The organism is Arthrobacter sp. 4R501, from assembly GCF_002929755.1.
Taxonomy (GTDB): Bacteria; Actinomycetota; Actinomycetes; order Actinomycetales; family Micrococcaceae; genus Arthrobacter.
The window spans coordinates 169,639-225,521 of the sequence record NZ_PJIW01000008.1; the positions used below are offsets into that span (position 1 = coordinate 169,639).

Here is a 55,883-nt window from a genome sequence, read left to right on the forward strand (position 1 = left end):
TGCCGACCACGTCGGAATGAGCCAGACGAGCCTCTTGCATTACTTCCCGACGAAAAGCGATCTGCTGCTTGCCGTGCTCGATTGGCGCGACTCGATATCCGGAGATGACCCAACGCCTCCCGATTCGGAGGAAACGCTCGTTGACGCCGTGATCCGCCAGGCGCGCTTCAACGAAGAGATCCCGGGCGTCATTGAGTTGTACACCGTGCTGTGTGCGGAATCCGTCACGGACGGCCATCCGGGTCGCGAATTCTTCACCGAACGATTCGAACGGCTGCGGAGGAGCTACGCGCGTCGGTTCGCGCAGCTCGCCGAGGAAGGGCGGCTCCGCGATGGCGTCGAACCGGAGGCCGCCGCGGCATCATTGATTGCGCTGTGGGACGGCATCCAAACACAGTGGCTGCTATCGCCCGAGAGCGTCGACATGGCAGGGTGCCTGCGGGGCTACCTCGAGCTGGTCATCCTGCCCGAATAGCCGCCGTATCGTCCCAACTGGGTAGCAGTAAGTGTCGCTATGAGCCCTCAAAACGACACTTACTGCTAGTCAGTTGGGATGAGGGGCGGGCGGGCTTACCGGAACGCGCCGAGGCCGGTGATGTGCTGACCAAGGACGAGCATATGGACCTCGTCGGTGCCCTCGTAGGTGCGGACTGACTCCAGGTTGGCAGCGTGCCGGAGCGGCGAGTAGTCCAGTGTGATGCCGTTGCCACCGAGGATGGAACGGGCCTCGCGGGCGATCTTGATGGCCTCGCGCACGTTGTTCAGCTTGCCCAGCGAGATCTGCTCGGGCCGCAGCTTCCTTTCGTCTTTGAGGCGCCCCAGGTAAAAGGCCAGCATGGTGCCCTTCTGGATCTCCAGCAGCATGTTCACCAGCTTCTCCTGGGTCAGCTGGTACCCGGCCAGCGGCTTGCCGAACTGCAGCCGGTCCTGGGAATACGCCAGGGCGGCTTCGTAGGAATCACGGGCAGCGCCCATGGCACCCCAGATGATCCCGTAGCGGGCCTCGTTCAGACACGTAAATGGCCCTCGCAAGCCCAGGGCGGCCGGCAGCATGGCCTCCGGTCCCAGTCGGACGCCGTCGAACACCACATCGCACTGGATGGAAGCGCGCATGGAGAGTTTCTGAGTAATGGGCGTTGCGGTCACGCCCGGCGTACCGGCCGGCACCAGGAAGCCGCGTACGCCGTCGTCGGTTTGGGCCCACACCACCATCACCCCGGCCACGGAGGCCAGCCCGATCCAGCGTTTGGCACCGTCGAGGACCCAGCCGGCGTTGTCCCCGGTGCCGTCCCGGCGGGCGAAAGTGGTCATGGAGGACGGGTCGGAGCCTGCCGTGGGCTCAGTCAGCGCGAAGCAGCCGATGACCTCGCCGGCGGCCATCCGGGGGAGCCACTCCTCCTTCTGGTCCTCCGAACCCCATTTGTGGATGGCCGTCATGGCCAGGGACCCCTGCACCGAGACGAAGGTCCGGATCCCGGAATCGCCGGCCTCGAGTTCCATGGCGGCAAGGCCGTATTCGACGGCGGTGCGGCCGGGGCAGCCGTAGCCTTCCAGGTGCATCCCCAGGACGCCCAGCTCGCCGAGTTCGGGAGCGAGCTCCAGCGGAAAGACGGCGTCGTCATACCAGCGGGCGATGTTTGGTTTGATCCGCTGGTCGGTGAAGTCGCGGATCCGCTGACGAAGCGCGCGTTCCTCAGCGCTCAGCAGCGCATCAAGGGCCAGGACGTCGGAGGGGTCCGGTGTAGGGGGCACGTCGGCTGTGACTTCAGCGTCGCTCATCTGAGTATCTTAGGCCGACGCCGCCGCGGTGGCCGCCGCCGCCGGCTTCCCGGTAAAGTACTCCCGCGTTGACGGCAGGAACCGGCAGACAACAGCCAGGACAACGCCCAGGGCAAGGAGCACCACGCCGCTGACAAAGGCCCCACCGATGCCGAGGATCTGCGTGTCACCGTAGGCCGGATCCCACATCTGGACGGCGGAAATGAAGAACGCCGCCGTGAGGATCAGTGCCCCGAGCAGCGGAAGGATGCCCCGGAACCAGAGGTTGCGGGCCGATTCCCGGAACGTGGCGCGGAAATACCAGAAGCACGCGAAGCCCGTCAGTGCGTAGTAGAACGCGATGAACAGGCTGATGGCGCTGATGGAATCGGAGAGCAGGTTTTCGCTGAGGAAGCTCATGGCCACGTAATACACCACGGCCGCTGCGCCCATGACCTGGGTGGAGAATCCGGGGGTCTGGTTGCGGGTATGGACTTCGCCGAACTTCGGCGGCAGCGCGCCGTGCACACCCATCGATAGTGTGCCGCGGGCCGTAGGCAGGATGGTGGTCTGCGTGGAGGACAGGACCGAAGCCAGCACGGCCACCACAATCAGCCAGCCCCACGGACCCAGGACCACGTCCTTCATGGCCAGGAAGACGTCGGCCTGGTTCGCTTCGTTGCCCAGGCCGATGCCCTCGGTACCCACGGTGGCGTACATCATCACGAGCAGGGCGACAGAGACGTAGATGGCCACGAGTACAAAGGCTGAAATAACTGCGCCGCGCCCCGGCGTGGTGGTCGGGTTTTCGGTTTCCTCGTTCACGGCCAGGCAGGTATCCCAGCCCCAATAGATGAACAGGGCAAGCAGCGCACCGTGCACCACGGCGAACGGGTCCGCGAAGGCACCGGCCGGGTTGAACCACTCGAAATCGAAGGCCTGGCCCTCAGGGGCCCCGCCCGCGATCCGCACAATGATGGCCAGCGCGAAGATGCCCAGCGACACGTACTGCACATAGGTCAGGACCCGCTGGACGTGCTCACCCAGCCGGATGCCCCGGTAGTTCACCAGGGTCATGAAGACGATGAACAGCACGCCGGTGGCCGTGACCACCACCTTGTTTTCGGCCAGTGAGCCGTCGCCGATCAGCAGCCACAGGTACTGGCCTGCCACCTGCGCCAGGTTGGCCAGGACCACGATGCCGGCCAGGGCAACACCCCAGCCGCCCAGCCAGCCCGCCCAGGGGCCGAACGCCCGGCGGGACCAGGTGAACGTGGTCCCGCAGTCCGGCATGGCGCTGTTCAGCTCACGGAACGCGTAGGCGATGAACAGGACAGGGATGAACCCGAGGACCAGGACCAGAGGGGTGTAGTTTCCGTTGACAGCCACGATCAGGCCCAGCGTGGCGGCCAGCGAATACACGGGCGCCGTGGACGCGAGGCCCAGCATGACCGAGTCGCCGAGGTCCAGGATCCCGGCATGGAGCCCCTTGGCGGGGACGGCACCCCCGGATGGTCCGCCGGAAGCGCCGCCCGCCGTCGTCGTCTCCGCACTCATACGGTCACCGGGCTCTGGAATATCAGGGTGCTCATAGTGCGATACCTGCCTTGCTTGATTTGCTGGATGTGCTGGACAGGGCCTGCGCTGAAAGCGGCGCCGGGGCGTCAATGGTGTTGGGCACAAAACGGCAGAAGTAATCGGTGATGGGGCCGTCCGATTCGCGGATCCCGCAGCCCACGGACTCGCCGTCCACCACCCAGAGGCCGAGGACGGGGTGGTTGCCGTCGAAGTCGGGCAGCGCATGGAACTGCTGGTAGCACCAGCCCTCACGGCCGTACCCGCCCGGTTGCTCCAGGCTGATGCCCGGGGCGTGGACCTTGATGTTGTCCCCTTCGCGCCCATGCAGCGGCTTGGCCACCCATTCCTTCAGGGGCCCGGGCTCGTTGAGGTAGGCCGGCAGCAGGTTGGGGTGGTCCGGGTACAGGTGCCACAGAGCAGCCAGCAAGGCCTTGTTAGAGAGCAGCATTTTCCACGCAGGCTCCACCCAACGGGGATTATGTGCGCGCTGCAGCAGCCGGTGCCCGAACGGCTCCTTCATCATCAGTTCCCACGGGTACAGCTTGAACATGGTGCTGATCATGAAGTTGTCCAGGTCCACAAAGCGGTTGAGGTTGGGGTCCCAGCCGATGTCCGACATGTTGATGCCGATGGTGGTCCAGCCGGCCTGGCTGGCCACGTCCCGCATGTACGCGGCCGTCATCCAGTCCTCGCCGGACTCCTCGGCTTCGGAGTGGGCTATGTGGAGCGTGCTCATGCCGGTGCGGTACTGCATCTTCTTCCACTGCCGGATCAAGGCCTCGTGGATGCCGTTCCACTGGTCCTTTTCCGGGAACACGTCCTGCAGCCAGAACCACTGCGCGACGGCGGCCTCGATTAGTCCCGTGGGGGTGTCCGCGTTGTACTCCAGCATCTTGGCCGGTCCGCCCTGGCCGTCATAGATAAAATCGAAGCGCCCGTAGACATCCATGTCCGCGGCCTGCAAAGACTCAGCCGCGAGCTCCAGGGCCTGCGGGCCGATGCCGATGTTCCCCATGGTGCCGGTGGCCAGGAATTTGGCTGCCTCCAGGCACATCTTGTGCATGTCCTCGGCCGTGACCTCCAGCGTCTCCACCTCGTCCATGGTGAATTCGTAGTAGGCGGCCTCGTTCCAGTATTCGATCTTCTTACCGTCGGGCATGGTGGTGGTGGAGAAGACCAGGCCCTGCTCTTCGATCTTCTGCTTCCAGTCGGGCCTGGGCTCCGATAACAACCGCTTCACGCCTAGCCCCCCGTGCTTCCGCCTTTGGAGCTGCTGCCAAAGCCGCCCCTGCTGACCGTTCCGCCCTTGGTGCTGTACCCGGTGGAAGCCTTGGCGCCGCTGGGGATGGTGCTGGTGTAGCTCGGGTATGAGGACCGGTTCTGGCCCACCCCGGGAACGCTGGCGCCGCGGGAGTAGAAGTACCACGCGTAGAGTGCACCGCTGCGGCCGGCGGAGCTGTTGCACTGCGTATCTTCCACGCGCTCGCCGGTTTCGTCGTTGAAACAGACCTGGGCGTAGTCGGCCTCATCCTGGTTGCTGGCCACGACGGCGGTGATAGTGCCAGCAAGGAGGGCCGTGACTCCCAACCCCACCACTACGGTTCGCCGCTGGGAACGCTTCTTGCGCGCGGCCGCATCATGGGTCTGGCGCTCGCGGTCCCGGGCGAAGGGATCAACCGTGGGAATGGGTTCATTCAGGAGTTCAGGACGCAGCTCCGGCTTGGGAACCTGCCACGGCGGCGGCTTCGGCGCCCCCTGGTCCTTGCCTTGACCGGTGCCCTGGTCCTTGGCCTGGTCTTTGTCCGGACCGTTGCCTTGGTCCTTTTCCGGGTCCATGACGTCCCCCTTGGTAGTCCATGCTGAATGTGGGCGCAACTGTGCGCCGGAAGCTCAATCCTGAAATCAGCGTAGTCTCTGCCCGGTCCGGCTGCGAGCACGAAACGGGAGAGAACTGCCAATCTCCGGTTCCGGCGGTGGCTGCAACGCCGGGAACCCTACACTGGAGCCATGGAAACCGCATCAGTGCTAGCCGTCTGCCGTGTCCACCAGCTCCTTCCCGATGAAGGCAGCGTGGGAGTCACCGCTATCGACAAGCGGCCGGTGGAAGGTCCCGTCAAAGTCCACAAACTCGGCCTCCACGGTGACGTCCAGGCAAGCCGGATCCACCATGGCGGCGAAGACCAGGCCATCTACGCCTACTCCCAGGATGATGCCGACTACTGGGCGAAGGAGCTTCAGCGCGACCTCACGCCCGGGATCTTCGGGGAAAACCTTCGCGTGTCCGGTATCGAGACCACCGGGGCAGTGATCGGCGAACGCTGGAAGATCGGGCTCGACGTCGAAGTTGAAGTGACTTCGCCGCGCGTCCCGTGCGCCGCCTTCCAGCGTCGGATGGGGGAGCCGCAATGGGTTAAGCGCTTCACGGAAGCGGGCCGGATTGGTACCTACCTGCGCGTGATCCGCACCGGCACCGTCCAGGCCGGCGACCACATCCATCGGCTTTTCGTGCCGACCCACGGCATCACCATCGGAAAGTGGTTCAGCGAACCTGACCTTGAGTCCATGGAAGCGTTGCGGGATGCCGACGCCGACGGTGAGATCCGCCTCCAATCCGAGTACCACGACGCCTTTGAGGCGCTGCTGCGGCGGCTGGGACGGTAGTGTCACGGCCTTAGCCGGATGGAACCCGACGGCCATGTGCGCAAGCTCACCGCCGCCGTCGTACGTTCAATTAGCCGCAAAGCGGATCTGTACCTTACACTTGAAATATCCCCCACTCCGGAAATCCCTTATTCCTGCCCAATTTTTGAGGCAGGACTGGCAAGTGTTGGGGCCCGCTATTGTGATGCGGGCATTTTCATAGGGAGAGCCGGCTAAAGAAAACGCTGTACAGACTGCTGGGATAGCAGCCAAGAGATGCAGCGGGAAGTCCTGCCACGGGATTGCGAAAGCGCCGGACTTCTAAGTGACCGGCCGGTCAATGTATGCCCGGCACCCACGGCACATGTACTGCGGCTCCGCTCACCTCGGGTTGTGCCGCCTGGCCCCCTATGGATGAGGAAATTTCCCTATGCCTGAAAATCAGACCAACGACGAGACCGCTATCACCGCCGAAGCAGTAACTGCCGAAACCGTCGCCGTCGAGTTCACCGAGGCCGTTGCCCCCGCAGCAGAGCCCGCCGCTACCGAAGCTGAAGCGCCCGCCGCTCCCGCTGAAGAAGCCCCCGCCAAGGTCGAAGAAGCGCCCGCCGCTCAGACCGAGGCGCCTGCTGCCAAGTTTGAAGAAGCTCCCGTAGCTAAGACCGAAGAAGCACCCGCCAAGGCTGAGGAAACCGAAGACGAGGGAGTCAAGTTCGCCGATCTCGGCATCGACGGCCGCGTCCTCGCCGCCCTGATGGACGTCGGCTACGAAAAGCCTTCCCCCATCCAGGCAGCAACCATCCCGCTGCTGCTTGAAGGCCGCGACGTTGTGGGCCTCGCCCAGACCGGCACCGGTAAGACTGCAGCATTCGCAGTACCGGCACTGTCCCGCCTGGCCGAGCTCCACGACCTCAACGGCCCGTCCCGCAAGACCCAGGCCCTGGTCCTGGCTCCGACCCGCGAGCTCGCGCTCCAGGTTGCCGAGGCCTTCACCTCGTACGCCAAGCACATCGATGACTTCACCGTCCTCCCCGTCTACGGCGGCTCCGCTTACGGCCCCCAGCTCGCCGGCCTGCGCCGCGGTGCCCAGGTTGTCGTCGGTACTCCCGGCCGTGTGATCGACCACATCTCCAAGGGTTCCCTGGACCTGTCCGAGCTCCAGTACCTGGTGCTGGACGAGGCCGACGAAATGCTGCGCATGGGCTTCGCCGAAGACGTGGAGCAGATCTTCCAGCAGACCCCGTCGGACCGCCAGGTTGCACTGTTCTCGGCCACCATGCCGAGCCAGATCCGCCGCATGTCCAAGCAGTACCTGAACAACCCGGCCGAGATCTCGGTCAAGTCCAAAACCACCACCGGCGCCAACACCCGCCAGCGGTACCTGCAGGTCATGGGCCCGCACAAGCTTGACGCCCTGACCCGCATCCTCGAGGTTGAAGAGTTCGACGGCGTTATCGCCTTCGTGCGCACCAAGATGGCTACCGAGGACCTGGCTGACAAGCTGAAGTCCCGCGGCTTCCAGGCCGCCGCCATCAACGGCGACATCCCGCAGCAGCAGCGTGAACGCACTGTCGAGGCGCTGAAGGAAGGCCGCATCGATATCCTGGTGGCCACCGACGTCGCGGCCCGCGGCCTTGACGTTGAGCGCATCAGCCACGTGGTCAACTACGACATCCCGCACGACACCGAGTCCTACGTCCACCGCATCGGCCGCACCGGCCGTGCAGGCCGTTCCGGCGACGCCATCCTGTTCATGACGCCGCGGGAGAAGTACCTGCTGCGTTCCATCGAAAAGGCAACACGCCAGCCGGTGGAGCAGATGCACCTGCCCACGGCCGAGACCGTGAACACGCTGCGCCTGGGCAAGTTCGCCGAGCGCATCACGGAGACCCTCGAGTCCGAGGACGTTGCCGCGTTCCGCGACCTCATCTCCTCCTACGAGGAAGAGCACAACGTGCCGGCTTCGGAGATCGCTGCCGCGCTGGCAGTGATGGCCCAGGGCGGTCAGCCTCTCCTGGTCAAGGAACTGGCCGCAGCTCCCGATTTCCAGAAGCGCGAGCGCTCCAAGGACGGCTTCGGCTCACGTGGCCCCACCCGTACTCTCACCGAGGGCAACGCCACCTACCGGATCGCCGTCGGACGCCGCCAGCGCGTTATGCCCGGTTCCATTGTGGGCGCCATTGCCAACGAGGGCGGCATTTCCTCGGCCCAGATCGGCGGCATCGACATCCGTGCGGACCACTCCCTCGTGGAGCTCCCGGCGGACCTCAGCGCCGACCAGCTGAAGGCTCTGTCCCGCACCCGGATCGGCGGCGAGCTGATCCACCTCGAGCTGGACAACGGCCGCAAGCCCTCCGGTGACGGCGAGCGTGGCGGCTACCAGGGCAACCGTGGTGGCGGCGATCGCGGCGGTTACCAGGGCAACCGTGGCGGCGGCGATCGCGGCGGTTACTCCGGCGGTGGCGACCGTGGTGGTTACTCCGGCGGCGGCGCCGGTGGCGGCGACCGTGGCGGCAACTTCAAGGGCAACGGCGGGTTCAAGAAGGAATTCCGCAAGACCGACGGCGAGCGTAGCTCCGCTGACCGCGGCGGCCGTTCCTTCAGCGACCGCAACGAGCGCAGCGTGGGCACCGACGCGGCACGCAAGCCGCGCACCGAAGGCGGCTTCAAGCCCCGCAACAAGTGGTAACCACTGCTTCCTAAAGTGAACTGGGAACGGGCCGGCTTCTTGCTGGCCCGTTCTGCTTTAAGTCCGGCGCTTAAGTTGGCTTGGTCACATCCCCTCAGGGATCCGTCTCCGGGCCGGTTCAAGGGCCGTCCGGAGGGCGCCGAAAGCCCGGATTTCCGGCACTTTTGGCGCCGCGGGCGTCGTTCTGGAGCCGATTTGTTGGTGGCCAAGTCTTCCGGTAGAGTATTTACTCGTTGCCCCCCTAGCTCAGTGGTAGAGCGCGTTCTTGGTAAGAACGAGGTCACCGGATCGATTCCGGTGGGGGGCTCTGGATGAGGGCCTGTGTCAAGGCGGTTATTGACCGGCTTGGCGCAGGTTTTTCTCATTCGTGGCGGTGTAGCTCAGTTGGTTAGAGCGCACGACTCATAATCGTGAGGTCGGGAGATCGAGCCTCCCCACCGCTACAGGCTAAGCCCCCGGAATCCACGGATTCCGGGGGTTTTTCTGTCTGCCCGCACGACGGTGTGTTTGCCGCGGCGCGAGGCCGTGACAAGTGCTCCTTTTCGCCGTAGCTTTGCTGCACGTGGCGATGGGGGATTGTAGTGGACTTCTTCGGAACCATCATGGGTCCGTTCAATTGGCTTGTATCCGCCGTCATGGTCGGAATCCATGACGTCCTGAGCAGCGTGGGCATGCATGCGGCAAGCGGCTGGACGTGGACTGTGTCCATCATCGGCCTGGTGCTGATCATCCGTGCCGCCCTGATTCCGGTGTTCCTGCGGCAGGTCAGCGCCCAGCGCCGGATGCGGCTCCTGCAGCCGGACCTGAAGAGGCTGCAGGAGAAGTACAAGGGCAAGACCGATCAGCTGTCCCGGCAGGCCATGGCCCAGGAACAGATGGCCCTCTATAAGGAACACGGGACCAACCCGCTGTCCGCCTGCCTGCCGATGCTCATCCAGGTGCCGTTCTTCTTCGCGCTCTTCCAAGTGCTCTCCGGCATCCCAGCCGCAGCCAGGGAAGCCCACGGCATCGGAGCGATGACCCACGAACAGGCTGTGCAGTTCGACGACTCAAGCATTTTCGGCGCCCCGCTGTCAGCATCCGTGCTGCACGGCAGTGGTGGTGACCCCGCGGCGGTCGCAGTGCTGACCGTCCTGATGATCCTGGCCATGACGGCGGCACAGTTCATCACGCAACGACGGATCGTGGCCCGGACCCTGCCTGACGAGGCCGCAGACAATCCCCTCGCGCGCCAGCAGAAGGTGATCATGTACATCTTGCCATTCGTCTTCGGTGTGGGCGGCGTACTCTTCCCGATCGGCGTCTTGATCTACTGGACCACCACCAACCTCTGGACCATGGCGCAGCAGTTCACCATCAAATGAGGGTGCGCCTACCCATCCACTGCCGACGGCGGCACAATGGGCGGATGGGCCAGCTCATCTACTCAGGCATCGTGTCCCTGGACGGCTACGTCGCGGACCGCAACGGCAACTTCAGCTGGAGCGAGCCGGACGAGGAAGTCCATACGTTCGTCAATGATCTCGAACGCGATGTGGGCACCTACCTTTTCGGCCGCCGCATGTACCAGGTCATGTCTGCGTGGGAAACCTTCGATACCCCCGATCAGCCGGACTACATCCGGGACTTCGCGCGGATCTGGCAAGGGGCAGACAAGGTTGTCTACTCCACCACCCTCACCGCCGCATCCACGGCCAAAACCAGGATCGCGCGGACCTTTGTTCCCGACGCCGTCCGGGACCTCAAGAACGCCACGGACGCGCACATCAGCATCAGTGGCCCCACGCTGGCCGCTGCCGCACTCCGGGCCGGGCTGGTGGAGGAATGCCGCGTGTTCCTCAATCCGGTGGCCGTGGGAGGAGGCCTTCGCTTCCTGCCGGACGGGCAGGGCCTGCGGCTGGAACTCCTCGAAGAGCACACCTTTGGAAACGGCGTGGTCTACCTCCGCTACCGCACACAGGCATAAGGGGCAGAATGGGGGCATGACCAGCATAGTTATCATTGGCGGCCACGGCAAAGTGGCCCTCCACCTGTCCACGCTTCTTACAACCGAAGGTCACAGCGTCACGTCGATCATCCGCAACCCGGACCATGCCGCAGACGTCGCGGCTACCGGCGCTACGCCGTCGGTCCTGGACGTTGAAAATTCGACTACGGCGGCAATCGCCGACGCCCTCAGGGGCCATGACGCCGTGGTCTGGTCCGCCGGGGCCGGGGGAGGAAGCCCGGAACGCACCTATGCAGTGGACCGTGACGCGGCCATCCGGTCGATGGACGCGGCGGCGGAGGCCGGCGTCGGGCGTTATGTGATGGTGTCCTACCTGGGCGCGGGGCCGGACCATGGCGTTCCGGCCGAGAACAGCTTCTTTGCCTACGCGGACGCCAAAGCAGCGGCGGATGAGTACCTGCGCGGCACCTCACTGGCCTGGACCATCCTGGGTCCGGGGACGCTGACGGACCAGCCGGGGACTGGACTCATCGAAGTGGACCCCGGAACGGACGGCAGCCGGGCAACCTCCCGCAGCAACACGGCCAGTGTGGCCGCCGCAGTGCTTGACCTGCCCGAAACGGCGGGGCGGACCATCGAATTCCGTGACGGCACACTCCCGATTGCCGCCGCCCTGGAGCCGCAGCCGTAGCCGAGAGGGACCGGCCGCGACGCTGGAATAACACAGCGCGAAGGGACAGTTGAGGCCCTGGAACCGATGCGGCTCCGGGCCTTAAGTGTCCCTTCCCGCCGTTGGAGCACGCAGCTTAGTCCGGAACCGCGAGCTCCAGGTCCAGGGTGTTCTTTTCCACATAGTCGAGGGCGCACCGGACGGCTCCTACGGTCACGATCGAATCCCCCAACGGTGAGACCGCCACCCTCGGGGGAGTGACGGTGTACTTGGCCAGGTGCCTGGCGATCGGCTCGAGCAGCACGCCGGCGGAGTTCGCTACGGCCCCGCCAATGACCACGAGTTCGGGGTTGATCATGGTGGCGACGGCCCCGATGACCCGGGCCATCCTGTCGGCGAGTCGTTCCAGAATCGCGCGCGCCACGGCGTCGCCGTCCGCGGCGGCCGCGAAGACGTGCTCTGCTTCCGCGCCTTTGGCGGCGTGATCCCGGAGCGACGTCTTGGCCTTGCCCGCAAGCGCCTCTGCGGCCCATCTCCTGGCCAGGGACGCTATTCCGTAGGTGTCTCCCACTCCCTCAAGCATGTCGAGGAAGGCAAGCTCGCCGGCGCCTCCGCCGCGGCCGTGCAGCAGCCGTCCGCCGTCGATCACGCCCGACCCGAGGCGCTCACTCGCGAGGATGACCACGACGTCGTCCACGCCGGCAGCGGCGCCCCGCCAGCGGTCGCCCAGGGCGGCCAGGTTCGCATCGTTTTCCAGCAGCACCGTCCAGCCCCGCCGGTCCCGCAGGGCGGCCTTCAGGCCGACGTCGAACAGTCCCCAGAAGTGCTGCGTCACCAGCACCTCGCCGTTCCGGTCCACCGGCGCCGCAATGCCGGCGCAGACCGCCAGAACGGAATCGGGGGAGGCTCCCACGCTGTGGAGGGCCATCATGGCGGTGCGGTCAATGACGGCGATGCGTTCCTCGGCCGGGATGTCTGCTTCCGCGAAGGGCTGGCTGGACCTGCCGAGGGCCTTTCCGCGAAGGTCGGACACCACCACGGTGGCCTTTGAGACACCCACGTCCATGCCCAGAACGTAGCCTGCGCGTTCGTTGAGTTCGAACCGCCGTGCCGGCCGGCCTTTCTGGTAGCCGCCGAAGGCCCGCTGGTTTTCCAGCTCCCGGATCCAGCCTCGGTGCATGAGGTCCTCGCACACGGATATGGCCGTGGCCCGGGTCAGTCCGGTGGCTTCCATAACGTCGGTGACCGTTACAGCCTGCGACGCGCGCATAAAATCCAGGACGGCTCCGGCACTCACGCGTCTGAGCAACTGGGGTGTTGCGACGGAAATTTCGGACATGGTGTTGACCCCCTGTGTTCTGCACCACATAATACTTGAGAAACTAAATTTAGATTCCAAATAAATGCTTGCCAGGTGGGCCGGACGGCCGCCGAGCCACCGGTCTTCAAATTCCTTCATTCAGCCTTTGCAAAGGAGCAACAGTGAACCGCATCCCGAAGCACTGCCCGCCTTCACCACAGTCCTCTCCCTGCCGTCCGTCGGCTCCCGCCCTGTGAACAGCACCGTGCCCGCAACATTGCCCAGCAGGCGCTCGATGTTCCGGGCGGCCGGCCTGGCCGGAGCAGCCGCCTTCCTTCCCCTCACCGGTTGCGCCGCCGGCGCAGGGCAGCAGGCCGGCGTCACCACCCTGCGGTTTATGCAGAACAAGCCGGAGGTGGTGGGCTACTTCAACCAGGTGATCAAGGACTTCGAAGCCCTGAACCCGGATCTCCGGGTCATCCAGGACTTCAATGAGGGCAACTTCGTCCCCGGCCTGGTCCGCAACGATCCGCCCGACGTCGTGACCCGGGGATTCGCGACCGAAACGGCTGAGTTCGTCCGGAAGGGAATCTTCGCAGACCTGTCCGGCCTTCCCGTGGCCAAGACTGTCGATCCGAAGTTCCAGGACCTCATCAGTTCGTGGGGACAATACAAGGGGAACGAAACGAGTGCCCTGCCGTTCTCCATTGCTGCGGCCGGGGTCATCTACAACCGCGACATCTTCGCAGCCCACGGAGTGGCTGTTCCAACCACGTGGGACGCCTTCATCGCCGCGTGTGAGACCTTCAAGGCGGCAGGCATCACGCCGATCTACGGGACGTTCAAGGACGCCTGGACCCTCCGCCAGGGTGCCTTCGACTACGTCACCGGCGGAATGCTGGACGTCGGGGGATTCTTCCGGGACCTGATGGCCAAGGGGGCCAACATCCCGCAGTCCGCCCCCGAGTCATTCAGCAATCACTACCGCTCCTCGCTGCCAAAAATCCTGCAGCTTGCGTCCTACTCGCAGAACGGGGCGGCCAGCAAGAACTACTCTGACGGAAATGCCGCCTTCGGCAAGGGCCAGGCCGCCATGTATCTGCAGGGGCCGTGGGCGCTCTCCCAGCTGGTTCAGGCCAACAAGGACATCAAGCTGGGCACTTTTCCGCTGCCGGTTACCAACGACCCGGACCAGACCAAGGTGCGCGTCAACGTGGACATGGCACTCTCCATCACCCGGAACACGCGGAAAAGGGCCGCTGCCGAGAGGTTCCTCAACTACCTGCTGGAACCGTCCGTGGTCAACACGTACAACGAGAAGAACGCGGCGTTCTCTCCGCTGATAGGCGCCCCTGCCGTGAGCAACCCCCATCTCCGCGGTGTTGCCGCCCACGTGGCCGAAGGCCGCTACTACCAGGGCGCCGGAACATACTTCCCGCCGTCGGTCCCCATGAACAACTACATTCAGTCCTTTGTCTTCAACAAGAACGGTGAACAGTTCCTGACCACGGTCGACGACGAATGGCGCCGCGTCGCCGAGCGGACAGCGGTCTGATGCCCACTACGATTCCAGGAGCCCCCATGACCGCAACTGCCCTGCCGGCTGAGACAGCCACGGCCGCGCATAACGACCCCGCCCACCCGCCCGCCATCCGGTCCAAGCGCCGGATCGACCCCACCTACTACTGGATGGTGGTGCCGGTCCTCGCACTCTTCGCCTTCTTCATCACCCTGCCAGCGCTGGTTGGTGTGTTTTTCAGCCTCACCAACTACGCAGGCTACGGTGACTGGAAGTTCATCGGCCTGTCCAACTACGTCAACATCTTCAAGGACCCTGCAATCCTGCAGTCCTACATCTTCACGTTCGTCTTTGCCCTGACCACCACCGTGGTGGTCAATATCGTGGCCCTGGCGATCGCCCTTGGGCTGAATGCGAAAATCAAGTGGCGAACCGGCATCCGCACCGTGTTCTTCATCCCCATGGTGCTCTCAGCCCTGGTGGTGTCGTTTGTCTTCAACTACCTGTTCTCCAACACCCTGCCGGTGCTCGCTGAACGGTTCGGCTTAACGCCGCTTGCCACCAGCATCCTGGCCAACGAAAACCTCGCCTGGCTGGCCATTGTGCTGGTCACCGTGTGGCAGGCCGCGCCCGGAGCCACCATCATCTACCTCGCCGGGCTCCAGAGCGTGCCGGCGGAGGTCTACGAAGCCGCGGACCTGGATGGTGCCGGCAGCTTCCGCCAGTTCCTGAGCCTCACACTGCCCCTCATCCTCGGTTATCTCGTCATCAATGTGATCCTCGGGTTCAAGGGATTCCTGGGGACCTACGAGATCATCGTGGGCCTCACCGGCGGCGGACCTGGCATGGCGACGCAGTCAGTGGCCATGCGTATCTTCTCCGGCTTCACGGGTGGCGACTATTCCTACCAGATGGCCAATGCGGTCATCTACTTCCTGATCACTTTGCTGATCTCCGTCATCCAGCTGCGCCTCATCCAGCGCCGGGGGGTATCTCTCTAATGACCGCATCACTACTTCCACAGCGCAGCGCCCGCGTCCTCACAAAACGAGTCTCCAGCCGCGAAGGCTTCAAGATCAACTGGTGGCTCACCGCCCTGATGCTGGTGGCTTCGCTGACTGTCCTGCTGCCGCTGTACTTCACCGTGGCCATGGCGCTGAAGTCACCGGACCAGATCGGCACCGGTACAGGGCTTGCCTGGCCGAACCCGCTGAACTGGGAGAACTTCGCCGCTGCCTACGTGGCCACGAACTTCCCCCGGGCCTTTATGTCCACGGCATTCGTCACCGTCTTCAGCGTCCTGGGCTCGCTGGCCTGCAGTTCGCTGGTTGCCTACGCCATCGCGCGGAACTGGAACCACCGGTTCTTCCGCGGCTCCTTTGTGTACCTTCTGTCCGCCATGTTCATTCCGTTCCCGGTGATCATCCTGCCGCTGATCAAGCAGACGGCATTGCTCGGCCTGGACAACCCGGCCGGCGTCGTCTTCCTGCACGTGCTGGGCGGGATCTCGTTCAACGCGCTGCTGTACATCGCCTTCGTCCGGTCCATACCTGTGGAGCTGGAGGAATCGGCCCGGATGGACGGCGCAACCACGTGGCAGGTGTTCCGCAAGATCATCTTCCCGCTGCTGGCCCCCATGAACGCCACGGTGGGCATCTTCGCCTTCCTGGGCTCGTGGAACGACTTCCTGCTGCCGCAGATGATGATCGCCGACCCGGCCCTGCAGACCCTCCCCGTGGTCCAGATGCTGTTCCAGGGCGAATTCAATACGGACTACAGCCTCGCGTTCGCGTCCTACCTGATGGCCATGGCACCCACACTGGTGGTTTACATCCTGGCCCAACGTTGGGTACTGTCCGGAGTCATGCGCGGGGCCGTTAAATAGCCAGACCTATCCACCCAGCAAGAACAACCCAAACAAGAGAAAAGGATCATCCTTTGTCCACCACTGCCACGCTGGCAACCCTGTCCGATTCCGACCGTCTGGCCGATCCCAACTGGTGGCGCCAGGCCGCGGTCTACCAGATCTATCCGCGCAGCTTCGCCGATTCAAACGGTGACGGCATGGGTGACATCAAGGGCATCACGGCCAAGGTCCCGTACCTGAAGGCGCTGGGGATCGACGCCGTGTGGCTCAGCCCTTTCTATCCGTCGGCCCTGGCCGACGGCGGCTACGATGTGGACGACTACCGAGACGTGGACCCCAAGCTGGGCACGCTGGCTGACTTCGACGAGATGGCCAAGGCGCTGCACGCCGCCGGCATCAAGCTGATCGCCGACATCGTCCCCAACCACTCCTCGAACCGGCACGAATGGTTCAAGGAGGCGCTCGCCGCGCCGAAGGGTTCCGCCGCGCGTGAGCGCTACATCTTCCGTGACGGCAAAGGACCCAACGGCGAATTCCCGCCGTCGGACTGGGATTCCGTCTTCGGCGGCCCTGCGTGGGAGCGAATCACCGAGCCGGACGGAACACCGGGCCAGTGGTACATGCATATCTTTGCCAAGGAGCAGCCGGACCTGAACTGGTCCAGCCGGGAGGTCCGCGATGACTTCCTCAAGACCCTGCGCTTCTGGTCCGACCGCGGCGTCGACGGCTTCCGCGTGGATGTGGCCCATGCCCTCACCAAGGATCTCACCGAGCCGCTGCTCTCCAAGCTGGAGCTGACCGAGGCCAACTCGGGGACGGACGGGTTCGACGACGGTTCGCACCCCTTCTGGGACCGGGACGACGTCCACGACATCTACCTCGAATGGCGCGAAGTCTTCAACGAGTACAACCCGCCCCGCACCGCCGTCGCGGAAGCATGGGTGCACGCCACCCGCCGCGCCCGCTACGCCAGCCCTGAGGGCCTGGGCCAGGCGTTCAACTTCGACCTGCTGCAGGCCGACTTCGATGCCGAGGATTTCCGCGAAATCATCACCCGCAACCTCGCCGAAGCCGCCGCGACCGGCGCGTCCTCCACCTGGGTTTTCTCCAACCACGACGTCGTCCGGCATGCCACACGCTACGGCCTGCCCAAGGCGTCCAGGGGCAAGAAGCATGCGAAGGGTCAGGACGGCAAGGGCTGGCTGCTCGCCGGCGGCCCCAAGGAGGAACTGGACGTGGACCTTGGCGAGCGCCGTGCCCGCGCCGCCACCTTGCTGATGCTGGCCGTGCCCGGCTCGGCCTACCTTTACCAGGGCGAGGAACTGGGCCTGCAGGAAGTGGCGGAGATTCCGGACTCCGAGCGCCAGGACCCCGCGTTCTTCCGGAACAGGGGCGTTGAAGTGGGCCGTGACGGCTGCCGCGTGCCGCTGCCCTGGAAGGTTGAAGGGACCTCCTTCGGCTTTGGCGACGGTGGCGCGCACCTGCCGCAGCCGGACTGGTTCAGCAAGTATGCGGTGGAGGCGCAGGTCGGCACCGAAAACTCCACCCTGGAGCTTTACCGCACGGCCCTGAAGCTGCGCCGCGAACTGCAGGCCGGCGAGGAGCTGGAGTGGGTGGAGACCGGCAACCCGGAGGTCCTGCACTTCCGCCGCCCCGGTAGCTGGCAGTCCGTGACCAACTTCGGGGACACCGCCGTCGACCTGCCGGCAGGGACCGTCCTGGTGAGCAGCGCCCCGCTGGTGGACGGCAAACTCGGCGCCAACAGCACCGTCTGGCTGCACTGACATAACCCAAGATCAATCAGGTGGCGGGACCCGGCCGGGCCCCGCCACCTGTGCGTCTGCCCAGGCTCATGAAAGAGTGAAGCAATGACCCAACACACCGTTCCATCCCCCACGCAGGAACTCATCTACGGCTGCATGGGCCTGGGCGGCAGCTGGACCGACGAGCCGCATCAGGTGCAGCATGTGGACGAGGCCGCCGCCGCCGTCGAGGCCGCGCTGGACGCCGGCATCACGCTGTTCGATCACGCGGACATCTACCGCAGCGGCAAGTCCGAGTCGGTGTTCGGCGAGGTCCTCGCGGCAACGCCCGGCCTGCGTGACCAGATCCGGCTGCAGACCAAGTGCGGCATCCGGCTCCGCGAACGCGGGCTGGCCACACACTATGACCTCAGCCGGGAATCCATCTTGGAACGCGTGGACGGCAGCCTGAAGAGGCTGCAGACGGACTACGTGGACGTCCTCCTGCTGCACCGCCCGGATCCGCTGACGGACCTGGCGGAGGTGGCGGCCGCCGTCCGGCAACTGCTGGCCGACGGCAAGGTTCGGGCGCTTGGGGTGTCCAACATGTCCGGCGCGCAGATCAAGGCGTTGCAGGAGCGGCTGGAGGTGCCCGTGGTGGCCAACCAGCTGGAGATGAGCCTGCTGAAGCGGGCCTGGCTGGAAAGCCAGGTCCTGGTGAACCATCCGGAGTCGCTGGACTACAGCTTCCCGCACGGGACCCTGGAGTACTGCTGCAGCAACGGCGTTACCGTGCAGGCTTACGGTGCGCTGGCGCAGGGGTTGTACACAGGGGCAGCTCCGGAAAACCCGACGGCGGCGGAGACTGCCGCGGCCGCGATGGTTGCGGAGCTTGCCAGTGAGTACGGCACCACGGGGGAGGCCGTCCTCCTGGGGTGGCTGATGAAGCATCCGGCCGGCATTGCGCCCGTCATCGGGACCGTGAATCCGGCGAGAATCGCCGCCTGCGCGGACGCCGCCCGCGTGGCGGAGGCCATGACCCGGGCCGACTGGTACGGACTGTGGATTGCGGCGCGGGGCAGCACCCTCCCCTGAGGCCGGTCAGAGGGTTGCCAGAAGCTCGGCCACGCCGTCAAGTCCACCCGGAACCAGGGAGTAATAGGCCCAGGTCCCGCGTTTTTCGCGGTGCAGCAGACCGGCGTCCACCAGGATTTTCAGGTGGTGGGAGACCGTGGGCTGGCCCAGGTCCAGGGGGTCGGTCAGATCGCAGACGCAGGATTCGCCGGAGGATTCGGCCTTAACGATGGACAGCAGCCGTAGCCGGTTCGGATCGGCCAACGCCTTGAAGACCAGGGCTTTCTGCTTGGCCTCTTCTGCGCCAAGGGCAGGCTGTCCTGCCGGGGTGCAGCAAGCTTCGTCCGTGATCGGATCGAGAACGGGCAGCGTTTTCATGTACCCATTATGCCCGAATATTGACCGCCATCAATGTATTAATCCCGCCGCTCGACCCGGAAGTGGCTACGCTCTGGAGGCTTGCCCGCCGTCGGACCGGTCGACGAAGTCTTAGGAGCTGGTCTCTTCCGATGCGTGCGGAAGAACGACGTCGTCTGCGTTGCGGGCCGCAGACGGGAACAGGATGAGCAGAAGCCCCAGGCCTACGGCCGCCCCGAGCAGTTGCGCCACGACGAACCCGGGAACTGAAGCGGGTGCGATGCCGGCGAAGGTGTCACTGAAGATGCGGCCGACAGTCACGGCGGGGTTGGCGAAGGACGTTGAGGACGTAAACCAGTAGGCGGCGCCGATGTAGGCACCCACGGCCGGAGCTGCGAGGGTGCCCCGGTTTGTGGCTGCCAGGGCGAAGATCAACAGGACGAGCCCTGCCGTTGCGACGACTTCGCCCAGCAGGTACCCGGTGGTGGCGCGGTCCTTCACCGAGATGGAAGTGCCCACCTCAAACATGGCGTTGGCCACCACGCTGCCGCTGATTGCACCGACGGTTTGGGCAACTACATATGTGCCCAGGTCCGGAAGTGTTAATCCGGTTCCGCTGCGCCGGCCGAGGACCCAGTCCACGAGCGAGACGACGGGGTTGAAGTGTGCGCCGCTGACGGGTCCGAAGACGAGGATCAGCACCGTCAGACCCAGAACCGTGGCCGTGCTGTTCTGCAGCAGCTGCAGGCCGATGTCGCTGGGGGAGAGCTGCTGTGCCATGATCCCCGAGCCAACGACGATCATGACGAGCAAACTGGAACCGAGTAGTTCGGCGAAGGCGCGGCGCCACAACGGCGGTTGTTGAGAAGTCATACCAACAGCTTGACTCAAGATATTTACTCAGTCAAAATTGAATCAATGAACATTGACTCAGTTGAAGTTTTCCGCGCGCGGGTCGCCAAGCATGCGGCCCTGGCGGATCCCGCGCGGCTGCGCATCGTGGACCTGCTGACCTTGGGGGATCTTTCCCCCACGGAGCTGCAGGCCGAGCTCGGGATGCCGTCGAACCTGCTGTCGCACCACCTGCGCACACTCGAAGCCGCGGGCCTGGCGACGCGCCACCGTTCGGAGGCGGACAAGCGCCGCAGCTACATCCGGCTGGCCGCAGGGGCGTTGGGGGGACTGGCCCCCGGCCGCGAACACGGCGCCCGCCGTGTCCTCTTCGTCTGTACGCGCAACAGCGCCAGGTCCCAGCTGGCCGTCGCACTCTGGAATCAGGTCAGTGACATCCCCTCGGCCTCGGCGGGCACCCACCCCGCGGACCGCATCGCCCTGGGTGCCATTGATGTCGCGAGTCGCCACGGTGTTGCTCTCGCGGACCATCCCCCGCGCCGGCTCGATGAAGTGGCGCACGATGATGACTTCGTCGTGACCGTGTGCGACAACGCACACGAGGAAATCCTCAACCTGGGAGGGATCCATTGGTCTGTTCCGGATCCGCTGCGCCTAAACACGGAGGATGCTTTCGAGGGCGCCTTCACTGACATCTTCCACCGCGTTACCGGCCTCGCGCCCCGACTGCACGCCGCCTGATAGTCCACCCCCGTAAATATTGACAACCATCAATATATTGTCCGATACTGCATACATCGACGCATGTCAATGTCTAGTCGGTGTGGTTGGTGCGGACACGACGACCTCATCAAAACTGATCCACACGCAACTGATTCCAGGAGAAACACGTGAGCACCGAAACCGCCAAGAAGCCTTCTGTACTTTTTGTCTGCGTCCACAATGCCGGCCGTTCCCAAATGGCCGCTGCCTTCCTCACCACGCTTTCCAAGGGCGGAATCGAGGTGCGTTCCGCCGGTTCCCAGCCTGCGGATAAGGTCAACCCGGCCGCCGTCGAGGCCATGGCCGAACTGGGCATCGACATGTCTGCAGAGATCCCCAAAGTCCTCACCACCGAGGCCGTGAAGGAGTCCGACGTCGTGATCACCATGGGCTGCGGCGACGAATGCCCGTACTTCCCCGGCAAGCGCTACGAGGACTGGGTCCTGGAGGATCCGGCCGGGCAGGGCGTGGAGTCAGTCCGCCCCATCCGTGACGAGATCAAGACCCGCATCGAAGGACTCATCGAGTCCCTGATCCCGGCCGCCAAGTAACCACCCCACGCCGCGGTTAGGGAGGGGAGGTGAGCTGGATGGACACCGATTGCTGCACCGATACGGGCTGCTGCGACGAGGACGATCTGGACTGCTGCTGAACAGCGCCGCCCCGGCCTGCCGGTCCCACAAGGCTCCGGCAGGCACCCCGATCGAACCGCACACCAACGGATGAAACAGAGGACCGCATGGATCCAGTAAAGAACTTTCCCGTCGCAGTCATCGGCGCCGGCCCCGTCGGTCTTGCCACCGCAGCCCACCTGCTCGAACGCGGCCTCGAGCCGCTGATCTTCGAGGCAGGCCCGACGGCGGGATCCGCCATCGAACAGTGGCGCCACATCCGGCTGTTCTCACCCTGGCGGTTCAACCTCGACGCCGCGGCCGTGCGTTTGCTGGAGGACGCCGGCTGGGAAACCCCTCGCCTGACGGCACTGCCTTACGGCGGCGAACTGATCGATAATTACCTCGCCCCGCTGGCCGCAACCCCGGAGATCTCCTCCCGGCTCCAGACCAGCGCACGCGTCATTGCCGTTACACGCCAGGGCATGGACAAAACCCACGTCCGGGACCGTGACACCACCCCATTCACCGTCCGGGTCGAACACGACGGCGGTGAAATCCGTGACCACACCGTGGCCGCCGTCATCGACGCGTCCGGCACCTGGTCCACCCGCAACCCGCTTGGAACCTCCGGCCTGCCCGCCATCGGCGAAGACACGGCCGCCGCCCGGATCTCCTCGCCCCTGCCGGACGTCACAGAACGGGACCGCACCTCCTTCGCGGGCCGCCGCGTCCTGGTCGTGGGCGCCGGGCACTCGGCCGCGAACACACTGATCAATCTGGCAGACCTCGCCAAGGAAGAACCCGGAACCACCATCCTGTGGGCCGTGCGCGCTGGATCAGCCGAAAAGGTCTACGGCGGCGGCGACGCCGACGGCCTGCCGACCCGCGGCCAACTCGGCGCCCGGCTCCGGCGGCTCGTTGGGGCCGGAACCATCGAACTGAACACCGGCTTCGGGATCGCTTCCCTCAAAACACTGGATTCCGGGGTCAGCGTTGAAGCCGTCGACGGACGCACTCTCGAAGCGGACATCATCGTCCCCTGCACGGGCTTCCGGCCGGACCTGGTCATCCTGCACGAACTCCGGCTCATCCTTGACCCCGCCGTCGAGGCGCCGGTCCAGCTGGGTCCGCTGATCGACCCCGAATTCCACTCCTGCGGCACGGTCCAGCCGCACGGCGCCAAGCTTCTCACTCATCCGGAGAAGAACTTCTACATCGTCGGCATGAAGTCCTATGGCCGTGCCCCGACTTTCCTGCTGGCTACCGGCTATGAGCAGGTCAGGTCCGTCGCCGCGGCCCTCGCCGGCGACCAGGCCGGGGCGGACACTGTCCACCTTGAACTGCCCGAAACCGGGGTTTGCTCCACCGACGCCGGCACCAGCTGCGACGTCCCCGCGGCCTCAACAGCAGACACTGACGGATCGGCGGAGAGCGGCTGTTGCGCCGCCCCGGAACCGGTCCTCGTTGGATTCCCCACCGGGCTGGCTCACGGCCGCTCTGGGGAACACTGACCACAACCAACCACGACGCACCGTTCCGGACGCACGCCAAGGGAGTACTGCCATGACCGAACAGCAGAAAACGACGCTGGGATTGCAGGACAACACTGAAATCCTGCACCGGATCAGCGAACGCCTCGCCGAGCGTTTCACCGGGGTGTTCGCCGTCGAGACGGTCGAACGCTATGTCTTCGAGTCGTACACAGCCTTGGCCCGGACAGCGAAGATCAGCGCCTACCTGCCTGCCACCACGGAACACTTCGCCAACGACCGGCTGGCCGCCCTAGCCAAATCCAAAGGGTCGGTGGTCTCCGAGGTCCCGGAGGTCCTGTTCGTTTGCGTGCAGAACGCCGGCAGGTCACAGATGGCTGCCGCGCTGCTCACTGTTGAAGCCAAGGGCAGGATCCGCGTCCGGTCGGCAGGCTCCATGCCGGCGGCTGAGCTGGATCCGACCGTAGTGACTGTCATGTCCGAAATGGGCCTGGACCTGGGCAAGGACTATCCGAAGCCACTCACGGACGACGTCGTGCGGGCATCCGACGTCGTCATCACCATGGGCTGCGGGGACTCCTGCCCCATCTACCCCGGGAAACGCTATGAAGACTGGGACCTCACCGACCCCGCCGGACATTCCCTGGAGACCGTCCGGGAAATCCGCGACGAAATCCACGCGCGCATCAAAACCCTCGTCGGCTCACTCCTGGCCGCAGAACAGAAAGAAGGCACCCACTCATGACCGAAAGCACCAAGACTCCCCGCATCCTGTTCGTCTGCAGCAAGAACGGCGGGAAGTCCCAACTGGCGGCCGGTCTCATGCGGGACCTCGCCGGCGACGATGTCACCGTTTATTCGGCAGGCACCAAGCCGGGCAGCTGCCTGAACAATGAGGCCGTGGAATCCCTGAACGAACTCGGCATCGACATCACGGGGGAGCACCCCAAGGCCGTCACTGACGAGGTGCTTGACGCCGTCGACGTCGTTATCGTCCTGGGCACCGAAGCCAAACTCGAAGCCCGCGAAGGCATCCGCTTCGAAACCTGGGAAACCGACGAACCTTCCACCCGGGGCATCGAAGGCACGGAGCGCATGCGCCTCGTCCGCGACGACATCAACGCCCGCGTCCGCAAGCTCCATGCGGAACTCACAGGCAACTGAGCTGGCCCAACGCCGTGGGTGAGGCTGAAACCCCGGTGGTTGAGCTTGTCGAAACCTGGGTCTCGACGGGCTCGACCACCGGCGCCGGCCGGTCGTATCTGTATTGTTCGGCACGTCCGGCGCCATGGCTTAGCGCTGGCGGTGCCCGGGCAGATACGGTAGTAGCATGACGTCACCGACCGCCACCGAGACATTACGCGCCAAGCGCAACATCCCAGCAGAAATCGCCCGTTCGTGGCTTCTGGTCAACGCTATGAAAACCGACCTGTTTGACCAGTCGGCTGTTTCGCGCGCTGACTCGATCATCCTGGACATCGAGGACGCCGTGGACCCGTCGCAAAAGGACGAGGCGCGCGGACACGTGATTGAGTGGCTCAGCGGCGGCGGCCAGGCCTGGGTCCGCATCAACGATGCCACCAGCCCGTTCTGGGCCGATGACCTAGCAGGGCTGCGCGGTACGCCCGGGCTGCTCGGCGTGATGCTCGCCAAGACCGAATCAGCTGACCAGGTGACCGAAAGTTTCCACCGGATGGACGGCAAGACGCCCGTCATCCCGCTCGTGGAATCCGCTCTGGGTATCGAAGAAGCCAACAACATCGCCAAGGCCCAGGGTGCTTTCCGCCTGGCGTTCGGCTCCGGCGACTTCCGCCGCGACACCGGCATGGCGGCCACCCCGGAGGCCATGGCCTACCCGCGCGCCAAGCTGGTGGTCGCCAGCCGCGTCGGCAACCTGCCCGGCCCCATCGACGGCCCCACCGTGGGCACCAACCACCCCATCCTGCGCGAGCAGACCGGCATCACCGTGATGATGGGCATGACCGGCAAGCTGTGCCTGGCCATCGACCAGACAAACGTCATCAACGAGGTCATCAGCCCCACCCCGTCGGACGTCGCCTGGGCCACGGACTTTATGTCCGACTTCGAGGCCAACGGCCGCGTCATCCGCGACGGCTCGGACCTTCCCCGCCTGGGCCGGGCCGAAAAGATCATGAAGCTCGCGGTAGCGTTCGGCGTGCAGCCGGCGCTGTAGCGCCACCCGTTTTACCCAAGCACTGGAGACCCCGTGACCGATACCCGCTATCTGGTTCACGGGGTCTTTTGGGATGGCGCCCCGGCGCAGACGGTAAGGCACGACGGCGGCAGCCCGGCTCTGCGCCTCCAGTCACCGTCCGGGGATCTCCAGGAAGTCAGCCTCGGGGCGGGCGCCAGGCTCGGTTTTGCGGTGTCCGATCATGGCAGGTTCTGCCTGGGGCATTACAAGGTCCACTCAGCCACCAGTCGCGACCACATCCTGTGCCCGGCCAGCGCCCCCGCCGTGAAGGGCAAGCAGTGCGAACGCTGCTTTGTGCTGGACGATTCCCACCTTATCCACGATTTCCACCGGGGCGGCCGCGTTCCGGACGGGCTGCGCACGTACCTCCTGCAGGATCACTGGCTCTACGTGGCCACGTTCGCCGGCGGCGCCAGCAAGGTGGGCACAGCGTCCCACCTGAGGAAATGGAACCGGCTCGCGGAACAGGGCGCGGTGGTGGCGCGGTACGTTGCCAGGGCGGAGGACGGCCGGGTGGTACGGCTCCTTGAGGACATGGTGACCCGCGAGGTAGGCCTCGCCCAGCAGGTCCGCTCCGCCGCCAAAGCCGAGGCTCTGGCGGGGCCATTGCCCGCGGCCGCCCTGGACGGCATCAATGAGCGGCATGCGGCCGCGGTCCGCACGCTGCTGAGCCGGGCCGCCGTCGACGGTTTCAGCGCAGAAGGTTTCAGCATCGTGGACGAATTGTGGGTGCGGCCGGCGCAGGCGGCAGGGCTTTGCGCCCCCACAGCGCGCCACGCCTACCCCCATCCGTTGGAGCAGGGACGGCACGGCTTTGAGGTCACCGCGCTGAGCGGGAGCAACGCCCTCGCCAGCCTGGCCGGAACGGACGCGGCCTTTGTGGTGAACCTTGGCCGGATGGCTGCCCGGACCATCGTCCTGGGGGACTTCGCCTCGGAGGTGCCGGCCGTGCAGGAATCGCTGTTCTGAACGTGCTCGGTAGACTGTCACGGTGCTCAAAGAATTCTGGGAGTCAGCGCCCACCTCGTACAAAGTCCTGGTCTTCGGCGCCATGGGCCTCATCGCCGTCGGCATCATCCTGAACCTGATCGGCAACACCTCCGGAAACCAGGGCCTGGCCACCGCGTCGCTGCCGGTCATCGGCCTGGGCCTGGTCCTGCACATCGCCGGGATTGTGGTGCGTGGCCAGACCATCCGGAGGAACCTCCGCAAGTAGCCGGAATTCATGGTGTCCCGGGGCAGAGCGATAGGCTTGAGGCCATGACTATCAATCCGGACCTGCAGGGCCGCAGCTACCCTGCCGCAGAGGTTTACGACGTCGGCCGCGAGAAGATCCGCGAGTTCGCCCGCGCGGTCAAGGCCACGCACCCAGCCCACTTCGACGTCGAGGCCGCCAAGGCCCTGGGACACAAGGATTTGGTGGCACCACCCACCTTCGCCATCATCATCGCCCAACGCGCCGATGCCCAGCTGATCGAGGATCCGGACGCCGGCATCGACTTCTCCCGCGTGGTCCACGCCGATCAGCGCTTCATCCACCACCGCCCCATTTTTGCCGGCGACCGCCTGGTTGCCGAACTGCACGTTGACGGTGTCCGTGCCATGGGCGGCGGGGCCATGATCACCACCCGCCAGGAAATTTTTGCCCTGACCGACGGCGGCAATGGGTCGCGCGAGACAGTCGCCACCACCACATCATCCATCCTCGTCCGCGGAGAGGGACAGTAACCATGAGCCCCAGCTTCCACGAACTCAGCGCCGGGCAGGACATCGGCAGCCGCACCATCGAGGTCACCCGCACCGACCTGGTCAAGTATGCCGGCGCCTCCGGCGACTTCAACCCCATCCACTGGAACGAAGCCTTCGCCACCGGCGTGGAACTGCCCGGCGTCATTGCCCACGGCATGTTCACCATGGGTGCCGCCGTTCAGCTGGTGACCGACTGGGCAGGCGACCCCGCCGCCGTCGTCGACTTCCAGACCCGCTTCACCAAGCCGGTCCTGGTTACGGACACCACCGGAACCATGGACGCCGGGGCCACCATCGAGGTCAGCGGCGCCATTGGAAAGCTCGACGCCGATGCGGGCACCGCCCGCATTGACCTCACCGTGGTCGCTGCCGGCCAGAAAGTGCTGATGAAGGCCCAGGCCGTCGTCAGGCTGTCATGATCCTTTGACCGTCAACAAAACTGCCGCTGCCGAGGTCACTGTCTGGCGCAATGCCGTGGTGGTTGCCTACGCCGGCAGCGGGCTGGCCTTCGCGTCCTGGGTTTCCCGGCTTCCGGCAATCCGCGACGGGCTGGACCTGACCCCCGGCACGGTCGGTTTGCTGTTGCTATGCATGACCTTGGGATCGTTCGTCTCGGTGTCCGCATCGGGGCTGATCGTGCTCCGCCTGGGCTCCAAACGGACCATCCGCACCGGCGCCATCATGGTGGCCTGCGGTATGGCCATCACCGGATTCGGAACGTCGGTCCTGGCCACACCGGTAGCGGTGGCCGTGGGACTTGCCGTCATCGGGCTGGGCTCCGCCAGCTGGAGTACGGCCTCCAACGTCGAGGGCGCCTCGGTGGAACGCGCGGTGGGCCGGCACATCATGCCCAGGCTCCACGGCGCATTCAGCCTCGGCACCGTGGCAGGTGCAGGCCTTGGGGCGTGGGCCGCAGCCGCTTCCGTCCCGGTGTTTTGGCACCTGGCGGCGGCCGGCGTCGTGGTTGCCGTCTCGGTGACGACGGCGGCAGCCTGGTTCCGTGCGGATGTCACCCCGGTCGCGGGGGAACGGAAGTATGTCCCGGACAACTTCGAGGACCCGTTCACGGGCCCGATCCCCATTGTCACCGCCGGGGCGTCGGCTGACGCTTCCGGCGCCCCGCTGGACAACAAGCGGAAGATCGCGGAGGCCTGGCGCGACCGGCGCACCCTGCTTCTCGGAGTCATGGTCCTGGGGCTTGCCTTGGCCGAAGGTGCAGCAGGGGACTGGGTGGCACTGGCCCTCGCCGACGGGCACGGCCAGACCGACGCCGCCGGAGCCGCCGGCTACGGGCTCTTCGTGACCTTCATGACCATTGGACGGTTCGCCGGCACTGTGGTCCTGGACCGTTTCGGCCGCGTTCCCGTGATGCGCTGGTGCGCCGCGCTGGCAGTGTTCGGACTCGGACTGTTTGTGTTTGCCCCCGTTCCCTGGCTCGCCTTTGTGGCCCTGGCCATCTGGGGACTCGGCGCCTCGCTGGGGTTCCCGGTGGGCATGTCCGCCGCCGCGGATGATCCCGCCAAGGCTGCGGCCCGCGTCTCGGTGGTCTCCACCATCGGCTACGGCGCTTTCCTGTGCGGGCCGCCGCTGCTGGGCCTGCTGGCTGAACACGTGGGCATCCTGCACTCGCTGCTGGCCGTGATGGTCATGCTAGTGGCCACCTTCCTGCTCTCACCGGTGGCCCGGAAGATTCCCTAGCTCAGTTTGATGGCGTTTGATTCGGTTTGGTCTTGTTACGCTGGTTTAGTGACCCAGACAATGCTTTCTGCCCTGACCACGGCCGCCGTCGGGGGCCCCGCCGACAAGTACATTGAGGCCGGCACCGAGGCGGAGATCATCGACGCCGTCCGCACAGCTGACGCCGTGGGGGAGCAGGTCCTCATCATCGGCGGCGGCTCCAACCTCCTGATTTCCGACGACGGGTTCCCCGGCACCGTGATCAGGATCGCCTCGGAAGGGTTCACCGTCAACGCCGAGGACTCCTGCGGCGGCGTGGCGGTAGTGGTCCAGGCTGGCCACAACTGGGATGCTCTCGTGGAACACGCCGTGCTGCATGCGTGGTCCGGCATCGAAGCACTCTCAGGCATCCCGGGGGCCACGGGCGCCACGCCCGTGCAGAACGTCGGGGCCTACGGCTCTGACGTCTCCCAGACCATCGCGGCTGTCCGCACCTGGGACCGGACCCGGAACGCGGTCCAGACGTTCACCAACTCCGAGCTGAAGTTCGGCTACCGCGATTCCATCCTGAAACAGACCACCGTCGAGGGCTCACCCCGCTACATCGTGCTGACCGTGGAATTCCAGCTGCCGCTAGGCCGGATGAGCGCGCCCATCCGCTACGCCGAACTGGCCCGCTCCCTGGGCGTCGAGGCAGGCAAGCGTGCGTACTCCAACGATGTCCGCCGGGAGGTCCTTCGGTTGCGTGCCTCCAAGGGCATGGTGCTGGACCCGGCCGACCGGGACACCTATTCCACCGGCTCCTTCTTCACCAACCCGATAGTCCCCGTGGACGTGGCGGCAACGCTGCCGGAGTCCGCACCGAAGTACCCCGCCGGGGCGGACGGGCTGGTGAAGCTGTCCGCCGCGTGGCTGATCGACCAGGCAGGGTTCGGCAAGGGCTACGGCCTGGAGGGGGCCAGCGCCTCCGGCGGGCGGGCGTCACTGTCCACAAAACACACGCTGGCCATCACCAACCGCGGCTCCGCCAGCGCCAAGGACATGCTGGCCATCGCGCGCGAGGTGCGCGCCGGCGTCGTCGAACGCTTTGGCATTGAACTGCACCCGGAACCGCTGCTCATCGGCCTGACGCTCTAGACGATCAGCCCGTTGAAGGCATCAGCCTGCTTGCGTGACCGGCGCCAGGCGCCCGTCATCGGCGCCGGTCAGCCGGACGTTCGTGGCCATGCCCAGCAGGGCGGCGGCCCAACCGGTCAGCGCCAAATATGGCCCCATAAACAGCCAGACCATAAGGCCCGGAGCCGCCGGGTGGGTCGCGGCGGCAAGAATGCAAACCACCAAACCGATCACGGCGGTGGCCTGGGCGAGGATCCAGAGCAGCCGGCCGCTGACGGGATAGAGCTTCCAGTCACGGACAATGCGGACCTTGCCACGGCCCACCCGGATACCGGGAAAAAGCACGGCGTACCCTCCGCCGAGCGACAGGAACAGGGAAGGCAAGAGGAGTTCCAGTGGTGCCTCGCCGCCGCCTCCCGGGAATTCCAGGGGCTGGAAACCAATGGCCGGGGCCAGTCCGATGGCCACGCCGGCCAGGACCGATACGGTCCCTGCCACCAGCCATGCCTGTGTTCCGCGCGCGAACAATTGCCACAAACTCCCCAAAGTCATGCTTACACCCTATCGGGCCAGGTCCTACGATGAGGACATGGCAGTGAACCGCGTAAGCCCCAAGGTGCTGGGCAGGTTACGCCTTGCCTCTCAAGGACTGCTCGGTCCCGGACTCGGCTCCGTAGAGGCCGCGGTCCGCTGGATGACGGCCACGCAGGCTCAGGACCTGCAGGCAGCGCTCTGGGCCATCGGCGTCCGCGTTCCGGGCGCAGGGTTGACTGACGTGCGCGACGCGCTGGACAGCGGAAGGGTGGTCCGGTCCTGGCCGATGCGCGGCACCCTGCACCTGGTGGCTCCGGAGGATCTGCGCTGGATGCTGGACCTCACCACCGAGCGTCTTAGCCGCATCATTGCCGGCCGGCATCGGGAACTGGACATCACCTGGGCGGACATCGAGAAGTGCCGCGACGTTGCCTTGGAGCGGATTGCGGCCGGCGGTCCCGTGAGCCGGACCGAACTCTTCGAGGTGTTTGAGGCAGCCGGGCAGCCCACCACCGGCCAGCGGGGGATCCACCTCTTGGGGACGCTGTGCCGGCACGCCTGGCTGGTTCAAGGCCCATTGGCCGGGAACCAGCAGCTGCTGGTGGCGTTCGATGACTGGATTCCGGTGTCGCGCGGGCTTGAGCGGCAGGAAGCGATCGCCGAGTTCATGTTGCGCTACTTCCGCAGCCACGGCCCTGCCACCGTCCGCGACTTCGCCTGGTGGACGCAGATTCCCCTGACCGACGTGCGGGCGGCCTTTGAGCTGGTCAGCGGGCAGCTCGTGGAGCTGGAATTCGGGGGCGTTCACTATTGGATGTCACCGGAGACTGCATCAATGCTCGACGACGGCGTGCCCGGGCAGCGGTCCGTCCTGCTCTTGCCGGGCTTCGACGAGTTTGTGCTGGGCTACATGGACCGGAGCCTTGTGCTGGCCCCTGAGCACGCCAACAAGATCGTCCCGGGCGGCAACGGAGTGTTCAAGAAGACCGTCGTGGCAGGGGGCGACGTAATCGGCACGTGGGCGAGGGCCGGCACCAGCCGCAGCGCCGCCGTCGTGCCTGAACTGTTTGACGACGCCAAGCCACTTGGACCCGCTGCGCAGGCCGTGTTCAGCAAGGCCGCCGTACAGTACCTAGAGTTCCTGGACAGCTAAGCCGGGTCCAACGCGCGCGCATCAACCCCCGGCCCAGCCCGAACCTGCATATGAGCGGCCCTGATCCGTCGACACTTTTGCACGAGCGGCCGTGCCCCGCACGAGCGGTGCGGGGCAGCACCGTTCCTGCGGGGCAGGGCAGCGAATGATGCCGGAAGAAGCGGAGGCGGGCGCGTCGCCCGGGGTTGTCCACATAACGTTGCCGCGATCTACCCAGGCCAGCACTGGTCCGGGAACCTTGGACCATGAATGGCGACAGAATCCGGGTGCTCCTGGATGTGCGCTGGCCAGCCTTCCCCGTTGCCTCCACGCGACAGTTGGACGCGGCCGGGCTGGACGAACGGGTCCTGACGGCGGCGGTCCGCAGCGGAATTCTCCTGCGGCTTCGACGCGGAGCCTACGTTCGGAGCGCTGACTGGAAGGGAGCCGAGCCGTGGACCAAGGACGCCCTGCGGATCCAGGCGCACTTCCTGTCCACCGGCGGGGCCTGCCGCTACAGTCATATCAGTGCGGCCAGGCTGCACGAATGTCACGTCTGGGATGCCGGGCCCATGATCCACGTGGCCACGGACTATGCCAACTCGACGAAAAGTGCCGGCATGGACGTCCGCACGCACCGGATGAACCTGGAACCTGCGGATGTTACAACGCTGTGGAGCGTGGATGGCAAGGAGATTCTGACTACCGGCATTGAACGGACCGTCTTGGACTGCGCCCGTATCCTGCCACTGGAGCAGGCAGCCGTGATCGGCGACCACGCGCTGCGCAAGGGAGCCGGGATCGACAGTATGCGGCAACTGCTGGACGTGGGACCGGTCAAACGCGGGAACCGGCGGGCGCTGGATCTGCTCGCGGCCCTGGATGGGCGGTCGGAATCGGTGGGGGAGACGCGCACCAGGCTGCTGCTGCGATCATTCGGTCTGAACATGTTCATTCCGCAGTTCGAGATTCAGACGCCAAGTGGTCAATTCAGGGCAGACTTCGCGGATCCGATAACCCGCATAGTGATCGAGTTTGATGGCAGCGGCAAATACACCGACTACAGGCCCACGGAGGAGGTGCTGCTCGCAGAGCGTCGCCGGGAGAACGCACTGATCGAAGAAGGCTGGCTGGTCCTTCGACTTGAGTGGAAGCACTTGGCGTATCCCGCAGAAGTGCGGCGCCGGCTGTTGGCCATGATGGACCGGTCCAGGATCTTGCGTGCGTCAGGCTTGGCGTGCTGAACGCAAGGACGCGTGCTGAACGCAAAGACGGCTCTGCCCCGCACGAGCGGTGCGGGGCAGCACCGTTCCTGCGGGGCAGGGCCGTTCGAGTGGCAGGGAGCCGCGCGGAACCTTACAGGTTCCCGGTGGCGATGTTGAGCATGCGGCGCAGCGGCTCGGCGGCGCCCCAGAGCAGCTGGTCGCCCACGGTGAAGGCGCTGATGTACTCAGGGCCCATTTCCATCTTGCGGATGCGGCCCACGGGGATGTCCAGCGTGCCGGACGCGGCCACGGGGGTCAGGCCCGCCATGGAGTCTTCCTTGGTGTTCGGGATGACCTTGGCCCACTCGTTGTCCTCGGCGAGGAGCTTCTCGATCTCGGCCACGGAGAGGTCCTCGCGGAGCTTGAGCGTCAGCGCCTGGGAGTGGGAGCGCATGGCGCCGATCCGGATGCACAGGCCGTCCATGATGATCCGGTTTTCGTCCGAGGTGCCCAGGATCTTGTTGGTTTCAACCCCGGCCTTCCACTCTTCCTTGGACTGTCCGTTGCCCAGGTCCACGTCGATCCACGGGATGAGGGAGCCGGCCAGGGGCACGCCGAACTGGGTGGCGTCGATGTCGGAGCGCTGGTGGGCCAGGACCTTGCGGTCAATTTCCAGGATGGCCGACGCCGGGTCGTCCAGTTCCGAGCTGACCTCGGCATTCAGCGTGCCGAACTGGCTGAGCAGTTCGCGCATGTGCCGGGCGCCGCCGCCGGAGGCAGCCTGGTAGGTCATGGACGTGCCCCATTCGACGAGGCCGTTCTTGAACAGCCCGCCGAGGCCCATGAGCATGCAGGAAACGGTGCAGTTCCCGCCGATGAAGTCCTTGGTCCCGTTGACCAGGTCCTTGTCGATGACGTCGCGGTTGATCGGGTCCAGCACGATGATCGAGTCGTCGTTCATGCGCAGCGTGGAGGCGGCGTCGATCCAGAGGCCGTCCCAGCCGCGGCCGCGCAGCTCGGTGTGCACGCGCTTGGTGTAGTCCCCGCCCTGGGCCGTGACAATAATGGGCAGCTTAGCCAGCGTGTCGACGTCGAACGCGTCCTCAAGCTTGCCGGCGGCGCCAGCGGCAGCACCGGCAATCGACGGCGCGGCACCTCCCGCGTTTGACGTGGAGAAGAACACCGGGTTGATGTTGGCGAAGTCGCCCTCGTCCTGCATGCGCTGCATCAGGACGGAGCCGACCATGCCGCGCCATCCGACCAGGCCGACGGAGGGGGTAGCTGCTGTAGTCATTCGTCCAGTTTAGACGCCGGATCGAGCAGGTCGCAGTCGGTTACGTCACTCGCGCGGGGATGCGTACGAGCGGCGTGCGGGGGAAACGGGCGTCAGCTGCGGTTGGTTTCCTCCAGCACCGCGGCTTTGCGGAGTCGCAACGCGTAGAAGGCGCCGAAGGCAAACACCTGCGTCACCACCACCAGCACGATGGCCCCCGCGATCTTGTTGCCGCCCAGGATCATGGTCAGGCCAACGATCGCAGACAGCAGCGCGAGCAGCGGCAGCAGCATGTAGCCCAGTACAAACAGTGTTTCCGGTTTCTTCAACATCTCAGCCCTGCGTCCTAATCCATTTGGTAAACCTGTAGCGCGTTCCGTTGGCTGCCGTCAACCATCCGTCCGGCGGGACGGACGCGGCCGCCTCCCAGGTCTCATCGAGCTCGGGGGCGAACGTGTCGCCGTCAGCCTCCACATCGATGGTGGTGACCACCGCGACGTTGGCGAGTTCGGTGGACTGGCGGAAGACTTCCCCGCCGCCCAGGATCCACACGGTCCCGCCGCCGTCGACGAACTGCGACTCAAGGAGGGCATCATCCAAGGAGGGGACCACGACGGCGCCCACCGCCTCGGGCGATTCGCCCCAGTTTTTCTGCCGGGTAATCACAATGTTCGTCCGGCCGGGCAGGGGACGGTACTTGTCCGCGAAGGACAGCCACGTCTTGCGGCCCATGATCACGGGGTGCCCCATGGTGAGCCGGTTGAAGTGCTTCAGATCCTCAGGGAGGTGCCAGGGCATATCGCCGTCCTTGCCGATCACACCGCCGGACGTCTGCGCCCAGACAAGGCCTACGCCGGTCACGGAACCGGCGAGTTCCTGCGTGAAGTCCTGGGGGTCTGCTGCGTTCTCGGTACTCATACCGCAATCGGGGCCTTGATCGTGGGGTGGTGCTGGTAGCCAACCACTTCGAAGTCCTCGAGCGTGTAGTCGAAGATCGACGCCGGCTTCCGGGTGATCCTCAGCTGCGGGTATTCATACGGTTCCCGGTCCAGCTGCTTCAGGACCTGGTCCATGTGGTTCTCGTAGATGTGGACGTCGCCGCCTGTCCAGACAAACTCGCCAGGCTCCAGCCCCACCTGCTGCGCAATCATGCACGTCAGCAGGGCGTAGGAGGCGATGTTGAAGGGCACGCCCAGGAACATGTCCGCCGAGCGCTGGTACAGCTGGCAGGACAGTTTGCCGTCGGCCACATAGAACTGGAAGAACGCGTGGCACGGGGGCAGCGCCATATCCTTGAGCTCGGAGACGTTCCAGGCAGACACGATGTGCCGGCGCGAGTCCGGGTTGGTTTTGAGGTTCTCCACCAGCTCGGCGATCTGGTCAACATGGCCGCCGTCAGGGGTGGGCCAGCTGCGCCACTGGACGCCGTAGACGGGACCCAGTTCGCCTTCCGAGTCGGCCCACTCGTTCCAGATGCTCACGCCCTGGTCCTGCATCCATTTAACGTTCGATTCACCGCGCAGGAACCACAGCAGCTCCACCGCCACGGACTTGAAATGCACGCGTTTGGTGGTGATCAGCGGGAAGCTCCGGCCAAGGTCAAAGCGCAGTTGACGGCCGAAAACGCTGGTGGTTCCGGTGCCCGTCCGGTCGGATTTGTGCGTGCCATGGGCCAGGACATCGCGCAGGAGGTCTTCATAAGGCGTCGGGATGCTCACGGCTAAAGTCTACCGGGCCAAGATCTGCCGACCCCGCAAGGGTCCCGCGGCCGGCCTCAGCGTTGGCCGCCGGCCGCGCATCGGATCAGCCCTTCCTCAGCTTGCCGCGGACCAGATCGAGCAGCAGTTCATCGGTGAGCCGGGCGTCGCGGCCGGCATTGACCAAGAAAACCTAGTCGTCGAAGGGCTTGAACTGCTCCACTGCCACGATGCGGCGCCTGTTGTCGATGGCCACGTGGCACACCACCAGTTCCCCGGGCGACAGGTACGGGTCGGCGGCCGGAAGGAGCGCGCGCACGCGGCCTGGCATGTGCTTGCCCAGCTGGCCCAGGATGGTGGGCATGGCGGGACGGTGCGTGCAGACGGCAACGGGCCGTGCCTTCTCCAGGAGCGACTCAATAATGGCAGCGGTTTTTTTGGGGGTCCTGGCGTGCCGGTGTTCCGTCAGCGCTTCCACCAGTTTGACCTTGGCCCCTGTTGCCCTCAGGTATGGCGCCACGGTTGACACGCAGCGCTGCCAGGGACTCGTCACCACGCGCGGTGGCTTCCAGGCCTGCAGCAGCCGGCTGACGGCCTGCGCCTGCCTGATTCCCGTCGCGGCCAGGGGCCGTTCACCCTCGGCTTTGGACCAGGACGAGCGGGGCTTGGCCTTTGCATGCCGCACCACAATCAGCGGCCACGTGTTCAGGTCACCCCGGCCATGGGCTGCCCGCAGGTACTCCAAGGGAACGACGTCGGTCGGATTGGACAGCAGCCCCGCGGCCGTTTCAGGGGCGCACCACACCACGCGGTCCACCTCCTTGCCGTCGGGAACGAGGCGTTCCCCGTTGACGTGGACCGCCCAATAGTGGACCACCTTCAGTCCACTCGCCACCCGGTAGTGGATCGGCGGCAGCGGAATGCCCAGGGGCGCATCAAGTCCGATCTCCTCCTGCACCTCACGGGCCGCGCATTCGGGAAGGGTCTCGCCGGCGTCGATCTTGCCCTTGGGCCAGGACCAGTCGTCGTACCGCGGACGGTGGATCAGCAGGACTTCGAGACCTTCGGAGTTGATACGCCAGGGCAGTGCCCCGGCTGCGACGACGGCGACTGCCTCGCCGGGATGGTCTGTTTGGTCTGCTACGAGGATGTCGCTCGCCAACGCCGCAGCCCTACCGACGGCTCAGGCTGCGCTGGCGGGTGCGCGACGCCAGCAGCCAGGACTGGATGTCGTCGAGGTGGCTGCCGTCGTCGGCAATGTGGTGCCGGTTCCATAGACCCTGGCTATCCAGATGCCAGCTGGCGGTCTCCGGATCCATGTAGCGGCGCAGCAGATTGAGGACGTAGCTGATGTCGTCGGGATTGGACAGCTGGACAAGGGCCTCGACCCTGCGGTCCAGGTTCCGGTGCATCATGTCCGCCGAGCCGATGTAAACCACAGGATCGCCGCCGTTGGCAAAGGCGAACACCCGGGAGTGTTCCAGGAACCGGCCCAGCACGGAGCGCACCGTGATGTTGTCACTGAGGCCCGGAACGCCGGGACGCAGCGAGCAGATGCCGCGCACAACGACGTCCACCATCACGCCGGCCTGGGACGCGCGGTACAGGGAGTCGATGATGGCTTCGTCCACCATGGAGTTGACCTTGATCTGCACCCTGGCGGCCAGCCCGGCCCTGGCGTTGCGGATCTCGGTCTCGATGCGGTCGATCAGCCCGGAGCGGACGGAGCGCGGAGCCACCAAGAGCCGCTTGAACGTTGACTTCGGAGCATAGCCGGAGAGCTGGTTGAACAGTTTGGAAAGGTCCTCGCCCACCTGGTCATTGGCGGTCAGCAGGCCAAGGTCCTCGTAGTAGCGGGCCGTGCGGGGATGGTAGTTGCCGGTGCCGATGTGGCAGTAGCGGCGCAGCCCGTCCACTTCCTGGCGGACCACCAGCGACAGCTTGCAGTGGGTTTTCAGGCCCACGATGCCGTAGACCACGTGGACGCCCGCCTGTTCCAGCTTGCGGGCCCATGAGATATTGGCCTGCTCGTCGAACCGGGCCTTGATCTCCACGAGGGCCAGCACCTGCTTGCCGGCCTCGGCGGCATCGATCAGGGCGTCAACGATGGGGGAGTCGCCCGAAGTCCGGTACAGGGTCTGCTTGATGGCCTGGACCTTGGGGTCCGCGGCCGCCTGTTCCAGGAACGCCTGCACGGACGTGGAGAAGGAATCGTACGGGTGGTGAAGCAGGATGTCGCGGCGGCGCATGGCCGAGAAAACGTTGGCGGCCTTGGACGTCTCGGACTCGTTGAGGAACCGGGACGTGTGCGGCATGTGCTTGGGGTAATGAAGGTCGGCACGGTCAATCCCGGCAATGACGGACAGGCCGCGGAGGTCCAACGGAGCCGGGAGCGAGTACACCTCGGACTCGTCCACTCCGAGCTCACGGATGAGCAGGGCCCGGATGTTCGGGTTGATGTCGTGGGTGACCTCGAGGCGGACGGGCGGGCCGAAACGGCGGCGCAGCAGTTCCTTCTCCAGCGCCTGCAGGAGGTTCTCGGCGTCGTCCTCTTCCACTTCGAGGTCCTCGTTGCGGGTGACGCGGAAGATGTGGTGTTCCAGGACTTCCATGCCGGCGAAGAGCTTGTCCAGGTGGACGGCGATGACTTCCTCAAGCGCGATGAAACGCGCCACGCGTCCCGCCACCGCCCCTGCCCGCGGACCGTCGATGGAGATCAGTCGGGGAAGCTGGTCCGGAACCTTGAGGCGGGCGAAAAGTTCCTTGTCACTCACGGGGTTGCGGACCACCACGGCCAGGTTGAGGGAGAGGCCCGAAATGTAGGGGAACGGGTGTGCCGGGTCCACGGCCAGCGGCGTCAGGATCGGGAAGACCTTTTCGGCGAACATGGCGCTGAGCTGCTGTTTGGCGGTGTCGTCCAGTTCGTCCCAGTGCATCAGGTGGATGTGCTCGTAGGCCAGGGCGGGGCGGATCTGTTCGGCGTAGACCTGGGCATGGCGCTGCTGGAGTCGGTGGGCTTCGTCCCCGATCTTCTCCAGCACCTCCACCGGGCTGAGGCCGGCAGGGGAGGGCACGGCAAGGTTGGTGGCGATGCGCCGCTTCAGGCCCGCCACCCGGACCATAAAGAACTCGTCCAGGTTGGACGCGAAGATGGACAGGAAGGCCACGCGTTCCAGAAGGTGGAGCGTAGGATCTTCGGCGAGCTCGAGGACACGGGAGTTGAAAGCCAGCCAGCTGAGCTCGCGGTCCAGGAAACGGTCCGGCCGGATATCCCCTTCGGGCACAAGATTGGGTGCAAACTCGGGGATGTCGATCCGGTCCTGCGTTGCGCGCGAGGCAGGGACTTCGGATGAGCCGAAGCGCGCGCGCACCGGCGCTGAAGCGCCCTCGGACGTGACTGTTCCGGCGGGTTCCGGTTTCATGGTCTCTCCTCTTACCTGGCGCTTGATGCTGGCCCTCGGCCGGCGCGGTTCTTTACCAACCTTACAATCAATCAGCGTCCACAAGCCCTAGATTTCGGGCCACCTGAAGTCGTCAGTCACACGAGTGGGAAAACTCACCCGGGTGCCACTAAACGGATGCCAGCGGTCCGTACATCACGTCCATATCCCAGCGTGTGAAGCCCAGGCCCCGGTAGAGGGAAACGGCAGCGGTGTTTTCTGCATCCGTGTAGAGCATGACGGCGTGAAGCCCCAGACCCTGCAGATGCCTGATGCCAGCCACTGTGAGGGCTTTACCCAGGCCCATACCCTGCGCGGCCGGCGTGACACCAACAGCGTAGACCTCGCCAATCGCCGGGTGGGCGCCGTGGCGCGGATGCACCTTGGTCCAGTGGAATCCCAGCAACCGGTCCTCGGCGTCCACGGCCAACAGAAAGCCGGCGGGATCAAACCAGTCCTCGGCCATACGGGCATCCAGGTCCGCGCGGGACATCGAGCCCTGCTCGGGGTGGTGGGCAAATGCGGCGCGGTTCGCAGCCAGCCAGCGGTCCTCGTCCTTGCCCGGCACAAAGGGGCGGAGCGTGACGCCATCCGGCAGGCCGACGTCGGGCAGTTCTGCCGTGGCGGTGGTCAGCCTCATCTTCCAGAGTTCGCGCACCGGACCGTAGCCGTAGCGGGCGGCGAGGTCCGCGGCTGCCTCATGGTTGCCATGGGACCACGCCTTCAGCCCATCCAGGCCTCGCCCCGACTGGAGTGCGCCGACAAGCCTGTCCGCCACGCCCTGGTTGCGGTAGCTGGGGTGGACGGCAATTTCCAGCACTCCGCTGCCGTCCGGCTCCTCCACAACAACGGCAAACCCGGCCAGGTCCTGGCCGGAGGAGGGATCGGAGTCCTCGTCCGGCGCGTAGAGCGCCAGGGTCAGGAGGGAATGCTCGGCGGAGTCACCGGCACGGAGCGTTACCACCGTTTGCTCGGAAAGTGAGGGGTTGCCGTCAGACTCCTCGGCAGCTGCGAGGAGCGCCACGGAGTCCTTCAGCAGCTGTTCTTCCAGACCGCCGTGGACGATAAGGACGGGCCATTTTTCCGGGTGCGCAGGACTCATGAGGCTAGGCTATACGCCCCGGCCGGAAGGCGCTCCGATTTGATGGCCCCGGGGCGGGCACGTATAGTCGATATCTCACCCGCCGGTAACGGTGGGAAACGAGGGGGATCCACCAGTGGGGTGGCCTCGATACGTTCGACCCGTATGTCCTCCACAAATACAGCATCACTAAGACAGGAACAGCCCCGGACCAGAGGTCCGGGGCTGTTCCTGTCTTAAAGGTGTCAGGCTTCCGTCAGTTCGTCTTCCTGCTGCCGCACCAGGGTCAGGCGGTAGCCGACGTTCCGGACCGTACTGATCAGGTTTTCGTGGTCCGCACCGAGTTTGGCCCGCAGCCGCCGGACGTGGACATCCACGGTGCGCGTGCCGCCGTAGTAGTCATAGCCCCACACTTCGGTGAGCAGTTGCTGGCGGGTGAAGACGCGGCCGGGGTGCTGGGCCAGGTATTTGAGGAGTTCGAATTCCTTGAACGTCAGGTTCAGCGGGGCGCCGTTGACGCGGGCAGTGTAGCTAGCTTCATCGATGACCACGCCTGCCGCCCGGATCTCCGTGGGGGCGTCATCCTTGTCCGGCACTGCACGCGCCACGGAGAGCCTGATGCGGGCTTCCACTTCGGCGGGACCGGCTGAATCGAGCACGATGTCATCCACGGCCCACGCCGAAGAAACAGCGGCCATGCCGCCCTCGGTCAGGATCAGGACCAGGGGTGCGCTCAGACCTGTGGCCTTGAGCAGCTGGGTGAGGGAGCGGGCGCCCACCAGGTCCTTGCGGGCGTCGAGAAGCACAATATCGCAGGGATCGGTCTCCAGCAGGGCTGTGGGTTCCGCGGCGAGGATGTGCACGCGGTGGTTCAGCAATTCCAGGGCAGGCAGAATGTCTACCGAAGAACCGGTGCTGTTCGTCAATAGCAGGATGTGCGACATTGTTCCTCCAAGGGGCGTCCGCGCATCTTCGGGCGACTGAACCGGGTTTTCACCGGCCGGTACTATCTCACTGCAGCGGACATGGCCGACTAAGAATCTATCCGGCCGGCATCCGTAGCAGGAAGCGTAGCTGAACTCTGAGTATACCCACCGGCCTGCACGACAGCACGGATTCCGCCCCCTCAAACCTTCGTTTTGCGACATATCCGGGTCACATAAGGCAGGATTGAACCGTCGGGCAGAACGCCCTGACACCGAAGGCCGAGCCGCCGGGTCCACAGCCAGAATGGGATGCCACGAATTGAGTGCAGAGTCGAAGCCGAAGCGAACCGGCCGGCCGGGTTCCCGATGACCGCCGAGGTGCAGGCCCCGGCAAAGTCACTGGGCTCGTGGGTCATCGGTGTAGTCGGAGTGGCGGGACTCGTAGCGATCATCGCCGGCGTCTACATCTCACGCGAGGTACTCATCGGCGTCGCTGTGGTGATCGCTGTGGCAGTAGGCATCGGCTGGCCCCATTTCCTACGCATCCCCGCGAAAAAGACCCTTGCAGCCGTCATTGCGTTGCCCGGCGTCGGATCGGCGCTCGCTGCCGGTTTTGTCCCCGCCCCGGGTTTTCTGGACTGGACGCCGGCGTTCATGGCGTTGGGAATGATGGCTGTGTTTGTGGTGCAGCTCATCCGAGGCACGGGCCAGGCCCAACGGCTTGAGTCCACCCTGGGCTGCTGCGCCGGGGTGCTCCTCTCGTGCCTGGGGGCAGGCTGGATTGCCGGCGCGCGCTTCAACGGCGTGCGGGAGATGCTCCTGGTGGCAGCCATCAGCGCTGCCGTGGCTCTGCTGGCCGGCCTGATCCGCTGGCCGGACAGCATCGTGGCCCCCCTCGGCATCGTGATGGCAGGACTTGCCGGGCCGCTCGCAGGCCTGGTCTTCTCCGATATTGCCGTTCTGCCGGCGGCGACCTTCGGTGTTGTGGTGGGCGCCGTGCTGGTCAGCTTCCGCCGACTCGTAACACTCCGCGGCGGTCCGCTGAATCTCTTTGCTGCGGTTAGCATGGGCCTTGCGCCAGTTTCGGCCGTGGGATCCCTGGCTTACTTCATAGACAAACTACTCATCTACTAACCGGTTAGGATGGCATCATGTCCGTACTTGCATTTGAAATCTTCTTCCTCGTCCTGCTCGGCATCGCCAGCCTGTCCATGGCCTGGTTCGCCGGCTTTGTGGTTTACCGCCTCTTCAAAGGCCAGAAGTAAACCCGTTCAACGAGCTAGCATTTTCCTGAGGTAATTGCCGTGCCGATAGAAATTCCTACAGACCTGACACCGGAACTTGTTCCGCTTTCCTGGCTCATTGGTGAGTGGGAAGGCAGCGGCCGTCTCGGCAGCGGGGACGAGGACTCGGAGCACTTCCTCCAGCATGTCTCCTTCACGCACAACGGCTTGCCGTATCTTCAGTACCGCGCGGAGAGCTGGTTAACCGACGACGACGGCACGCGCCTGCGGCCGCTGACGGTTGAGACCGGTTTTTGGGCGCTGGAGCGCAAACAGCTTGATGCCGACGGCGGACCGGGCCTGATTCCGGCCGATATTGTTCCCGCTCTTAAGAGCGCCGATGAAGTCGAAGCGCTCCGCAATAAAGACGGCGGGTTCGATATCTCGGTGTCCATCTCACATCCCGGCGGGATCTCCGAGCTCTACTACGGGCAGATCAAGGGCCCGCAGATCCAGCTGACCACCGACATGGTGATGCGCGGCAGCCATTCTAAGGACTACAGCGCGGCCACCCGGATCTTCGGACTAGTGGACGGCAACCTGCTCTGGCGCTGGGACGTGGCCACCGGCGGAGCATCGCAGCCCGGCAAGGGCCTCGAAGCGCACGCCTCTGCCTTCCTGAAAAAGGTTTCCTGACGCCCTGCCGTGTCACCGGTCATCAGTAGACTTGGCATCCTGGGCTTCACCCACGAGTGAATCAAGGGAGCATCATGGCTACACAGAAGGACTCCACGGATTACAGCGACCTGAAGGCTGTGTTCTTCAACGGCACTCTGAAACGGTCGCCCGAGACCAGCAACACCGAGGGTCTGATCAATGTCAGCCGCCTCATCATGGAGAAGCAGGGCGTGAGCACCCGCGTGATCAGGACTGTCGATCACGACATCGCCAGCGGTGTTTACCCGGACATGACCGAGCACGGCTGGCCGTCCGATGAGTGGCCGGAACTGTACCCTGCTGTTGAAGAGGCCGACATTGTGGTGCTGGCCGGTCCCATCTGGCTGGGCGACAACTCCTCCCAGACCAAGAAGCTGATCGAACGGCTTTACGCGCATTCGGGGGAACTCAACCACAAGGGCCAATGGGTGTTCTACCCCAAAGTTGGCGGCTGCCTGATCACCGGCAACGAGGACGGCATCAAGCACTGTTCCATGAACGTGCTGTACAGCCTGCAGCACATCGGCTTCACCATCCCTCCCCAGGCCGACGCCGGCTGGATCGGCCCGGTTGGCCCCGGCCCGAGCTATCTTGACGAAGGCTCCGGCGGCCCCGAATCCGACTTCACCAACCGCAACACCACGTTTATGACATGGAACCTGCTGCATTTCGCCCGGATGCTTAAGGACGCCGGCGGGATTCCCGCCTACGGCAATCTTCCTGAAGAATGGAAAGCCGGAACAAAGTTCGACTTCGAAAACCCCGAATACCGCTAACGCCGCGGCGCGGTGGTTGACCCACCGGTGGTCGAGCCTGTCAGGACCCGCTGCCCGAGACCGGAATACCCACCGACCTAAGGACGTTCCCCCAGTATGACTACTCCCAGCCCCCTACTGTCGCGCCCCGGCGCCGTCGAGGCCACCGGCGCGGACACCGGCGTCGCATCCCACTATGGTGAGCCGCTGCGTGAGCAGCGCGCCCTCGCGGCCGGTACCGCCGTCGTCGACCTCTCCCACCGCGGCGTGGTGACGGTTAGCGGTCCGGACCGGCTGACCTGGCTGAACACCCTGTCTTCCCAGCAGGTCACAGGCCTGCAGCCGGGGGAGTCAAGTGAGTTGCTGCTGCTGAGTGTCCAGGGCCGGATCGAGTTTGACGCCCGTGTAGTGGACGACGGAGGGACCACCTGGCTGATTGTTGAGGCCGCCGAGGCTGCACCGCTGGCTGAGTGGCTGAACAAAATGAAGTTCATGCTGCGCGTCGAGGTCACCGACGTCTCCGCCGACTGGGCCGTGCTCGGGTCCACCAAGAGTGTGGAGGAATGGTCCGGACTGGTGGCCTGGCGGGATCCGTGGCCGCACGTCGGCGCCGGCGGCTACTCCTACGCTGTGGTTCCGGAGGAAGGGCACCCGGGGCTGGAGCGCCCTTGGATCGAGTACCTCGTCCCGGCCGCTGCACTTGAGGACACTTTGGCGGACCGCCCGCTCGCCGGTGTTATGGCGGCCGAAGCCCTCCGCATTGCCGCGTGGCGCCCCAGGCTGGGCGCGGAAACCGACGACAAAACCATTCCGCACGAACTGGACCTCCTCCGCACCGCCGTGCACTTGTCGAAGGGTTGCTACAAAGGCCAGGAGACCATCGCCCGCGTGCACAACCTGGGCCATCCGCCGCGGCGCCTGGTGTTCCTCCAGCTGGACGGATCGCAGCACACCATGCCCGCGCCCGGCAGCCAGGTCATGCTGGGCGAGCGGAAGGTCGGAACAGTGACCTCCGTTGCGCAGCACTACGAAATGGGCCCGGTGGCGCTGGCCGTCATCAAACGGTCCGTCGCACCGGACGAAATGCTGACCGTACTGGACGGCGAGGAGCCTTACATCGCTGCCCAGGAAGTAATTGTTGCCCCCGACGCCGGCCAGGTAGTGGGACGCCAGACTGGATTCCTGAGGGGGACCCGCTCATGACCGAGAACACCGCACCCGACGCTGCTACGCCCGGCGCCGCCAAACCCGAGGCCGCGCCCGACGACGAAGCGGTGGCGTTGGCGCACCGGCTCTTCCAGGCTGCCCGGGAGGGGGACACCGGCCTGCTGCGGAGTTATCTCGAGGCCGGGGCGCCCGCCACCATGACCAACACCGCGGGCGATTCGCTGCTGATGCTGGCCGCCTACCACGGCCACGCTGAGACGGTACGGCTGATCCTGGAGCACGGCGGAGAGGCCAACACGGCCAACGACCGCGGCCAGACCCCCCTGGCCGGTGCAGCATTCAAGGGGTACACGGACGTGTCCCGCGTGTTGCTCGACGCCGGAGCAGATCCCGACGCCGGCAGCCCCTCCGCCCGGGCTGCCGCGCAGATGTTCGCCCGCACCGACATCCTCGATCTGTTGGGCAACTGAGGCTTGGAAGATGTAGCGCGGCCTTGGCCAGCCCTCTGGTCCCTGGTCATCGGGTTCTTTATGATCCTGATCGACACCACCATCGTTTCGGTGGCCAACCCCAGCATCATGGGGGGACTGGGAACGGACATCAACGCCGTGATCTGGGTGACCAGCGCCTACCTGCTGGCCTACGCCGTGCCGCTGCTGATCACTGGCCGGCTCGGCGACCGCTTCGGACCCAAGAAGCTCTACCTCTCCGGCCTCGTGGTCTTCACGCTCGCCTCCCTCTGGTGCGGGCTGGCCGGTGACGTCCAGACGCTGATCACCGCGCGGATCTTCCAGGGTCTGGGCGCCGCCATCATGACGCCGCAGACCATGGCGGTGATCACCAGGATCTTCCCGCCGGACCGCAGGGGCGCCGCCATGGGCCTGTGGGGCGCCACCGCGGGCCTGGCAACGCTGGTGGGACCAATCCTGGGCGGCCTGCTCGTGGACAGCCTCGGCTGGGAATGGATCTTCTTCATCAACGTGCCGGTCGGCATCGTTGGATTTATCCTCGCCTGGCGGTTCGTCCCCACCCTCAGCACGCACCCCCATAAGTTCGACATCCCGGGCGTGGTGCTCAGCGCCGTCGGGCTGTTCCTCCTGGTGTTCGGCATCCAGGAAGGCGAGACGTATAACTGGGGGACCATCGTGGGCCCCGTCAGCGTCTGGGGTCTCATCATCACGGGCATGGTGGTGCTTGGTGCGTTCATTCTCTGGCAGCGCTTCAACAAGGGCGAGCCGCTCCTGCCGCTGGGCCTGTTCCGGGACCGCAATTTCTCCTTGGCCAACATCGGGATCACCACTGTTGGCTTCACCGTGACCGCCTTCGCGCTGCCGCTCATTTTCTACTACCAGCTGGTGCGGGGCATGACGCCCACCGAATCGGCGCTCATGATGGTTCCCATGGCCCTCATCTCCGGTGGCCTGGCACCCGTGGTGGGCAAGATCATCGACCGGGTCGATCCGAAGTACATCACTGCCGGCGGGCTGGTCCTGATGGCCGTGGCGCTGTTCTGGAACTCTGCCCTGATGCACCCGGATACTCCCATCCCGCTCTTCCTCCTGCCCAGCGCCGTCCTGGGGTTCGCGAATGCCGGCATCTGGGCGCCCCTGAGCTCCACGGCCACGCGTAATCTGCCCCCGCGTCAGGCTGGGGCAGGTTCCGGGGTCTACAACACCACCCGCCAGATCGGCGCGGTACTGGGCAGCGCGGCCATCGCAGTGCTCATCCAGGCGCGCCTGGCCGCGGAGCTTCCCGCGCACGGTCCCGGGGCGGGCGGAATGGAATTCTCCGGCCAGTTGCCTGATGCGCTCCATGAGGGATTCTCGACGGCGATGGGACAGTCCATCCTGCTTCCTGCCGGTGTGATCCTGGTGGGCGCTGCCGTGGCACTGTTCTTCGCCAAGCCCAAGGCCGTGGCGGGCTGGAGCGGTCAGCCGGCGGCTCCGGCCGTAGAGGCCACCCGGGCGTCCCAGGCGGCGTCCCAAAAGTAGGCAGCCGTCCCAGGCAGCGTCAGCCCAGGTGCACGCTGGTCTGGATGCCGCCAGTGGACAGGCCCAGCTGCCGCGCCAGGGCCACCGCCCCGGTGTTGCTGACTTCGGCGCGCCACTGGATGGTGAGGCCCGCCGCGAGGGCCTCGTGGGCTGCGATGGATGCGGCCACGGATCCCAGCCCGCGGCGCCGCCACTCGGGGTCCACCAGGACTCCCATCTGCGCGAGAAGTCCTTCCCACTCCCCGTAGGCGGCGCAGGCCACCGGAACACGCAGCCCGTCCACCTCATGGAGGATCGTGTAGCGGTTCTCGAGTTCTGACAGGCGCACTTCGTTGACGTCGTCCGGCGGGCACAGACCCTCGAGCTCGATCGCCTCCGGATTTCCGTGGGACACGGTCAGCTCTTCGGAAGGCTGGCGCAGGGGCAGGTCGTCGGCGAAGAACAACGCCGCCGAGCCCAGGCCGTGGCCTCCATGGGACCGAGTCAGGGTCAGGAGGGTCACATGATGCGCCATCTCCGCGTCCGGAATTCCGGCCGCCGCGTCAATGACCCATTGGGGTCCCACCAGTGCCGAGCTGCCGAAGAGCCTGACGAACTCCACAGTCTCTGCAGCCTCGTCGGCCCGGACCATCCGCTCGCCGGAACTCAGCGACGCAGCGAAAGCGCCGTCGTCGAGCCCCAGGTGCCGGGCCCAAGCGAGCTGGATGATGGCGGCGGAACCGGGGTCAAGAGTCATATCCCCAGCCTACCCAGCACAGGGAAGCGCGAACGGACACTTGAGGCCCCACAGCGGAGGGCCTCAAGTGTCCGTTCGCGCTGATCAGGCCTAGCCGAAGAGGACCGCAGCCTCGTCGTAGCGCTTCTGCGGAACGGTCTTCAGCTGGCCCAGTGCCTTATCGAAGCTCACGTGTTCAATGTCTGTGCCTTTGAGGGCCACCATGGTGCCCCAGTAGCCCTCCACCACGGAGTCAATGGCGGCCATGCCCAGCCGGGTGGCGAGCACACGGTCGAATGCGGACGGGACGCCGCCGCGCTGGATGTGCCCGAGGGTCGTGGCACGGGTCTCGATGCCGGTGCGGGCTTCAATCTCGGGGGCGAGCTGGTCCGCTATGCCGCCGAGGCGTGGCCGGCCGAACGTGTCCAGGCCGCGCTCGGAGTGCGGAGAATCCATGTGGTCCGGAACAAAGCCCTCGGCCACAACAATCAGCGGGGCGCGGCCACGGTCGTGGGCTTCCTGGACCCATTCGGTGATCTGATCAAGGCTGACCTTCTGCTCGGGGATCAGGATGGCGTGGGCACCGGCGGCCATGCCGGCGTGCAGGGCAATCCAGCCCACATGGCGGCCCATGACCTCGGCGATCATGCAGCGGTGGTGGGATTCGCCCGTGGTCCGGAGCCGGTCGATGGCCTCGGTGGCGATCTGCACGGCCGTGTCGAAACCGAAGGTGTAGTCCGTGGCATCAAGATCGTTGTCCACGGTCTTGGGGACACCCACGATCTTGAGCCCGACGTCGGTGAGGCGCTTGGCCGCAGCGAGGGTTCCTTCGCCGCCGATCGCGATGATGGCGTCGATGCCGAGGCGGTCCATGTGGGCCTTAATGACCTCCGGCCCGCCGCCGTTTTCAAAGGGGTTGGTGCGGGAGGTGCCAAGGATGGTGCCGCCCTGCTTGGCGATGCCGCGGACCAAGCTGCGGGGGATGTCGATGATGTCGCCTTCGACGACGCCGCGCCAGCCGTCCAGGAACCCCACGAATTCGTGGCCGTGGATGGCGATGCCCTTGAGGACGGCTCCGCGGATGACGGCGTTCAGTCCGGGGCAGTCGCCACCGCTGGTAAGAATTCCAATTTTCATGTCTCGGCTCAAATCCTGGTGTGAAGGTTTACAGGCAGAGCGCCACGCTGAGCTCACCTAGATTGTAGTCGGCAGTGTGCGTTACGACACAAACCGGTTACAAAAGCCCCCGTTCCATGGCAAGGACCACCGCACGCGTCCTGTCGTCCACGTCCAGCTTGATGAAGACCCGCAGCAGGTGGGTCTTGACTGTCGCTTCGGCGATATGGAGCGCTGCGGCCACCTCCGGATTGCTCAATCCCTGTGCCACGCAGCGTAGGACCTCCACCTCCCGGACCGTCAACCGCGGCAGCTCAGGCGCGCGCATCCGCGAGACCAGGCGTGCCGCCACCGGCGGGGCGAGAACGGTCTCACCGCGCGCTGCAGCACGCACGGCCTCGATGATGCGGTCCCCGGCCGTGTCCTTCAGGAGATAGCCCACCGCCCCGGACTCCACGGCGCGCATGATGTCGGAGTCGTCGTCGTACGTGGTCAGCACCAGCACCTTGGTGTCGGGAAACCGGTCCCGGATCTGCGCGGTGGCGCCGGCGCCGTCAAGGACGGGCATCCGCAGGTCCATCAGGACGACGGCGGGGCGCAGCCGGCTGACGGCGTCCACCGCCTCCTGGCCGTTGGCCGCGGCGGCCACCACGTCGATGCCGTCCGCGGTGTCCAGCAGTGCAGCGAGGCCGCTCCGGACCACGGGGTGGTCATCGGCGAGGACAACAGTCACAGTTTCCGGGAGGCTCATGTCACGGCTCCGGGCAGGGGTGCGTCCGTACCGCGGGTCCCTGGTCCGGTGTCTGTGCCGCCGGGCCCGAGGGCCTCGGTGGGGACCACCGCCACCAGCCGGGTGGCGCCCGGCGCCGAAGTGACCTGCAGCCGGCCACCGATTTCGTCCAGCCGGGCAGCCATCGACTTCAGGCCGAACCCCTGGTGATCCGCCGAGACGTCAAAGCCCTGCCCGTTGTCCATGACGGTCAGCCGGAGCAGCGGCGGGTCGCCGGCAGGGATATCCATCAGTACCTCCGCGGCCGTGGCCCCGGAATGCCTGCGGACGTTGTTGAGTGCCTCCTGGGCCGTCCGGAGCAGTGCCACCTGCTGCGTGGATGGTAGCGGGGGCAGGCTGTCGGGCAGCTCCACGGTCAGCCGGACGCTGTCCAGGTGCAGGGTGTCCGGCAGCCGCTTCAGTGCCGCCAGGAGGTCTCCGCCCTGCACATCGGACGGGACGCCTGAGGCCACCAGGGCCCGCGCTTCCGCGAGGTTCTCCCGGGCCGTCCGCGTGATGGCGGTGAGGCTGCGCACGAGTCCAGACGGGGCTTCCGGTTGTGCCCTGAGCTGGGCCTGCGCCGCTTCGGAGAGCATGGCGATGGAGGTGAACCCCTGGGCCAGGGTGTCGTGGATTTCCCGGGCCATCCGCTCACGCTCAGCCAATGCACCGCGTGCCTGTTCCGCGTTGTTCAGTTCGTGGCGGGTGGCCTCGAGCTCGGCCAGCAGCTCGGCACGCTGTTCGCTTTGCTCAATGACTTTCGAGATCCAGAGTCCGATCATGCAGCTGGCCACAAACGAGGTCACCAGCTGGGCCGTGATGCCGTACACCTCCGTGCCGGCGAGTCCCCAGCGGCTGATCTGGCCAACGGCCACGCCGACGCAGAGTACGGCGGTGGCTGCCACGCCCTGGCGCTGCGAGGACGTGAACATCCAGACCTGCGGGAAGGCCACAAACAGCAGGACCCCGGCGCCGTCGTACACAAAGGACAGGAACACCACCACCGCCACCAGCAGTGCCACGTAGATGGTGGGCCGCAGTGTCCGTAGATCCCTGGTCCGGGTCAGGAACGGGTATGCGGCCCCGAGGAGCACCAGCGCACCAATGACCAGGGGCGTCCCGGAATGGCGCTCGTCGCCGAACAGGGCGAAGTAGGACACGCAGGCCAGCGCGGCGTAGAAGCCGGCATGCCACCAGACCATGGAGGTGGTCCATACGGACCGTGCCGGCAGCAGCCGCTCGGTCCGTCCGCTCATATAGCTCATGGCTGCACCCTATCCGCGTGCCGCCGAGCCACCAAGATCAACGATCCGTGCGGCACGGAGCCGGCTACTTCTGCGGCGGCCACTTGAACGCCAACCGGGCAAGCACGGCACCCGCGGCCACCCAGATGCCCAGGACCAGGAACGTCAGCGGCAGGTTGTAGGTGCCGCCGGGCTCCACGGCTTCAAAGCCGGCAGGCAGGAAAACAGACCTGAAGGCGCTCGCCGTCCAGCGCAGCGGGAAGAAATTGGTCACGGACTGCAGCCAGTCCGGAAGCTGCGAGAACGGGAAGTATACGCCCGACGTGAAGGACAGGAGCAGTACGGGCAGGACGGCCAGGGTGGACGCGCTTTGTGCCGACTTGGGCAAGGCGGTGAACGCGATGGCCACGGTGGCCCAGGCTGCCGTGGCCAGGATCATCAGCAGCGCCACCAGGCCCCACTGCCCGGCATCCCGGGGCAGCGGGACGTCGAATAGGACGGCCGCCGCGAACAGCAGGAGAACAGTCTGGGCCACGATCAAGTAGAGCGTCTGGCCTGTTTTCCCGATGAAGTACGACGCTGCGGGCAATGGCGTACCGGCCAGCCGCTTCACCGTGCCGTTGAAACGCTCGGTGGCCACGTAGCTGCTGAGGTTCTGGAACCCGCTCAGGATGGTGCTCAGCGCAAGCATGCCGGGCAGATAGTAGTGCGCCGGGGTGATGCCGCCCTGCCCGTCCGGGCCGGCCCCGAAGACCGGTTCATCACCGAAAACTGTTCCAAACAGGGACATCATAAGGATCGGGAAGAAGAGAACCAGGACCAGAGATAGCACGTCACGGTTAAATAGTTTGATCTCCAGCAGGACCCGGCCAAGTCCCAGGCGCAGGACTGATGGGCGCCAGGCCGGACGGCCGGTGGCGGGGGAGACGGATGCGGGGACTGCTGTGTTCATCGGAGGGCTCCTGAATCGGACGATGCTTCCGTAGATCGTGCGGCGGATGGTTCGGCAGAGGGCTCGGCGCCGTCGTCGGCACCGATCAGCTGGAGGTAAATGTCCTCAAGGCTGGGACGGACGACGGCGAGCTCCGCCGGCTCTAACGCGCCGCCGTCGGACAGCGACGCGACCAGGGAAGCTGGCTGCTCGGTCACCACTTCGCGAAGGCCGGAAGCATCCCGCCACCGGACTCGGGGAACCCGGAGGCCCGGGCCGCCGATCTCCTGCGGGCTGCCTTCGGCGATCAGACGCCCGTGGTTGATGACGCCGATCCGGTCCGCCAGCTGCTCGGCCTCGTCCAGGTAATGCGTGGTGAGGACAATGGTGGTGCCGCCGCTGCTCAGCTGGCGGATGAGGTCCCAGAATTGCCGACGGGCTTCCGGATCGAATCCTGTGGTGGGTTCGTCCAGGAACAGGACTTCCGGGTTGCCGATGACGCCCAGCGCCACGTCCAGCCTTCGCCGCTGGCCGCCCGAAAGGGTTGAGATCCGGACGCCGCCCTTGCCGCCGAGTCCCACGGCCTCAATGACCTCGTCCACCGGTCGGGGCGTTGGGAAACAGGAAGCCAGTGACCGCAGGGCCTCGGAAACCCTGAGTTCCCCGGAGTCTGTGGCCTCCTGGAGCACAATGCCGATCCGGGCGCGGAAGGACGGGGCCGCCTTCCAGGGGCGCGTTCCCAAAACCATGACCTCGCCGCTGTCAGGTTTCCGGTGGCCTTCCAGTATCTCGATGGTGGTGGATTTGCCGGCGCCGTTGGGGCCCAAGAGGGCATAGGTCTCGCCGGCATGGATGGTGAGGTCCAGCTGGTCCACGGCCGTGAGGGTCCCGCCTTTGGGCAGGCCGTACGTTTTGTTGAGGCCGCGCACGGTGATGGCATCAGGGGATTGCCGCTGCCCGGGGATGAGGGAAGTGTTCATGCTTCCAGCGTTGCAGTCCCGGGGTTCCGGTCAACAGGCCCGGCCGGTTGAATCTGTTGTCCACCGGCCGGTGGACAAGGACAGCAGAAAGGCCCCCGCTCCGGGAAGGATTCTCCGGGGAGCGGGGGCCTTGCGGTTCCTGCATGAGCTCAGCTGATGGAGCGGCGGTCCAGGAAGTTCTGCAGCGGGATGGAGTCCTGCTGGTCAGGAAGGACCAGCCACGCTGCAATGTAGAGGACGACGGCGGGACCGGGGAGGAGGCAGAAGACCAGGAAAGCGATCCGGACGAATGCCACATCCACGTTGAGCTTTGCTGCAATGCCGCCGCACACACCTCCCAGCCAGCGTTGGGGTCCACGTTTCAGGCCGAAGCCCCTGACGATGCTGAAGAACTTGTCCATGGTTCAAGACTTCCCTGTTGTGGGTTCATTGTCACGCTTTCGGGCCGAAAGCAGCCCGCCGATTACCAGCGCGGCGCCGGCGCCGATCATCAGGCCGATCAGTACGTAGGTGCCGTTCAGGGTTACGATGCCCAGCTGGGCGATGATGATCAGGGCGGCCAGCGCCATCACGATGAGGCCCCAGACTACCGTTCCCACCCGTGTGCGTGTGGGTCCGGCCGCGTCGGTGTGCACCGTCGTCGGGGTTTGCGGGGTAGACGAATCCGGTGCCGGATCGAAGCTGCTCATGTCAGTTTCCTTCCCTGATGGTGACGTTGCTGAGGGTGCCGTCGATCCGGATGATCAGGTGGCCGCCTGGCTTGTCGGTGTTGTAGGTGGTTTCCTGGGAGGTAATGCCGCCCCTGTGGTTGGTGCCTTGGTTGAGGTTCCCCAGCGTCATGTCTGCCCTCACGTCCACGGGAATGTTGTTGGGGAGGATCACGGTGACGTTGCTTGCCGTGATGTCCAGTGGAACCACGACTTCTGAGTCCAGCGGGGCTTGCGCGGCCAATTGTGTGAGGTCAACGGTTCCCCGGCCGCCGGTGACGCTGAAGCCATCGGCCGCCTGCTGCTGGCTCGCCGGCGCCCAGTCGACCTGGGTGAAGCGGACCCTGTCGCCGTTGCCCACAACGTTGAAGATGCCGCCAATCACCAGGGCAACAACGGCGAAGAAGCCGAGGATTCCGGATGTCCTGCCGCGCAGGCCTGCGATCAGGATGCCCAGGCCCAGGACGGCTGCACCGCTGGCCCAGACGATCGCGTTGGCGGCGTCGCCGAGGTTGATCACGTTGCCGGCGTCCAGGGCTTTGAGCCCGCCACCGACCAGGAGCGCTGTTCCGGCGGTTATGGCTACTGCCGGGGCGCCTGGGCCGGAGGGGCGGACCTTGGGTACGCGTGCCGGGCCCTGCGGTGGCTGGTAGCCGCCGTCGGTGCCGCCCCCACCGTAGCTGCCGCCGCCGTAAGTGTCGCCGCCATAGGGCGGGTTGACGCTCGACGGCGGGACCGGAAGGTAAGGTGCGCTGCCGGACGCGCCGGACGTGCTCGACGTGCGGGTAGTGGCCGAATCCGTGGCCGCAAACGGCGAGGCATAGGGGGCGGTGGGGTCGGCCGGGTAACCGGAGTTTGCGCCGGCCGGCTGCGGTGCGGCGTTCATGGGAGCTCCATTCCGGGCCTTGTTGCGTTGGGTCAGGTAGTAGATGAAGTAGATGACGCCGCCCACCCAGAAGACGGTCCAGAGGAATCCGCCGAAGCCGTTGCGGCTCCAGCCCCAGAACCCGCCGCCCAGCCCGGTGAGCCCCACCACGGTGGTGATCAGGGCGCCTGTCATGCCGCTGGACCAGCGGCCGGCGCCGGCTTCCTGGACGTGGATGCGCCCGTCGGGTTCGGGAAGGAATGCCCAGGCCAGGCCGTAGAGCAGGACGCCGATTCCGGCGAAGAGGGTGAGGACAATGAAGATGCCGCGGACAATCAGCGGATCGATGCCCATCCGGTGCGCGATGCCGCTGGAGACACCGCCGATCCACCGGTCGCGTCCGCGCTGGATACCGTGGCTCCGGACCCAGGTGAAGAAGTCACCGGACTGGCCCGGTGCTTTGGCGCTGGCATACTGGCCGGAGTACGGGCCTGCGGACGGGCCGGAATGCGGGTTTGCGTAGGGGCCGGCGTAGGGGCCGGCATACGGACCGGCGGCCGGGGGCGTGTCCTGCGAAGCAGCCGGGGGTGGCAGCAGGGGTGCGGTTGGCTGGTCCGGGTCGCGTGGGGGGAGCGGTTCCGTGGGCTGGCCGTCATCGGGGGTGGGGGTCTGGGAGTTCATACTTCGATCCTGCCGTCCGGGGCGGCGCAGCTCTACTGGGGAACACCCTGACTCGCCCCTGAGTTACCCCCGGTTCAGGCCGGAATCGGGTCCGGGGAACCCTGATCCGTGCTTGGATTGACACATGACCACCGCCCTCACCCGCCCACCGCTTGTCCGCGGCAGCGACCGCATCATCGCGGGCGTTTGTGCCGGCCTCGCGGCGCATCTGGGCTGGCCGGTGAAAAGCGTGCGGATCGGCATGGCGCTCGCGACCCTCGCCGGCGGCGCCGGGTTGGCCTTCTACGCGTGGCTGTGGATCATGGTCCCCACCGCCGACGAAAGTGCCCGGCGAAATGCCAGGCGTCCGGCGTCGCCCATTGCCCCGGCGGTCAGCCTTGACCCGGCATTCCGCGCCGGGCCGCCCTCGGCGGCGCCGTCGCAGGGCTCGCCCGCGGCCGCTCCCTGGTGGGGAAATCCCGACGCCGGTGCTGACGCCCCGGGGGTTTCCCCCGGCGGGCCCGCCGCCGGCTACGGGTCGAGCTACGGGGCCGCCGTGCGGCCGCCATGGTTCCGGGTCCGCAGCATGCGCTATGGCAAGGAGATTCTGCTGGGCGCCGGCCTCCTCCTCGTGGCGGGGATCATGATTGCCCGGCTCCTGGGCGTGGACGTGCCCCTGGAGACCCTTATCCCCGCGGCTGCCGTGCTGGGCGGTGCCGCCATCGCCTGGATGCAGCTCGACGAAACCCGCCGCGCGGGGCTCGTGGACAAAACCAAGGCCGATCAGGCAGGCGGCTGGGCGCGCCTGGCCGCCGGTCTGGCGCTGGTGGTTGCCGGCGTGCTGGTGATGGTGTCCGGTTCCGGATCCTGGGAACAGACCTGGCTGGCGCTGCTGGCATCGGTGGCGGTGCTGGGCGGCGTGGTGCTGGTACTTCTTCCGTGGGCCCTCAAATTCTGGCGGGACCTGGAAACTGAGCGGGCGGGCCGTATCCGTGAAACGGAGCGGGCCGAGATCGCTGCCCACCTGCACGATTCCGTCCTCCAGACCCTCGCCCTGATCCAGCGGCGGGCGGGAAACGAGCACGACGTTGTCCGGCTCGCCCGGGCGCAGGAACGTGAGCTCAGGAGCTGGCTGTTC

General features: G+C 65.7%; 56 protein-coding genes, 2 tRNA genes and 1 pseudogene (2 of these 59 only partly in view). 34 read left to right on the top strand and 25 right to left on the bottom strand.

The features are described 5' to 3' along the window. Positions 1–475, top strand: the 3' portion of a protein-coding gene (locus tag CXR02_RS10060; protein WP_104061861.1) for a TetR/AcrR family transcriptional regulator. 137 nt of this gene lie to the left of the window's left edge; the window shows 475 of its 612 coding nt (coding positions 138–612); its start codon lies off the left edge, out of view; the stop codon is at positions 473–475. A 95-nt stretch (positions 476–570) separates the two neighbouring features. On the opposite strand, the gene CXR02_RS10065 is transcribed toward CXR02_RS10060, so the two are convergent. From CXR02_RS10065 to CXR02_RS10080, 4 genes are read right to left on the bottom strand one after another with little or no spacing between them, the layout of a single operon-like run. Next, complete coding sequence (locus tag CXR02_RS10065; protein ID WP_104061862.1) at positions 571–1,779, bottom strand: acyl-CoA dehydrogenase family protein; 1,209 nt, start codon at positions 1,777–1,779, stop codon at positions 571–573. Between the two features lie 9 nt (positions 1,780–1,788). After that, positions 1,789–3,315 (bottom strand): APC family permease, encoded by a 1,527-nt coding sequence (locus tag CXR02_RS10070; protein WP_104061863.1) that lies wholly within the window; start codon positions 3,313–3,315, stop codon positions 1,789–1,791. A 31-nt stretch (positions 3,316–3,346) separates the two neighbouring features. Next, complete coding sequence (locus CXR02_RS10075; RefSeq protein ID WP_104061864.1) at positions 3,347–4,576, bottom strand: glutathionylspermidine synthase family protein; 1,230 nt, start codon at positions 4,574–4,576, stop codon at positions 3,347–3,349. Positions 4,577–4,578: 2 nt separating this feature from the next. After that, positions 4,579–5,172 carry a Tat pathway signal protein gene (locus CXR02_RS10080; protein ID WP_104061865.1) on the bottom strand — a complete coding sequence of 198 codons (594 nt, stop codon included), beginning with the start codon at positions 5,170–5,172 and terminating at the stop codon, positions 4,579–4,581. Between the two features lie 171 nt (positions 5,173–5,343). On the opposite strand from CXR02_RS10080, the gene CXR02_RS10085 reads away from it, so the two are divergent. The 7 genes and pseudogenes from CXR02_RS10085 to CXR02_RS10115 all read left to right on the top strand — a co-directional run bounded on the left by CXR02_RS10085 (position 5,344) and on the right by CXR02_RS10115 (position 11,304). Beyond that, entirely contained in the window at positions 5,344–5,997 is a 654-nt protein-coding gene (locus tag CXR02_RS10085) for an MOSC domain-containing protein (RefSeq protein WP_104061866.1), read from the top strand. Positions 5,998–6,406: 409 nt separating this feature from the next. Further along, on the top strand, positions 6,407–8,665 hold the full coding sequence (locus tag CXR02_RS10090) for a DEAD/DEAH box helicase (RefSeq protein ID WP_104061867.1): 2,259 nt from the start codon (positions 6,407–6,409) through the stop codon (positions 8,663–8,665). 235 nt (positions 8,666–8,900) lie between these two features. Beyond that, positions 8,901–8,972: transfer RNA gene (locus CXR02_RS10095), tRNA-Thr, on the top strand. A 62-nt stretch (positions 8,973–9,034) separates the two neighbouring features. Beyond that, positions 9,035–9,108 (top strand) — tRNA-Met (locus CXR02_RS10100). 138 nt (positions 9,109–9,246) lie between these two features. Continuing rightward, positions 9,247–10,023, top strand: a pseudogene (gene yidC / locus CXR02_RS10105) (membrane protein insertase YidC); the annotation flags it as partial. Positions 10,024–10,073: 50 nt separating this feature from the next. Then, positions 10,074–10,631 carry a dihydrofolate reductase family protein gene (locus tag CXR02_RS10110; protein WP_104061869.1) on the top strand — a complete coding sequence of 186 codons (558 nt, stop codon included), beginning with the start codon at positions 10,074–10,076 and terminating at the stop codon, positions 10,629–10,631. Between the two features lie 16 nt (positions 10,632–10,647). After that, the gene (locus CXR02_RS10115; protein ID WP_104061870.1) at positions 10,648–11,304 is read left to right on the top strand and encodes an SDR family oxidoreductase; all 657 of its coding nucleotides are present in this window, start codon (positions 10,648–10,650) and stop codon (positions 11,302–11,304) included. A gap of 115 nt (positions 11,305–11,419) precedes the next feature. On the opposite strand, the gene CXR02_RS10120 is transcribed toward CXR02_RS10115, so the two are convergent. Then, positions 11,420–12,622 (bottom strand): ROK family transcriptional regulator, encoded by a 1,203-nt coding sequence (locus CXR02_RS10120; protein ID WP_104061871.1) that lies wholly within the window; start codon positions 12,620–12,622, stop codon positions 11,420–11,422. A 127-nt stretch (positions 12,623–12,749) separates the two neighbouring features. Here CXR02_RS10120 and CXR02_RS10125 point away from each other — a divergent pair, with 127 nt between their 5' ends. The 5 genes from CXR02_RS10125 to CXR02_RS10145 all read left to right on the top strand — a co-directional run bounded on the left by CXR02_RS10125 (position 12,750) and on the right by CXR02_RS10145 (position 18,806). Next, positions 12,750–14,138, top strand: coding sequence for an ABC transporter substrate-binding protein (locus CXR02_RS10125; protein WP_258060905.1), 1,389 nt, complete (start codon positions 12,750–12,752; stop codon positions 14,136–14,138). 26 nt (positions 14,139–14,164) lie between these two features. Continuing rightward, the gene (locus tag CXR02_RS10130; RefSeq protein WP_104061872.1) at positions 14,165–15,103 is read left to right on the top strand and encodes a carbohydrate ABC transporter permease; all 939 of its coding nucleotides are present in this window, start codon (positions 14,165–14,167) and stop codon (positions 15,101–15,103) included. Further along, positions 15,103–15,987, top strand: coding sequence for a carbohydrate ABC transporter permease (locus tag CXR02_RS10135; protein ID WP_104061873.1), 885 nt, complete (start codon positions 15,103–15,105; stop codon positions 15,985–15,987). Before CXR02_RS10130 ends, CXR02_RS10135 begins: the two co-directional genes overlap by 1 nt. Before the next feature lie 53 nt (positions 15,988–16,040). Next, positions 16,041–17,753 (top strand): glycoside hydrolase family 13 protein, encoded by a 1,713-nt coding sequence (locus CXR02_RS10140; RefSeq protein ID WP_104061874.1) that lies wholly within the window; start codon positions 16,041–16,043, stop codon positions 17,751–17,753. 84 nt (positions 17,754–17,837) lie between these two features. Next, positions 17,838–18,806 carry an aldo/keto reductase family oxidoreductase gene (locus CXR02_RS10145; protein ID WP_104061875.1) on the top strand — a complete coding sequence of 323 codons (969 nt, stop codon included), beginning with the start codon at positions 17,838–17,840 and terminating at the stop codon, positions 18,804–18,806. Between the two features lie 6 nt (positions 18,807–18,812). On the opposite strand, the gene CXR02_RS10150 is transcribed toward CXR02_RS10145, so the two are convergent. Further along, the gene (locus CXR02_RS10150; protein ID WP_104061876.1) at positions 18,813–19,163 is read right to left on the bottom strand and encodes a metalloregulator ArsR/SmtB family transcription factor; all 351 of its coding nucleotides are present in this window, start codon (positions 19,161–19,163) and stop codon (positions 18,813–18,815) included. Between the two features lie 111 nt (positions 19,164–19,274). After that, positions 19,275–20,015 (bottom strand): MIP/aquaporin family protein, encoded by a 741-nt coding sequence (locus CXR02_RS10155; RefSeq protein ID WP_104061877.1) that lies wholly within the window; start codon positions 20,013–20,015, stop codon positions 19,275–19,277. Between the two features lie 45 nt (positions 20,016–20,060). Between CXR02_RS10155 and CXR02_RS10160 the strand changes: the two genes are divergently transcribed. The 12 genes from CXR02_RS10160 to CXR02_RS10215 all read left to right on the top strand — a co-directional run bounded on the left by CXR02_RS10160 (position 20,061) and on the right by CXR02_RS10215 (position 29,638). Further along, the gene (locus tag CXR02_RS10160; RefSeq protein WP_104061878.1) at positions 20,061–20,735 is read left to right on the top strand and encodes a helix-turn-helix domain-containing protein; all 675 of its coding nucleotides are present in this window, start codon (positions 20,061–20,063) and stop codon (positions 20,733–20,735) included. A 149-nt stretch (positions 20,736–20,884) separates the two neighbouring features. After that, positions 20,885–21,307, top strand: a complete 423-nt coding sequence (locus CXR02_RS10165; RefSeq protein WP_104061879.1) for an arsenate reductase ArsC — start codon at positions 20,885–20,887, stop codon at positions 21,305–21,307. Positions 21,308–21,495: 188 nt separating this feature from the next. Then, a complete protein-coding gene (locus CXR02_RS10170) occupies positions 21,496–22,881 on the top strand; it encodes an FAD-dependent oxidoreductase (protein ID WP_104061880.1) in 1,386 nt (461 codons plus the stop codon). 52 nt (positions 22,882–22,933) lie between these two features. Beyond that, positions 22,934–23,605, top strand: a complete 672-nt coding sequence (locus tag CXR02_RS10175) for an arsenate reductase ArsC (RefSeq protein WP_104061881.1) — start codon at positions 22,934–22,936, stop codon at positions 23,603–23,605. Then, entirely contained in the window at positions 23,602–24,024 is a 423-nt protein-coding gene (locus CXR02_RS10180) for a low molecular weight phosphatase family protein (protein WP_104061882.1), read from the top strand. The genes CXR02_RS10175 and CXR02_RS10180 overlap by 4 nt, the downstream gene beginning before the upstream one ends. A gap of 166 nt (positions 24,025–24,190) precedes the next feature. Further along, the gene (locus CXR02_RS10185; RefSeq protein WP_104061883.1) at positions 24,191–25,054 is read left to right on the top strand and encodes a CoA ester lyase; all 864 of its coding nucleotides are present in this window, start codon (positions 24,191–24,193) and stop codon (positions 25,052–25,054) included. 33 nt (positions 25,055–25,087) lie between these two features. Further along, positions 25,088–26,044 (top strand): DUF2797 domain-containing protein, encoded by a 957-nt coding sequence (locus CXR02_RS10190; RefSeq protein ID WP_104061884.1) that lies wholly within the window; start codon positions 25,088–25,090, stop codon positions 26,042–26,044. Positions 26,045–26,066: 22 nt separating this feature from the next. Then, on the top strand, positions 26,067–26,291 hold the full coding sequence (locus tag CXR02_RS10195) for a DUF3188 domain-containing protein (RefSeq protein WP_104061885.1): 225 nt from the start codon (positions 26,067–26,069) through the stop codon (positions 26,289–26,291). A 44-nt stretch (positions 26,292–26,335) separates the two neighbouring features. Next, positions 26,336–26,803: a MaoC family dehydratase N-terminal domain-containing protein gene (locus CXR02_RS10200; protein ID WP_104061886.1), complete on the top strand. Its 468-nt coding sequence runs from the start codon at positions 26,336–26,338 to the stop codon at positions 26,801–26,803. Positions 26,804–26,805: 2 nt separating this feature from the next. Next, on the top strand, positions 26,806–27,243 hold the full coding sequence (locus CXR02_RS10205) for a MaoC family dehydratase (protein ID WP_104061887.1): 438 nt from the start codon (positions 26,806–26,808) through the stop codon (positions 27,241–27,243). A gap of 4 nt (positions 27,244–27,247) precedes the next feature. Beyond that, a complete protein-coding gene (locus CXR02_RS10210) occupies positions 27,248–28,522 on the top strand; it encodes a sugar MFS transporter (protein ID WP_104061888.1) in 1,275 nt (424 codons plus the stop codon). A gap of 48 nt (positions 28,523–28,570) precedes the next feature. Then, the gene (locus CXR02_RS10215) at positions 28,571–29,638 is read left to right on the top strand and encodes a UDP-N-acetylmuramate dehydrogenase (RefSeq protein ID WP_104061889.1); all 1,068 of its coding nucleotides are present in this window, start codon (positions 28,571–28,573) and stop codon (positions 29,636–29,638) included. Between the two features lie 21 nt (positions 29,639–29,659). Here the strand turns inward: CXR02_RS10215 and CXR02_RS10220 are convergent, their stop codons facing one another. After that, a complete protein-coding gene (locus tag CXR02_RS10220; protein WP_146072508.1) occupies positions 29,660–30,169 on the bottom strand; it encodes a hypothetical protein in 510 nt (169 codons plus the stop codon). A 37-nt stretch (positions 30,170–30,206) separates the two neighbouring features. Here CXR02_RS10220 and CXR02_RS10225 point away from each other — a divergent pair, with 37 nt between their 5' ends. Together CXR02_RS10225 and CXR02_RS10230 are read left to right on the top strand one after the other, a co-directional pair. Continuing rightward, positions 30,207–31,304, top strand: a complete 1,098-nt coding sequence (locus tag CXR02_RS10225) for a winged helix DNA-binding domain-containing protein (protein ID WP_104061891.1) — start codon at positions 30,207–30,209, stop codon at positions 31,302–31,304. Between the two features lie 245 nt (positions 31,305–31,549). After that, the gene (locus CXR02_RS10230; protein ID WP_104061892.1) at positions 31,550–32,527 is read left to right on the top strand and encodes a type IV toxin-antitoxin system AbiEi family antitoxin domain-containing protein; all 978 of its coding nucleotides are present in this window, start codon (positions 31,550–31,552) and stop codon (positions 32,525–32,527) included. Positions 32,528–32,639: 112 nt separating this feature from the next. Here CXR02_RS10230 and asd read toward each other — a convergent pair whose 3' ends face one another. The 8 genes from asd to CXR02_RS10270 all read right to left on the bottom strand — a co-directional run bounded on the left by asd (position 32,640) and on the right by CXR02_RS10270 (position 40,923). Then, on the bottom strand, positions 32,640–33,782 hold the full coding sequence (gene asd, locus CXR02_RS10235; RefSeq protein ID WP_104061893.1) for an aspartate-semialdehyde dehydrogenase: 1,143 nt from the start codon (positions 33,780–33,782) through the stop codon (positions 32,640–32,642). Between the two features lie 92 nt (positions 33,783–33,874). After that, positions 33,875–34,093, bottom strand: a complete 219-nt coding sequence (locus tag CXR02_RS10240) for an NF038396 family protein (protein WP_056344500.1) — start codon at positions 34,091–34,093, stop codon at positions 33,875–33,877. A gap of 1 nt (position 34,094) precedes the next feature. After that, complete coding sequence (locus CXR02_RS10245) at positions 34,095–34,679, bottom strand: dihydrofolate reductase (protein ID WP_104061894.1); 585 nt, start codon at positions 34,677–34,679, stop codon at positions 34,095–34,097. Beyond that, positions 34,676–35,479 carry a thymidylate synthase gene (locus CXR02_RS10250; RefSeq protein WP_104061895.1) on the bottom strand — a complete coding sequence of 268 codons (804 nt, stop codon included), beginning with the start codon at positions 35,477–35,479 and terminating at the stop codon, positions 34,676–34,678. Before CXR02_RS10250 ends, CXR02_RS10245 begins: the two co-directional genes overlap by 4 nt. A gap of 172 nt (positions 35,480–35,651) precedes the next feature. After that, positions 35,652–36,620, bottom strand: coding sequence for an NUDIX hydrolase (locus CXR02_RS10255; RefSeq protein WP_104061896.1), 969 nt, complete (start codon positions 36,618–36,620; stop codon positions 35,652–35,654). A 10-nt stretch (positions 36,621–36,630) separates the two neighbouring features. Beyond that, positions 36,631–38,880, bottom strand: a complete 2,250-nt coding sequence (locus tag CXR02_RS10260; RefSeq protein ID WP_104061897.1) for an RNA degradosome polyphosphate kinase — start codon at positions 38,878–38,880, stop codon at positions 36,631–36,633. Positions 38,881–39,028: 148 nt separating this feature from the next. Then, a complete protein-coding gene (gene mshD / locus CXR02_RS10265; RefSeq protein WP_104061898.1) occupies positions 39,029–40,000 on the bottom strand; it encodes a mycothiol synthase in 972 nt (323 codons plus the stop codon). A 224-nt stretch (positions 40,001–40,224) separates the two neighbouring features. After that, on the bottom strand, positions 40,225–40,923 hold the full coding sequence (locus CXR02_RS10270) for a response regulator transcription factor (protein WP_056344481.1): 699 nt from the start codon (positions 40,921–40,923) through the stop codon (positions 40,225–40,227). 348 nt (positions 40,924–41,271) lie between these two features. On the opposite strand from CXR02_RS10270, the gene CXR02_RS10275 reads away from it, so the two are divergent. From CXR02_RS10275 to CXR02_RS10300, 6 genes are all read left to right on the top strand, one after another. Further along, entirely contained in the window at positions 41,272–42,039 is a 768-nt protein-coding gene (locus tag CXR02_RS10275) for a permease (protein ID WP_104061899.1), read from the top strand. A gap of 170 nt (positions 42,040–42,209) precedes the next feature. Beyond that, positions 42,210–42,824 (top strand): FABP family protein, encoded by a 615-nt coding sequence (locus tag CXR02_RS10280; RefSeq protein WP_104061900.1) that lies wholly within the window; start codon positions 42,210–42,212, stop codon positions 42,822–42,824. Positions 42,825–42,898: 74 nt separating this feature from the next. Next, positions 42,899–43,621: a flavodoxin family protein gene (locus tag CXR02_RS10285; RefSeq protein ID WP_104061901.1), complete on the top strand. Its 723-nt coding sequence runs from the start codon at positions 42,899–42,901 to the stop codon at positions 43,619–43,621. A gap of 96 nt (positions 43,622–43,717) precedes the next feature. Next, complete coding sequence (locus CXR02_RS10290; RefSeq protein ID WP_104061902.1) at positions 43,718–44,803, top strand: folate-binding protein YgfZ; 1,086 nt, start codon at positions 43,718–43,720, stop codon at positions 44,801–44,803. Next, complete coding sequence (locus tag CXR02_RS10295; protein ID WP_104061903.1) at positions 44,800–45,237, top strand: ankyrin repeat domain-containing protein; 438 nt, start codon at positions 44,800–44,802, stop codon at positions 45,235–45,237. Before CXR02_RS10290 ends, CXR02_RS10295 begins: the two co-directional genes overlap by 4 nt. A gap of 3 nt (positions 45,238–45,240) precedes the next feature. Beyond that, positions 45,241–46,758, top strand: coding sequence for a DHA2 family efflux MFS transporter permease subunit (locus CXR02_RS10300; protein WP_104061904.1), 1,518 nt, complete (start codon positions 45,241–45,243; stop codon positions 46,756–46,758). Between the two features lie 19 nt (positions 46,759–46,777). On the opposite strand, the gene CXR02_RS10305 is transcribed toward CXR02_RS10300, so the two are convergent. The 9 genes from CXR02_RS10305 to CXR02_RS10345 form a co-directional block, all read right to left on the bottom strand. Further along, positions 46,778–47,494 (bottom strand): GNAT family N-acetyltransferase, encoded by a 717-nt coding sequence (locus CXR02_RS10305; protein WP_104061905.1) that lies wholly within the window; start codon positions 47,492–47,494, stop codon positions 46,778–46,780. A gap of 90 nt (positions 47,495–47,584) precedes the next feature. Then, on the bottom strand, positions 47,585–48,610 hold the full coding sequence (locus CXR02_RS10310; protein WP_104061906.1) for an ATP-dependent 6-phosphofructokinase: 1,026 nt from the start codon (positions 48,608–48,610) through the stop codon (positions 47,585–47,587). A gap of 97 nt (positions 48,611–48,707) precedes the next feature. Continuing rightward, positions 48,708–49,340, bottom strand: a complete 633-nt coding sequence (locus CXR02_RS10315) for a response regulator transcription factor (protein WP_104061907.1) — start codon at positions 49,338–49,340, stop codon at positions 48,708–48,710. Further along, complete coding sequence (locus tag CXR02_RS10320; protein WP_104061908.1) at positions 49,337–50,623, bottom strand: sensor histidine kinase; 1,287 nt, start codon at positions 50,621–50,623, stop codon at positions 49,337–49,339. Before CXR02_RS10320 ends, CXR02_RS10315 begins: the two co-directional genes overlap by 4 nt. Positions 50,624–50,687: 64 nt before the next feature. Then, positions 50,688–51,554 carry an ABC transporter permease gene (locus CXR02_RS10325; RefSeq protein ID WP_104061909.1) on the bottom strand — a complete coding sequence of 289 codons (867 nt, stop codon included), beginning with the start codon at positions 51,552–51,554 and terminating at the stop codon, positions 50,688–50,690. Further along, a complete protein-coding gene (locus tag CXR02_RS10330) occupies positions 51,551–52,513 on the bottom strand; it encodes an ABC transporter ATP-binding protein (RefSeq protein ID WP_104061910.1) in 963 nt (320 codons plus the stop codon). The genes CXR02_RS10325 and CXR02_RS10330 overlap by 4 nt, the downstream gene beginning before the upstream one ends. Positions 52,514–52,662: 149 nt before the next feature. Further along, the gene (locus CXR02_RS10335) at positions 52,663–52,914 is read right to left on the bottom strand and encodes a PspC domain-containing protein (RefSeq protein ID WP_104061911.1); all 252 of its coding nucleotides are present in this window, start codon (positions 52,912–52,914) and stop codon (positions 52,663–52,665) included. 3 nt (positions 52,915–52,917) lie between these two features. Next, entirely contained in the window at positions 52,918–53,202 is a 285-nt protein-coding gene (locus CXR02_RS10340) for a hypothetical protein (RefSeq protein WP_104061912.1), read from the bottom strand. A 1-nt stretch (position 53,203) separates the two neighbouring features. Further along, positions 53,204–54,766, bottom strand: coding sequence for a PspC domain-containing protein (locus CXR02_RS10345; protein ID WP_104061913.1), 1,563 nt, complete (start codon positions 54,764–54,766; stop codon positions 53,204–53,206). A 124-nt stretch (positions 54,767–54,890) separates the two neighbouring features. On the opposite strand from CXR02_RS10345, the gene CXR02_RS10350 reads away from it, so the two are divergent. After that, positions 54,891–55,883, top strand: the 5' portion of a protein-coding gene (locus CXR02_RS10350) for an ATP-binding protein (protein WP_104061914.1). The gene runs 426 nt beyond the window's last position; only the first 993 of its 1,419 coding nucleotides appear in the window; its start codon is at positions 54,891–54,893; the stop codon falls past the right edge of the window.

What these genes read in the sequence shown, in the direction of transcription:
- CXR02_RS10065 (WP_104061862.1), bottom strand. Translation starts at nt 1,779, where the DNA reads ATGAGCGACGCTGAAGTCACAGCCGACGTGCCCCCTACACCGGACCCC.
- CXR02_RS10070 (WP_104061863.1), bottom strand. Translation starts at nt 3,315, where the DNA reads ATGAGTGCGGAGACGACGACGGCGGGCGGCGCTTCCGGCGGACCATCC.
- CXR02_RS10080 (WP_104061865.1), bottom strand. Translation starts at nt 5,172, where the DNA reads ATGGACCCGGAAAAGGACCAAGGCAACGGTCCGGACAAAGACCAGGCC.
- CXR02_RS10085 (WP_104061866.1), top strand. Translation starts at nt 5,344, where the DNA reads ATGGAAACCGCATCAGTGCTAGCCGTCTGCCGTGTCCACCAGCTCCTT.
- CXR02_RS10090 (WP_104061867.1), top strand. Translation starts at nt 6,407, where the DNA reads ATGCCTGAAAATCAGACCAACGACGAGACCGCTATCACCGCCGAAGCA.
- CXR02_RS10110 (WP_104061869.1), top strand. Translation starts at nt 10,074, where the DNA reads ATGGGCCAGCTCATCTACTCAGGCATCGTGTCCCTGGACGGCTACGTC.
- CXR02_RS10115 (WP_104061870.1), top strand. Translation starts at nt 10,648, where the DNA reads ATGACCAGCATAGTTATCATTGGCGGCCACGGCAAAGTGGCCCTCCAC.
- CXR02_RS10120 (WP_104061871.1), bottom strand. Translation starts at nt 12,622, where the DNA reads ATGTCCGAAATTTCCGTCGCAACACCCCAGTTGCTCAGACGCGTGAGT.
- CXR02_RS10130 (WP_104061872.1), top strand. Translation starts at nt 14,165, where the DNA reads ATGACCGCAACTGCCCTGCCGGCTGAGACAGCCACGGCCGCGCATAAC.
- CXR02_RS10135 (WP_104061873.1), top strand. Translation starts at nt 15,103, where the DNA reads ATGACCGCATCACTACTTCCACAGCGCAGCGCCCGCGTCCTCACAAAA.
- CXR02_RS10145 (WP_104061875.1), top strand. Translation starts at nt 17,838, where the DNA reads ATGACCCAACACACCGTTCCATCCCCCACGCAGGAACTCATCTACGGC.
- CXR02_RS10150 (WP_104061876.1), bottom strand. Translation starts at nt 19,163, where the DNA reads ATGAAAACGCTGCCCGTTCTCGATCCGATCACGGACGAAGCTTGCTGC.
- CXR02_RS10155 (WP_104061877.1), bottom strand. Translation starts at nt 20,015, where the DNA reads ATGACTTCTCAACAACCGCCGTTGTGGCGCCGCGCCTTCGCCGAACTA.
- CXR02_RS10160 (WP_104061878.1), top strand. Translation starts at nt 20,061, where the DNA reads ATGAACATTGACTCAGTTGAAGTTTTCCGCGCGCGGGTCGCCAAGCAT.
- CXR02_RS10170 (WP_104061880.1), top strand. Translation starts at nt 21,496, where the DNA reads ATGGATCCAGTAAAGAACTTTCCCGTCGCAGTCATCGGCGCCGGCCCC.
- CXR02_RS10175 (WP_104061881.1), top strand. Translation starts at nt 22,934, where the DNA reads ATGACCGAACAGCAGAAAACGACGCTGGGATTGCAGGACAACACTGAA.
- CXR02_RS10180 (WP_104061882.1), top strand. Translation starts at nt 23,602, where the DNA reads ATGACCGAAAGCACCAAGACTCCCCGCATCCTGTTCGTCTGCAGCAAG.
- CXR02_RS10185 (WP_104061883.1), top strand. Translation starts at nt 24,191, where the DNA reads ATGACGTCACCGACCGCCACCGAGACATTACGCGCCAAGCGCAACATC.
- CXR02_RS10200 (WP_104061886.1), top strand. Translation starts at nt 26,336, where the DNA reads ATGACTATCAATCCGGACCTGCAGGGCCGCAGCTACCCTGCCGCAGAG.
- CXR02_RS10205 (WP_104061887.1), top strand. Translation starts at nt 26,806, where the DNA reads ATGAGCCCCAGCTTCCACGAACTCAGCGCCGGGCAGGACATCGGCAGC.
- CXR02_RS10220 (WP_146072508.1), bottom strand. Translation starts at nt 30,169, where the DNA reads ATGACTTTGGGGAGTTTGTGGCAATTGTTCGCGCGCGGAACACAGGCA.
- CXR02_RS10225 (WP_104061891.1), top strand. Translation starts at nt 30,207, where the DNA reads ATGGCAGTGAACCGCGTAAGCCCCAAGGTGCTGGGCAGGTTACGCCTT.
- CXR02_RS10230 (WP_104061892.1), top strand. Translation starts at nt 31,550, where the DNA reads ATGAATGGCGACAGAATCCGGGTGCTCCTGGATGTGCGCTGGCCAGCC.
- asd (WP_104061893.1), bottom strand. Translation starts at nt 33,782, where the DNA reads ATGACTACAGCAGCTACCCCCTCCGTCGGCCTGGTCGGATGGCGCGGC.
- CXR02_RS10240 (WP_056344500.1), bottom strand. Translation starts at nt 34,093, where the DNA reads ATGTTGAAGAAACCGGAAACACTGTTTGTACTGGGCTACATGCTGCTG.
- CXR02_RS10245 (WP_104061894.1), bottom strand. Translation starts at nt 34,679, where the DNA reads ATGAGTACCGAGAACGCAGCAGACCCCCAGGACTTCACGCAGGAACTC.
- CXR02_RS10260 (WP_104061897.1), bottom strand. Translation starts at nt 38,880, where the DNA reads ATGAAACCGGAACCCGCCGGAACAGTCACGTCCGAGGGCGCTTCAGCG.
- mshD (WP_104061898.1), bottom strand. Translation starts at nt 40,000, where the DNA reads ATGAGTCCTGCGCACCCGGAAAAATGGCCCGTCCTTATCGTCCACGGC.
- CXR02_RS10270 (WP_056344481.1), bottom strand. Translation starts at nt 40,923, where the DNA reads ATGTCGCACATCCTGCTATTGACGAACAGCACCGGTTCTTCGGTAGAC.
- CXR02_RS10275 (WP_104061899.1), top strand. Translation starts at nt 41,272, where the DNA reads ATGACCGCCGAGGTGCAGGCCCCGGCAAAGTCACTGGGCTCGTGGGTC.
- CXR02_RS10285 (WP_104061901.1), top strand. Translation starts at nt 42,899, where the DNA reads ATGGCTACACAGAAGGACTCCACGGATTACAGCGACCTGAAGGCTGTG.
- CXR02_RS10290 (WP_104061902.1), top strand. Translation starts at nt 43,718, where the DNA reads ATGACTACTCCCAGCCCCCTACTGTCGCGCCCCGGCGCCGTCGAGGCC.
- CXR02_RS10295 (WP_104061903.1), top strand. Translation starts at nt 44,800, where the DNA reads ATGACCGAGAACACCGCACCCGACGCTGCTACGCCCGGCGCCGCCAAA.
- CXR02_RS10305 (WP_104061905.1), bottom strand. Translation starts at nt 47,494, where the DNA reads ATGACTCTTGACCCCGGTTCCGCCGCCATCATCCAGCTCGCTTGGGCC.
- CXR02_RS10310 (WP_104061906.1), bottom strand. Translation starts at nt 48,610, where the DNA reads ATGAAAATTGGAATTCTTACCAGCGGTGGCGACTGCCCCGGACTGAAC.
- CXR02_RS10315 (WP_104061907.1), bottom strand. Translation starts at nt 49,340, where the DNA reads ATGAGCCTCCCGGAAACTGTGACTGTTGTCCTCGCCGATGACCACCCC.
- CXR02_RS10320 (WP_104061908.1), bottom strand. Translation starts at nt 50,623, where the DNA reads ATGAGCTATATGAGCGGACGGACCGAGCGGCTGCTGCCGGCACGGTCC.
- CXR02_RS10325 (WP_104061909.1), bottom strand. Translation starts at nt 51,554, where the DNA reads ATGAACACAGCAGTCCCCGCATCCGTCTCCCCCGCCACCGGCCGTCCG.
- CXR02_RS10330 (WP_104061910.1), bottom strand. Translation starts at nt 52,513, where the DNA reads ATGAACACTTCCCTCATCCCCGGGCAGCGGCAATCCCCTGATGCCATC.
- CXR02_RS10335 (WP_104061911.1), bottom strand. Translation starts at nt 52,914, where the DNA reads ATGGACAAGTTCTTCAGCATCGTCAGGGGCTTCGGCCTGAAACGTGGA.
- CXR02_RS10340 (WP_104061912.1), bottom strand. Translation starts at nt 53,202, where the DNA reads ATGAGCAGCTTCGATCCGGCACCGGATTCGTCTACCCCGCAAACCCCG.
- CXR02_RS10345 (WP_104061913.1), bottom strand. Translation starts at nt 54,766, where the DNA reads ATGAACTCCCAGACCCCCACCCCCGATGACGGCCAGCCCACGGAACCG.